Origin of the sequence: Arthrobacter sp. 1088 (genome assembly GCF_031455315.1) — a bacterium.
Classification (GTDB): Bacteria; Actinomycetota; Actinomycetes; order Actinomycetales; family Micrococcaceae; genus Arthrobacter.
In genome coordinates this window covers 1-55,380 of the sequence record NZ_JAVDSM010000018.1, presented here as the reverse complement: position 1 = coordinate 55,380, position 55,380 = coordinate 1, and the positions used below count along the sequence as shown (strand labels likewise).

Here is a 55,380-nt window from a genome sequence, read left to right as displayed (position 1 = left end):
GGGGCGTGTTTCGGAAATGCTAATTTCAAAGCCTCTTTGTGTTTAATATCGGAATCAAGATTTCACGATACGAAAATGCCTACTACAGTTGAAGGGGTTGGCAGCCTTCCGCGAGCACCTCCGGCGGCTTTGGAGCCGGCTTATGGAGCGCATCAAGAAACAACCTGTAGGAGACCACCTCCGCACTTGCGGACCCGCTGAAGCAGCAGCATCGGTAAACGTGCGTCATCCAAGGACCGGGCAGGAGGGCTCGAAGCCACGAGTCGCACTCGTTCAACGAGAGCGGGGCTTGGATTCCACTGTCCCTGCGATGAGCAGCAATGGATACAGTGACACATGTTCCTGCTGGCGCTGGGCCCGTAGCGAACCATCCCCATTCCACGGTTTCGACGACGATCGTCACATTGACGGTCTCGTCCTCAAATGATGGGGTGGGGCTCATTCGATAGTGGCGTCGGCCGCGGTGGCGTGAGCCGCGTTGCGAGGACCCACTTAGTGCCTCGCGAAGTTCGTTCAGTTCAGTGCCATGTTTGTGGCGGATCCTCGCGCTGAGGTCCGTGACCAGGTTTCCCTCTGCTGCGGCAGGCGCTGGGGCGCCGACGGCGGCGCGGGTGGGTGCCGTAACAGAAAACGTGTCACGGATGGGCTGCTCAGACCGGTGCACAACACCCCCCAGGACTTGACCATCAGGCAGGTGAGATGAGGATACCCGCCCAAAAATCAAATCGCTAGAGGAACCGTTCGATTATCCCGACCCTGATCTAAAAGCCGGAGAGAATGGTTACCGCGCCGGGCGTTCCCACTGGCTGTTGGACTGCATCCTGTTGGACTCCACCCTGTTGGACTCCACCCTGTTGGGTTGGGGCCGGATGGCCACTCGTGAGCTTGCGATACGGTCGGTGAGGGCAGCGGCCGAGTCCCTGACCACGCGTACCAGTTCGGATTCAGTGCCCAAATCGAAGCGGCTCTCGGGAATCGTGATGCCGACATCGCCGACGACGATGGTGCCCGAGAGCCCGAAGACCGGGGCGGCGATGGAGATCGCGCCCTCGATCCGCTCTCCGTGCGAGATGGCGTAGCCATCCCGGCGGATTTCGTCCAGTCGCGCGCTTAGCTTATCTGGGTCAACGCGGGTGCGGGTGGTCAGGGCGGGGAGCGGGCCGTGGACGATCTCCTGCCGCGCCTCATCCGGTAGGAAGGCGAGGATCGCGAGTCCGCTGGCACCTGCGTGCAGAGGCAGCCAGGTGTGCATCGGCAGCACATAGCGCAGGGGGTGCGGAGATTCGACTGTGTGGGTGAACATCATCTGCTGGCGCTGTTCGTTGTAGACGCCGAAGAACGAAGACTCGCCCGTGCGCTCGGTGAGTTGACCGAGGATGTCCGTGGCCGCCTCCTCGAGTGGGAGGCGGGCAGTCGTGGCCCAGGCAAGCCGCAGAAACTCGAGTCCGAGTCGATAGGCGCCGTCGCGTGTCCGCCCGACCATCCCGAGCTTCTCCAGGTCCCCGAGCAGCCTGTGGGCCGTACTCGCGCTGACACCCATAAGGGAGCCCAATTCGCGAACGCCGTAGGAGTCCTCCCCAGTGTCGACCATAAGGGTCAGCAGTTCGATCCCTCGCGCCAGCGGATGCCGCTGCCTGTCTGGCGACGGCTCTGAACCAGCAGCCGTTTCGTTTGTACTCATTGCCCCTCCGAGACTCTCCGACGACGCGTTGCGACCATTTCTTGAAATGGTCGCAACGCGAAGTGGTACTGGATGAGTCTATTCAACAGGACACGCCTTGGGATGAAGAATCGACGCGGTGGGCGCGGGTGCGTCAGCGATGGGCGGGTTCTTCCAGCTTTTGGGCTTCTTGTTCGCTCTGGACCGCCTCGATGATTGCCCCGCGCTGATTCATGGGTGTCGATTTCTTGATGGCCATGGTTGCAGCGAACGCGGCCGCGCCTGTGACGACGATGAAAATGATGCCGGCGTTCCATGAAGAAATGGTCGGTGCTGTGGTGCCGGGCACTGTAGCGGACGCCAGCACAACGCCGATGATGGCGGTGCCGATCGCGCTGAAGAGCGTGCGTCCTACAGTAAAGATCAGGCCGACGGCTTCACTTGTGTCGCGGGCGGAAACATTCTCCACGATGACAATCGGAATGCTGATGGTGAGGAGCACTGTTCCCACCGAGCCGATCACCACTGCGACGATCGAAAGCGGGAGGTTATGGGTCGAGAAGAAGAAGCCGGAGTATCCCAGTATTCCGAGTGCGGCGCCGCCGGCGACTATCACCTTCCCGCCGAATCTTCCGGCGATTCTCCCTGCCACCGGCGACAGGGCGAACGCGATCGCTCCCGAGATCAGCCCATACAGGCCGGCTTGGGTCGGAGTCAGGCCGAGTCCTACAGGCAAATTCGCTGGGCTTTGCTGAAGGATGGGCGTGAGCAGGCCGGGCGCCGCAAGGATGCCGAGCGAGACAAAAGCAGTGACGACGAGAGCAAGAACCAATGAACGCTCACGGAACAGTCGTAGGTTGAACATCGGCTTCTTTATCCGCAGTTCCCAGATGATCCAGAACGTGAAGAGCAGCACCCCGATAACAATGAGGACGACCACCAGCGGGCTGGCGCCCTGGGTGCGTGACGTCGTGAACCCGTAAAGAATGGCTGCAATTGCTGGCGCCATCAAAATGCCGCCCAGCACATCCAGCCGGCCGCGCTCAGTCACTGTGCCCACCGATTTGGGCAATGCGAGTGCGACCAGAATGGCCACGACCGCCAAGATGGCCGAGGCGATGAACAGGCTGCGCCAACCGCCCGCGGCGAGAAGGATGCCGGCGGCGACGCCTCCTATTGAGCCGCCGATCAGGCCTATACCCGATGTCAGGCTGATGAGCACCGAGACTCGGGAAGGCGGGGCAACCTCGCGGGCCACGCCGATGAGAAGCGGAAAGAGGCCCGCGCTGGTTCCCTGCAGTGCGCGTCCGATCAGCACGCCTTCAAGGTTGCCCATGAAGACGCTGATGATGGGACCAACAGCGGAGATCAGCATGAGAATGATGAGGATTTTCTTCCGGCCATAGATGTCACCGAGCCGCCCCGCTATAGCAGCCGTGCCCGCGCCAACGAGCAGGAAGATGGTAACTACCCAGGAGATCGCCGATGCATCGGCTTGGAAGGCAACCATGAGTGTGGGGATGGCCACATACATCATGGTCACTTCAAAGATTGGGGTGAGCTCGATGATCATGAAGACCGCAATGATCAAGGCAAAAGGCCTCACCGCGATTGACCGTGTGGGGTCGGTCGACGTCATTTCGTTCCTAACTCCGTTGTTAGAGAGAATGTGTTCGTTTTAGTGGAACAAGAGTTTCGTTGTGAGGATTCAATGGTTTCACCGTCAAAGTCCCCTGTCAAGAGCCCGCTTGCGTCAGGGGTGGTTAAGCGCGGTCGCGGGAAATATGGCCCCGATGGCCGCGAAGTCATGGTGATTCTCACGGCAGGACGGGCTTTCCTTCAGCGAGGAAGGGCACGAAGACCATGCTGCTGAGATCGAGGTCCGGGCTCATGCCGAGACCAGCCCCGAAAAGCAGGTCCCGGGCGGAGGAGGCAGACCCCTCTACTGCATAGATCGTCGCGTACCGATGCGAGACGGAAGCCGGCGCATCCGTGGAGGCGCGGTACCGCTGGGCGGCGACGAAGCCGGGAAGCCCGAGCACCTCAGGTATGTGTGTCTCCCAGTACCAGGGGCGGAACGCTTCGTCCCGCCCCTCTACGGGGTTGACGAGTGCAAGCAGCATCTCGCGTGGTGGCAGCAGTTCTTCGGTCAATTCATTCTCCATTTCGGACGGAACGGTGGTCATGACGCGCTGACGCTCTCGCGCACGGTCGACAGCGCACCGTTGTAGTCCCCGGTTGCGGTCATCTCGTCCAGGATCTCGTGCAGCTTGGCGCGTCCGCCCGGGTTGAGCAGGAATTTGCGAACTTTACCTTCGACGTTCGCGCCGTAATAGTGGCTGTGCTCTGCCGAGAAGATGGATTTGGGCGCCAGTGTCTCAATCATGGTCATCCACGATTCCTGCTGTTCGGCGGTCGGTTCGAAGCGTTCGTAGCCGTGCTCACGGGCATGAATCAGCGTTCCGGTGATCCAGTCGATCTGGTCCTGCGAGTAGCGCGGATAGTTGCCTCCGCCGGCGCCGTGAGGCCCGCCGGGGAAAAAGAAGTTCGGCAGCTGGTGCGCGCTGAACCCGCCGAAGTCAGTGGGGCCCTCTTCCCAGTCCGTGCTGAGGTCCAGGCCGTTAATACCCTTGATGCCCATGCGTGTGAGCGCGCCGGTGCCGAAGTCGAAGCCCGTGGCAAAAACGATGATGTCGTATTCGCGGTGCCCCCCGGTTGTTTCGATACCCGATTCATCAACCCGCACGATCGGAGTCTCGCTGAGCGCGATCAGCGAGGCCGCGGGATTGTTGAACGACTCGTAGTAGTTCGTGACGAATGGCGGGCGCTTCGCGCCGAACAGGTGGTCCTTCGGGATCAGCCTTTCGGCCGTGACCGGATCCTTGACGATGCTGCGGACCTTGTTCGCGAGGAACTCGCAGAATTCAAGGTTGACCTCGCGGTTGGTGGTCATGTCGTAGTAGTTGGAGGTGAGCTTGGCGAAGCCCGGACTGTTCCAGATCTTCTCGTAGAAGGCTTGCCGTTCTTCGAATGAGTCGGCGGTGGAGAACTTGCCGGCGGGCTCGTGCAGAAAGCCGGTCGGGTTGGCCGCCGAGCCGAGCTTCGCAGCAATCTCCTCGAAGTTGTCCCGGAGCCACGCGTTGCGCTCATCGGTGATGGCCCCGTTGTTCAGCGGGGTGGTCCAGGTGGGCGTGCGCTGGTAGAGGTCCACGGTCTCGACCAAGTCAACGATCGCGGGCAGGATCTGGGCTCCGCTCGGTCCGTTGCCGATGATGGCGACGCGCTTGCCTGTGAAATCGACCGGCGTGTGCGGCCAGGCGCCCGTGTGATACGCCTGGCCCTTGAAGTCCTCAAGGCCGTTCAGGTCAGGGTAGTTCGGCACAGAGAGGCCGCCAGTCGCTGAGATGACCCAGCGCGCCCGGATGGTTTCGCCCTTTTCCGTGGTCACCGTCCACGCGGTGTCTGCCTCGTTCCAGAGTGCCGATACGACCTTCTGGCCAGTGCGGATGTGCCCGCGGAGGTCGAAATGGTCCACCACGAAGTTGAGGTAGCGCTCGATTTCGGGCTGGGTGGCGAACTCTTCCTCCCAGCGCCACTTCTCGAAGAGCTCCTTGGAATGGATGTATCCGTACGTGTAGCTCTCGGAATCGAAGCGTGCGGACGGGTAGCGGTTCCAGAACCAGACGCCTCCGACGCCGTCTCCCGCTTCCAGCGTCCGGGCCGAGAACCCGGCCTCAAGCGCACGCTGCAGCGCGTAGATGCCCACGACGCCCGCGCCGATCACCAGTACTTCGACATCAATGTCGCTGCTGGTCTGTTCTGCCATTGACTTCACTCCTACTCGGTGGGCGCCACTGTGGCGACCGCAGGATCAATATTCAAGCACAAGTGCTCAATAAGGACAATAGATCGCCCATTATCCCCTATGATTTCGAGGATTTTTTTGATTGATATTTTTGAGCTGTTGTGATGAAATCTGATGACGGACACTTCAAAGGAGAACCATGAACGCCACCCCTGACCTCCGATTCGACGGACGTGTTGCCATAGTGACGGGAGCTGGCCGAGGCCTCGGCCGCGCACACGCCCTGCTGCTCGCCGAGCGCGGTGCCAAGGTAATCGTCAATGACCTCGGGGGCTCAAAGGAGGGCGAAGGCAACGACGCCGGGCCCGCCAATGAGACCGCCGCGGAAATCATCGCAGCGGGTGGCATTGCCGTCGCCGATACGAACAATGTGGGCAGCGAGGACGGCTGCCATGCCCTTGTAGAGACTGCGATCCGTGAGTTCGGTCGAATCGACGTCGTCGTGAACAACGCGGGCATCTCGCGCTGGGCGACCTTCCCCGAGGCTGATGCCGAGAACCTTGAGCTCACGCTCGACGTGCACCTGCGCGGCACCTGGCACACGACGCGCGCCGCCTGGCCCTACATGGAGCAGCAGGGGTATGGCCGCGTGATCACGACGACATCAACCGGCATGCTGGGTCTTCCGGACAACCTCGCCTACGCGACGGCCAAAGGAGCCCTCATTGGCTTCACCCGCAGCCTGGCTGTAGCCGCGGCGCCGAAGGGAATCCTGGTCAATTGCGTGGCGCCGAACTCCGTGACCAGGCCGAGCCTCTCGGCCGACAAACCGAACATTGTCTCAGCAAGCCAAATGGACGCGGCCCGCGTTCAGGCCATGCAGACTGATCTCGTCTCGCCGATGGTCGCCTACCTGGCGCACGAATCCTGCGAAGTGAATGGCGAGATCCTGGTTGCTGGCGCCAAGCGCTTCGCCCGCTGGTTCATGGGCTTTACTCCGGGCTGGCTCGACGGCGGTGACGGAGTCCCCACCATCGAAGACATCGTGGAACACTGGGATGAGATCAATGACCAGAGCGGCTACTACGTGCCTACGGGCACGTACGACTGGGGCGCAAGGTTCATGGCGCACCTTGCCTAAGCGATAATCCGGCACGGGATCTGCGTTCGCGCGGGTCCCGTGCTTATTTTCTGGGGTCGTCGTTGGCGGGCGTTGCAACAAGCCCCGCGCTGAGGAAGGTAATGAGGTCTGAGATGAGGGCCTCGATGGCTGCCGGGAGATGTTCACGTTTGCGCTGGGCTGTGTGGTAGCGGGCAAGCGCATGGACGGCGCTGGTTAGAGTAACCCACCAGCGTTCGTCGAGTACGGGCTCGGGTATTTCCGGTACCAGCTTGCCGAGCAGGGTGCGCAGCGTCACGACGGCGGCACCAACGCGCACTCCGACCAGCCCTTCATATCCGCCCTCTTCGGTGATGTAGAGGGAGAGGAAGGGGAGGTAGTGGTTGTCTGGCTGGAAGTGGATGGCGAGCGGACGCACGAATGCGCTGACGACGTCAGATACAGTGGGCGTCGTTTCGCTCAGCATGAGGCCGGTCACCATCTCGGTCCGGCTGATCTCACTCTCCGCGCCGCGGAATTCCATGATCGCCTTAACGATCTCTTCACGCTCGCCGAAATGGTACTGCACGGCCGCGTGGTTGCGTTGCCCCGCGGCCTTGCCGATGTCTCGCAGTGGCACTGCCGAGATTCCGTGCTGCGCGAAGAGCCGCTCTGCCTCCGTGAGGATGCGCTGGCGTGTTGCCTGGCCGCGCACGTTTTTCCGCTCACCAGACGACCTGGAGGCAACTGAAGTTTGGGACATGCCTATGAGTCTAGTGAGACGCGAACCTTGAGCGGAGCCAAGTCGGTGCCGGCAGGGTAAACGCCGCCGAACAGCTCCACGCCGCTTTCCAGGAGATGGACATCGTTCGCCGTCCAGGCCAGGTCCACGTCGCTGTGCTGGGGCACTTCCGCGTCTGTCGCGGCAATGAGGGTGGTGGTGCCGTCAACATTGGTGCGCGCGGACAACATTCCGCCCTCGTGCCCGGTGACGAGTTCAGGATCGGCGATAAGGACGTCGAGAAAACCGTGGTGCGCCGTAAGTCGCACAGACCCCGCGAAAGACAGGTGCCACTGTCCGTCAGTTTGCACGGCCCTGCGAAGGGGGAACGCGAACGCGCCGTCGGTGGTGATGGTGGCGCCACCCTCCACGGTGTACGAGCCGCGGGCAACAACAGTTACGTAGCGCAGCAATGAATCGCGGACCGCCCATGTGAGCGATCCGCGATTCACGGCGTCGTGCAATGACGTCACTTGGCCAGCTCGGGGGAGTGGCTCTCAGGGAAGCTCTCCATACCGGGCTCGAGTTCGAGGCCCATGGTTCGGAACACCATGCAGTGGAAGTCGTAGGTACCCACAGTGAAGAGCAGATCGATAAGCTGCTGGCGGTTGAACCGTGCTTCCAGCGCCTGCCAGGTCTCGTCACTCACGTTCTTGTCGCGGCACATCTCATCGATGGCGCGGACGAGCGCGGCATCATCCTCGGACCACAGGGCTGCATCAGGCCCCTCGGACAACGCGGCGATTTCATCGTCCGTGAGGCAACCAGCGGCCCTGCTCATGCGCACGTGCTGCGCCCACTCGTACTCGCCGTAGCCGAGCCAGGTAGTGCGGATGATGGCGATCTCGCGGATGCGGTCGCCAAGGCTCGAGTTGCGAAGATGGTTCGAGTACGGCATCCAGCCTCGCATCAGCTCTGGATGCCACGCGTAGATACCGAGGATGTTCGATTTCGGCCTGGTTTCGGGGGTGAGCTGCGGGGCGGCCTGGCCACCGGCGCCATGCGTGGCGAGCACGCTCAGCGCGTTATCGACCTCGGCATCCCAATCTTCAGTAGGGCGGGGGGTGATTCTGGGCTGGGTCAGCTGCGTCATCTTTAGTGCTCCTGTTCTCATGCGATGAAAGATCCGCCATTGACGCTGATGGTCTGGCCGGTAACGTACGAGGCGTCATCGGAGGCGAGGTAAGAGACTGCGGCAGCGATGTCGGCCCCGGTACCCATGCGGCCCACGGGGATGTACCTCGCCATGTCCGCTACTGATGGCATGTTGCCGGCTGCCCGCTTCTTCTCGACGCTTGGGGTGTCGATCGACGATGGAACCACCGTATTGACGGTCACCCCGGATTTGGCGAATTCCACGGCCAGCGCTTTGGTCAACGCCAGTTGACCGCCCTTGGATGCTGCGTAGTGCGCCATTCGCGGCGCACCGCGCTGGGCGCTGGAGGACGAGATCAGCACTACGCGGCCGTTGCCAGCCTCAAGCAAGTCCGGGAGGCCTGATTGCACCAGGTTGAAAGTACCGGTGAGGTTGATGGTCAGGATCTGGTTCCACTGCTCCAGTGTCATGTCAAGGAACGGCTGCTGCGGCGCGACGGCCGCGTTGGCCACGATCACCGACAGTGGACCAAGATCGGCCCGGATGGCTGCAAGTGCGGTATCCACCTGCTCGCGGTCACTCACATCGGCCTGGTATCCGCGGGCGACGCCGCCGGTCTCTTCAATTCCGGCGGCGGCCTTCTCAGCCGCCCCTTCGGTGCGCGTGAGGATGGCGACGGCGAACCCATCTTTCGCAAGCCGTTCCGCAATGGACAGGCCGATGCCTGCCGCGCCTCCTGAGACGACTGCTACGCGCCCTGCCCCGCTCATTGGATCTCCTGGCGGATGAGGCGAGTGGTTTCGTGTGTGGTCATGGTTGTCCCTATTCCTTGCCTAGCCGACTGCTGAGCCGAGGCGGGCGTGCCGCCACGCCTTTGTGTGGTGCTCCGCATGCGCTACTGTTTTCTACAACTGAACAGACGTTCCGTTCTCGGGAGATTTCAGAATTGCACGGCCCGAAGATGGATGTCAAGCCACTGGAAGTGGCCATGAAAAGGGATGGTGAGCGATGGGTAGTGCGGCAGGGAAGAGCGAACGAGAGGCCGACGACGGGCTGCGCCGCAGGCATCCTTTGGCCCGTGGCATTGAATTGCTCACGCTCATGACTGACAGCGACCAGGATGTTCATGGGGTGCGGGAATTGGCGGGGCGGCTTGAGGTAAGCCCAAGCACCGCGCACCGCCTCATTGCGGACCTTGAAAAGCTGGGGCTTGTCAGCCGCACTGCCAACGGCTCGTATCGGCTGGGCCTTGAATACCTGCGCCTTGCTTGGACGACGACGGAACGGTATCCGATCCAGGAAGTGTCGAGGGATACGCTGCAGGAGTTGACGGAGCAGAGTGGTGAGTCGTCATTCTTCGCCGTCTTCGGCGAGCAGCGGCTGAGGATGATGTTTGCGCTCGTCGTGGAGTCATCGCATCCACTGCGCTACACGCTTCCCTTGCGTCAGCAACTCCCGCTCCACGCCGGCGCCAGCGGTTTGGCGATCCTCGCGTTTCTGCCGGCGCAGATCCAGGCCGGCATTGCGCATGGCAGGCTGCACCCGGCCACCGATCGCACCTTGGTTCGGCCGGAGAGCCTGCTCGACAGGCTGGCCATTATCAGGAGCGACGGGTATGCGATTACGCACGGCGAGCGTATTGAAGGGGCGATCGCAATAGCCTCGCCGGTCTTCGCGCCCTCTGGCAACGTGGTCGGTTCGGCCGGCATCTCCCTGCCTGAAGCGCGCTTCAACGCCGCGCACACGTCCTCGCTCGCGGGCCTGGTCAAGCAGTCCGCGCGCCAGATCACCGACTATCTCACTGGCGCCAGGGACCCACGTACCGGCATCGCGCGGAAGTAGTCAAGGCGTCCTTGACATAGGTTCAGAGCTGAGCTCATACTAATCCTGTTGCGTTATAAGAACCATCTGTTCCGTTCAACGAATTTCAGTTTTACGAGAAGTACCGCGAAGGGCCAGCCAAAATCCTTCGCGATCCCTGACTACACCGAGGATCAACGATGACCCAAGCAAGCGCCGACCGCCACGTAGTCATTGTGGGTGCGTCGTTGGCCGGAACACGCGCGGCCGAGGGGCTGCGCCACCTTGGACACGCCGGCCGCATCACGCTCATCGGGGCCGAGCCGGAGTTGCCGTACGACCGACCGCCCCTGTCCAAAGAACTGCTCACGTCCGACTGGTCCGATGAGTCAGTCGAGTCGTTTCGCCTGGCCACCAAAACCGGCCTCGAAGGAGCCGGTATCGAGCTAAAGCTCGGCGTCGCCGCCACGGGACTGGACACCACCAATCGCCGCGTGATCCTCGCCGATGGCACTACCGTCGTCTACGACGTCGTGATCATCGCGACCGGGGCAGCCGCGCGGCCCTCACCTTGGCGTCCAGGGACCGGCGTTTACCAACTCAGAACGCTTGAAGACTCTCGCGCCATAGCCGCCCGCCTGAGGCTCGGCGAGCCCGTCGTCGTGGTTGGTGGCGGCTTCATCGGCACGGAGATCGCTGCGGCCGCCGTCGGCTATGGCTGCGATGTCACAGTGGTGGACCCCGTTTCCGAGCCAATGGCGCGAATCGTCGGCCCGGAGATCGCCCGCAGCCTCGTCGAACTGCATCACCGGCACGGGGCTCAAACCCGCTTCGGTGTCGGCGTCGCCGACATCCAGGGCCAGGACGGCCAACTAACAGTTATCCTCGACGACGGCACTCGCCTTGAGACCTCGACGGCGGTAGTCGGCATCGGCTCGATCGCATCGACCGAATGGCTCGCGGCTTCCGGTCTCACGCTCGATAACGGCGTAATGACCGACGGTTTCCTGCGCGCAACAGGAGCCGATGACGTCTACGCGATCGGCGACGTAGCACGCTGGCCCCACCCCGGCCGCGGCATGCAGGTTCGCGCCGAGCACTGGACCAATGCCAGCGACCAGGCGCGGTATGTTGCTGCCGCCATCACCCAGGGGGTCGAAGAGCCCTATGACTCCACCGATTACGTGTGGTCGCACCAGTACGACTGGAAGGTCCACACCATCGGCTGGCGCCACCCCGAAGGCAGTTCCACCATCGTCGGCGACCTGGCCGAGAGCGGGAAAACCGCGGTAATTCACAGCGACGCGAAGGGAGACGTGTGTGGTGCGGTCACCGTGAACTGGGTACGCGGACTCAACCTGGCCCGCAGGCTCTTCGCCACCGGGGAGTCCGCAGAGACAATCGTCGAAAAACTTGGGCAGCTGGCCTGACGGCCGCGCTGCCAGAGTGTAGAGAGGAAACGAACCATGGTCTATGTAATCGCTGACGCATGCGTCGACATTCAGGACAAGAGTTGCATGCAGGAGTGCCCTGCCGACTGCATCTTCGAGGGGGGACGGATGACCTACATCAACCCCGACCTCTGCATTGACTGTGGGGCCTGCATGACGGCCTGTCCAGTGGATGCTGTCTTCTACGACGCCGAACTTCCGGCCGACAAGGAGGAGTACGTCGGAATCAACGAGCGCTTCTTCGAAGAGGTAGAGACGCCGAAGAGCGGCCGGAAGGCCGGCAAGATCGACTACGACGTCGACGTTATTGCCGCTCTTCCACCGCGAACAGGAGCCTGAGCATGAATGCCTTGCGCGTCGCGGTGGTCGGTTCCGGTCCGTCGGGTGCCTATTGCGCCCAGCTTCTCACGGAGGAGTCCGGGTCACCGGTGGAGGTGGATGTCTTTGAGCGCCTGCCGGCACCGTTCGGCCTGGTTCGCTACGGCGTCGCGCCCGACCACCCCCGGGTAAAGTCGATAACTACCTCGTTTGCCGAAGTGTTCGATGAGACCCCGGGTGTGCGCTTCCTCGGCAACGTGCAGGTGGGAAGCGACATTACAATCGATGAGCTCCGCACGAATTACGATGCCGTGGTGTTCGCCAGTGGTGCACAGGTGGACCGGAATCTCGGCATCCAGGGCGAGGACCTGGCCGGTGTGCACGGGGTACGCGAATTCGTGTCCTGGTACCAGGGCCACCCTGACACCAAGACCGATGCCTTCGCCCTCAAGGGAAACCGCGCGGTCATCATCGGCGTCGGCAATGTGGCGCTCGACGCAGCACGCATGCTCGCCCACACCCCCGAGGCACTCCGCGCCACGGACGTGCCCGAGCACGTCGTTGACACCTTTGCGACGAGCACGTACCGCGAGGTTGTGGTGATCGGCCGCCGTGGCCCCGCATTCGCAAAGTTCACGAACAAGGAGTTCATCGAGCTGCTGGAAGTGGAGAGCTGCGACGTCATCATCGATCCCGCAGACTTGGAGCTCGACGCCCAGCAGCAGGAACACGCTGACGCCGACCCGGCAGCCAGGCGGTTGCTCGCCACCTTCGCGAAGGCCGCCGAGCGGGGCGTGCTGGGGCGCAACACGGCCATCCGTTTCCTGTTCGACCGCACGCCGATGGAATTGATGGGCGAGGAATCAGCTTCGGCCATTCGTCTGGCAAGGACAAGCGATCCCAACGTCACGGAAATCATGGAAACCGAGCTCGTACTCCGCTCGGTCGGTTACCGGGGCGCAGCCATCGATGGCCTGCCCTTTGACGAGAGGTCCGGCACCATCGCGCACCTCGATTCGCGCGTCGCCGACGACGGAAAAGTATTGCCCGGCGTGTATGTGGCCGGCTGGATCAAGCGCGGCCCCTCGGGTGTGGTTGGCACCAACCGCCGCTGCGCCTTGGAGACGGTGACTTCCATCCTCGCGGACGTCGCCGCGCCAGGCTGGACGTCGACGGCCACCCCTGCTGCCGCCGTCGATGAGCTATTGCGCTCCCGCGGCGTACGGGTGGTCGACTGGACCGGCTGGCAGTCTCTTGAGCAGGCTGAGTACGCGGCGGGTGAGGCGGTGGGTCGCGAACGCGTCAAGCTGCACGACCGTGCCGAGATGCTCCGCGCCGCAGGCGTCGTGGTCGGCTGAGGAGCAACGCCACCATGGATGGTTTCCCAGCGGGCATCGCAGCCGCGGTCCGCGAGGCAGTGGGGCGGGTGAGCGATCCCGAACTGCGGCGCCCCCTTGCTGAACTCGACATGATCAAGGGAGTCGAGGTCACGGGCGGTGTCGCCGTCGTCGGCATCACGCTGACCATCTCGACATGCCCCGCCGCCGCCCGCATTGAGCGGGACGTCCACGCGGCGGCAACCGCCGTCGACGGTGTTAAAGAGGTACGCATCGACGTCGGCGTCATGACCCCGGAGCAGCGCGCGGCACTCACCGCCAAGCTTCGCGAGGGACGCAGCCGGTCAAGCCTGCCGTTCACCAAAGAATCGCTCACCCGCGTTATCGCCGTCTCCAGCGGCAAGGGCGGCGTGGGCAAGTCAACCGTCACCACGAATCTGGCCGCCGCGATGGCTGCGCGCGGGTTGAGCGTCGGAATCATCGACGCCGATGTTTACGGGTTCTCGGTCCCCGGGCTCCTGGGACTTTTCGACAGTCAGGGCAAAGTCATCAGGCCCACCCGCATCGACCACCTTGTGCTTCCGCCCGTTGCGCACGGTATTAAGGCAGTGTCGATCGGCATGTTCCTGCCCGAGGGTGCCGAGGACACAGCTGTGTCATGGCGTGGTCCCATGCTGCACCGCACTATGGAGCAGTTCCTCAATGATGTCTACTTTGGGGACCTCGACGTGCTTCTCATCGACTTGCCGCCCGGAACCGGCGACATCGCAATCTCGGTGGGGCAGATCCTGCCACACGCGGAAGTGATCGTCGTAACGACGCCGCAGCCGGCCGCCTCTGAGGTTGCGGTCCGGAGCGGCATCCTGGCCCGCGAGTTCGACCAGCGGGTCATTGGGGTGGTCGAAACAATGTCTCCCATGCTGCTCGCCGACGGCAGCTCCTTCGAGCCGTTTGGAGCCGGCGGCGGGGCGGCGGCGGCGACGAAGCTCTCCGCCGTTGGCTCCAGCGTGCCTCTGCTCGCCTCGATCCCCTTCAGCACGGGCCTGCGCTCGGGCGGGGATACGGGAGTTCCAATAATCGCAGCCGCTCCCGAAGATCCCGCGGCACGTGCCTTCACCGAACTCGCCGAAAGGCTCGCCGTGCGTCCCCGCGGGCTGCCCGGACGCAGGCTGCCGGTCTCACCCGCGTCCACTCCCTGACATCGAGCGGATTTCGCTGCTTCCGCACAAGGCGGGGTCCTCCTGGCTGCAAGCGCGCTATGGCAGGTGGAGAGCAGCCGGCGTAGTGTCGGTTTCAACGACGAACCTTGGGGCTGGCACACGTATCCGGCAGCGGCTTGTCGGGTCAATTCGAGCAGGGGCCGGGATGGCTGGATGGAATGCTGACACTGCGGCCGGGCCGCTAGGGACCGGGACTATCACCTTGGTTGAGGGATCGTCCTTCTGCATCTCCCTGCCGAACGGAAACATCCATCCCGAACTGTCCCACGGTGTTTTCTTTCAGGACACCCGCATCCTGTCTGGCTGGAGCATCACCGTCAACGGCCAGCCTTTGGAGCCGTTGGCGGCAGAGACGAAGGAACCGTACCGGGCACAATTTGTGAGCCGCGTTCCCCGAACAGACGGGTATGCGGACAGCACGCTGATTGTGGAGCGCCTACGCGAAGTGGGTGCAGGGATCCAGGAACAGGTCACCATTCGAAACTACTCAGCGGAAGCTGCCGCATGTGTCATATCCGTGCGGATTGAAGCAGATTTCGCTGACCTCTTTGAGGTCAAGGAGGCGCGGATCCAGCGGCGGTGGGACCAAACACGTCAAGCTGACGGTGATTCGTTGACTATCCAGGCTGTTTGGCAAAACGTCCGGAAGGGCATTCTTGTTCAGGCTCCCGGGGCCGACTTATCGCCCGAGGCCTGTGAATACCGTATGTCCATCGCGCCACATGGTCACTGGAGCACGATCCTGACCGTAGTACCCGTCACCGAAGGGGCTGGCCCCGCGAGGCCGTTCGTCCATCGTGACGGAAACGGATTGTCCCTGCGGGACCGGCGCCACCAGGAGTGGGTGGCCAAGATCCCGGTAGTAGAGATGGGAAACCGATCCATCGAACGGACGTTGCGGCGAAGTTACGATGACTTGGGCGCCCTTCGCATCGAAGACCCCAACTATCCCGAGCGCGTCGTAGTCGCCGCGGGGGCTCCTTGGTTCATGACGCTGTTCGGTCGCGACTCGTTGTGGGCCTCGGAAATGTCCCTGCCGGTGGACCCGTCCTTGGCACTGGGCACCTTGCAGACACTGGCTGACCGCCAAGGCACTGAAGTGGATCCAATAAGTGAGGAGGAACCGGGCAAGATCCTGCACGAAGTCAGGCTCGATGTCTCCAGCGGGCTGTCTTTAGGAGGCAAATCCATCTACTACGGCAGTGTGGACGCGACTCCGCTGTTCGTGATTGTGCTTGCGTCTGTTAGCCGCTGGGGATTCGCAGCGGACGCCATTGCGGCCCTGCTGCCCCACGCCGACCGCGCGTTGGAGTGGATCCGGGATTATGGTGACAAGGACGGCGACGGATTCGTCGAGTATGAACGTCTCAACGATCACGGGCTGATCAACCAGGGCTGGAAGGACTCGTGGGACGGGATCAACTTCGCGGACGGCACGATGGCCGAGGGCCCCATCGCACTGTGCGAGGTCCAGGCTTACGTTTATGCCGCCTATATAGCGCGCGCATGGATGGCGAGTGAAGCAGGCGACGCGAACCTGGCGACCGAGTTCATTGATCGTGCCGCCCGATTGAAGAAACAGTTCAACGAGCAGTTCTGGATGCCTGAGCGCGGCTACTACGCCATCGCACTGGACGGTAAGAAGCGCCAAGTGGATGCCTGCGCGTCCAACATGGGCCAGTGCCTATGGCCCGGCATCGTCGATGACGACAAGGCGCCGCTCGTGGCTGAGCGCCTGATGTCCCCGGAAATGTTCAGCGGCTGGGGCGTGCGAACGCTGGCCAGCGACGTGGGCGCCTACAATCCCGCCAGTTACCACAACGGATCGGTCTGGCCGCACGATAATGCGATCATCGCCGCTGGCTTGGTGCGTTATGGCTTCGTCGTCGAGGCGCAGCGGATCGCCATGGCCCTGCTTGAGGCGGCCGGGTTTTCCGATGGCCGGCTCCCGGAGTTGTTCTGCGGCTTTACCAGGGACGAGGTGGTGGCCAAGCCGGTTCCGTACCCCACCGCCTGCTCACCGCAGGCCTGGGCGGCCACCACCCCAATCCGACTGGTAACGAGTCTGATGCGGTATGACGCCTATGTTTCCCGCGGAAGCTTGTGGATGGATCCTGAATTCCCGGAGTCCTTCGGCGACCTGCACATCACCAATGCCCCCTTGGCTGGTGGACGGATCACCATCGATGTTGCCGGTTCAAGCGCATCTGTCCGTGGCTTGCCCGAGGGGATGACGTTCCACCGAGGGCGCCGTCCGTGGCTGGCCGAACTCATGGAAGAACCCAAACCGCCCCTGGACAAGTAGTGCCGGGACCAACAGCTTCGGGGTGGCGAAGTCCTTCACAGCAGCGAGTTATTGCTCTTCGCCCGCAAGAACTACCCCGTCGGCCAGCAATTCAGCGACCTCTGCTCCGGACATCCCAAGCTCGCCTGTGAGGATGCCCAGCGTGTCTGCGCCGAGAGCCGGCGGGTAGGCCGGTTCGACGTCGACGGTGTCGACAAAGCGGATCGGTGTTGCCACATTCTCGAACGAGGTGGCGCCTTTCCTGAGGGTAAGCAGTGAACCATCCTGGGCTTCGCGTGCGTCCTCGAGGGCCTCGAGGACGTTCTTCACCGGCGCGACGGGAACCGACGCGTCTGCCAGGAGCTTCACCCATTCCCCGGCGGGCCTCTCGGTGAAACGCTTTTCGAGGATCTCCCATAGTTCCTCTTTGTTCAGCAGCCGACTGGCGGCATCAATGAAGCGGTGGTCGCTGACCAGTTCGTTGGCCCCGAGTACTTGGCACAGGCCCTCCCACATTCGGGGGGTATTGGCGGTGACCACGAATTCCCGGCCGTCGCCTCCCCGGAAGGAACGATAGGTGGCGATGGAGTCGTGGCCCGCTCCTTGCGGCTGCGGTGCGGTGTTATTAACGGAGGTGTACAGGGCTTGGTAGGACAGCATTGCCAGCTGGCCCCGCAGCATCGAGACATCGACGATGCGACCCCGACCCGTCTCACGCTGTGCTCGAAGGGCAGCCAGGATCCCGATCACGGCGTACAGTCCAGCTACGACGTCACCGGCAGGGATACCCAACCGGGCAGCCGGGGCGTTTGGGTGGCCGGTAAGGCTCATCACCCCGCTGAGCGCCTGTACCACCATGTCGTAGGCCGGGCGGTCGCGGAGCGGGCCCTCCTGGCCGAAGCCGCTGATGGACGCCCAGATGAGCGAGGGCTGGGCCTCGAGAATTGTCTCTGGTGAGAGTCCCAGCCGGGCAGTCACTCCGGGCCGGAAGTTCTCGATGACCACGTCGGCGCCCGCGATCAGGCGCTTCATGACCTCGATACCGCGCGGAGCCTTCAGATCGATCGCGATGCTGCGCTTGTTGCGGTTGTTCGCCAGGTAGTACGCGCTGACGTCGTCGATCTCGGGGCCAGCGATGGCGCGGCTTGAGTCGCCACTCAGCGATTCAACCTTGATGACGTCTGCGCCGAGGTCGCCGAGCAACTGCGTTGCCGAAGGGCCTGAGAGGAAGGTGGTGAGATCGATGACGCGGATACCCTCCAGTGGTGGGCGCTGGATCCCGGTCATGCCGCCTCGAAGATGTGGATGGTGCAGGCACCGTGGTCGAGTCCGGCGGTGCCGCCGCCGGTGACGTGCGTCATCGCCCAGCGAGCGTCATCGATCTGCCGTGCCCCGGCCTGATCGGTGAGCTGCCAGAATGCCTCGGCGATCTGCGCTACACCGCTGGCGCCGACCGGGTGGCCCTTTGCGAGCAGGCCTCCGCTGGGATTCACTACGACGTCGCCACCAAAGGTGGTCTTGCCGTCGCGAAGAAGATCGACTGCGTGCCCAGGCTCGGCGAGGCCGAAGGCCTCGTAGTAGATGAGTTCGGCGATCGAGAATGCGTCGTGCAGTTCGATCATGTCCAGGTCCTTGGGACCGATGCCGGCCAAGGCATAGGCGTCACGGGCCGAGTCGTAGGTAATGTCGGGCTTGGTCATGTCGCGGAAGCCCTCGGCAACGTGGCCGGAGTGCAGCACTGAGGCGGCCACGCGGATGGCCGGCTTGGATTCGAGCCGCTTGCGTGCGCGCTCGGAGGCAAGAACGACGACGGCGGCACCGTCACCTGTGGGACAGCACATGGGCAGGGTCAGCGGGTCCGCAATGGGGCGGGCGTTGAGAACCTCTTCGACGGTGATTTCCTTGCGGAACTGTGCGAAGGGGTTCAGTGCGCCGTGTTTGCGGGCCTTGACGCTGACCAGCGCGAGGTCCTCCGGCGTCGCCTCGGTGTCGTGCAGGTAGCGGGTGGCGCGCATGGCGTAGACGGCAGGCATGATGATGCCCTGTTTGACTTCGCGATCCTCTGGAGAAAGCGGCAGCGTGCCGCCGCCGAACTGCGTCAGTTTCTCGACGCCGATGACTACTGCGACATCGATGAGGCCCTGCGAGATGGCCTGCCACGCTTCGTGTACGGCGGTGGCGCCGCTTGAGCAGGCGTTGTCGACGTTGACTGTGGGAACAGTGCCGAGCCCGATCTCTTTGCAGATGCGCTGCCCGGTCATCATGCCACCGTAGGAGTGGCCGACATAAACGGCGTCGACGTCCGACTTTTCAATTCCAGCGTCGCGGATCGCATCGATGAGCGGAGAGACAGCGAGGCCGACGTACGACGACGTGCGGTACTTCCCGAACGGGATCATCGCCGCCGAAATCACAAAGACGTTCTCACTCATGTTAAACCTTTCGTTTTTCGCCGGTCGCCGGCACGAAGAACCAGTCGTCATCGACACCAAGCTCCACCCGCATGTCGGGGCGAAGCGGAATGTCGCCCTCGTGGATGTCGGCCAGGGTGCGTACGCCGTTGTCCAGGTCGACGTAGCCAAGGGGGCGGATGCCTTCGTTGCCGACATGAATGCGGGTGAAGGAGTAGAGCACACCGGTAGTTGGCAGGGCCACACGGCTTACATCGCGGCTGATGCAGGAACTGCAGACTACCCGGCTGCCGATCATCGTGCAGCCACATGCGTTGCACTGGCTGCCGACGAGGCGCTGCCCTTCGGGAAAGCTACCGAGGAGGCTGTCTGCCTCCATGTCTGCAATGGGCAGGGAGGCTGGCGCCTCGGTAGTCGCAGTCATTGCGTGCCTTCCTTGTTGGCTGCGGCCGCCAAGGCGATGGCCCGCGTGGGGCAGACATTGATGGCCATCTGGATTTTGTCTTCGGGGTCACCGAGTTCGTCGGTGACGATTGCGATGCTTAGATCGTCGAGATCAAAGGTGTTCGGGGCGTAGAACGTACACTGCCCGGATCCCATGCAGCGGTCGCGGTCGACGGTGAGGTTTTCAGACATCATGCCCCCTTCGGCGTGTACTCAAGGTAGAGCTGGTTGTGGCCACGGAACTTGTAGCTGCGGATCAGATCCCACTCGCGGGCGCCTTTTGAACCGTGGTGCTCCTCGCTGATCCACATGCGCTCGGTGCGTTCGAGGAAGCGCTGGATCGAGAAGACCGCTTCGGCGCGTGCCAGCGGGGCGCCAGGGCATGTGTGGATGCCACGGCCGAAGGCGAGGTGCTGCCTGGCGTTCGCACGTTGGATGTCGAACTCGGCCGGATTATCGAAGAGGCGGGGATCGCGGCCCGAAGCGCCGTGCAGCAACATGACGACGGTGCCGGGGGCGAGGTCGAGGCCGCCGATGCTGGTGGCGACTTTGGTGAGCCGGAAAGAGCCCTTGATGGGCGCTTCGATACGGAGTGTTTCCTCGATGAACTTGGGAATCAGCGAGGGCTCACGGCGCAGCAGGTCCTGCAGGTCCTGGTCTTCGGCGATTCGCTGCAGGGCGATGCCCATCAGCTGCACGGTGGTCTCCTGGCCGGCAGCAAACATATTGGAAGCGATCCGGGCGACCTCAAGTGGCTCGGGCAGGGAGCCGTCGGGGAAGGTGGCCAGTGCCATGCCGGTGATCACGTCGTCCTTCGGATCATTGCGGCGCTCCTCGATCTTCGCGACGAAGTAGTCGTAGAGCCGCTCAATGCTGCTGTGATGGTTGGCCTGGAGCTCAAGGTTGCCAAGCACGGGACCTGGAGCCGAGGCGAGCAGCTCAAGGAGCATCGGGTGGTCCTCCTCGGGCACGCCGAGCAAGTCCGCGACGGCCAGGATGGTGTAGCCCTTGGCGTAGTCCCAGATGAAGTCGCAGTGGCCTCGCTGGATGATCCGGTCCAGGAAGTGGTCTGCCGTGCGCTTGAGGAAGTCCTCGTTCTCCTTGAGTCGCTTCGGCGTTATGAGGCCCATCAGGAGCGTGCGATGGTCTGTGTGAACCGGTGGATCGAAGGTGACGATCTGGTCATTGTTCGGGAAGTACTCCCGGTGCTTCTCGAGAAGATCACTCAGGTCATCTCCAACGAGTTCGACGGGGATGTCGAGAACAGGCCCGCCCGTGCGGTTGATCGAAGAATAGACCTCAGGCTGGTGGTACACCTGCAGTGCTTCTTCATATCCCGTGACGATCACTACGCCGTACTTTGGCTCCCGCCACACCGGATGGTTGGCAAGCATGTGGTCGAAGTACGGCTCTGCCGTCTTCGCTGTTTCCGGATCGGTGAAGAAGTCAATCCTGGTGGGATCGATATCGACGGTGGTCATCTGAGTCCCTTTCCCTTCGGCTCATGCGTTTGTTTTATTCAACAGAACAGATGTCCTGTTAGGCGCTTTTCAAAGCATGGATCTCGTATGGGGCAATGTCAAGCCCGCTTATCGCGGAAGCTTCAAAACCAAAGAATGCGCCGTCCTTGACACCGAATGGTGAGTCATGCCACATTTAGTCGAGATTCGTTGAAAGGTTCAGCTGTTCCGTTGAAGGAACACGGCGTCAGGCCAGTCTCTTACGAATAAACCCACGACGAAGGAGTCGGCGAGTGCAGCCAGGTCCCTTGATGCATCATCAATCCCCTAATTTGAGGCGGGAGCGGGCGTCATGCCGTTAAACATCTTGCAGCGTGTGGGATACGCCCTCCTTGTGATCGTCCTGGTCACAGTGGGCACCACTCTGCTCCTCAGCTTTGCTCCAGGCTCCGTTGCCGAGGTCATTCTTGGCGAAGGCGCCACTCCGGAGAACATCGCCACGCTCAAGGCGCAGCTTGGGCTTGACCTGCCGATGTGGCAGCAGTATCTCAACTGGTTGGGTCATGCTCTCCAAGGTGACCTGGGCGCATCCCCCATCACCCACGTCCCGGTGATGACGGCAATCATGCAAAGGCTGCCGGTCACCCTGGAAATCGCATTTCTGGGTTTGGCAATCGCGCTCGCCATCGCCGTCATTCTCGGCGTTATCTCGGCGGCCATGCCCGGCAGCGCTGTGGACCGGGGCATCAACGTCCTCACGTCGGTGTTTATCTCCGTTCCGCCGTTCGTCTCAGGACCACTGCTCATCTTCATTTTCGCGGTGGGTATGCATGCCTTCCCATCGGTGGGCTGGTCACCCTTGGAAGCAGGGCTCGGCCCGAACCTGAGAAACGCGTTCCTTCCCGCGCTCTCGGTGGCTTTCATGGAGATTGCCTCGTTCCAGCGGGTGCTGCGCACTGACCTCGTCAGCACCCTGCGGGAGGACTACGTGGCTGCAGCGCGTGCAAAGGGCATGGGCAAGGCATATGTGATGTTCCGTCACGCATTTCGCCCGTCCTCGTTCTCGCTGCTGACCGTTGCCGGCATCAATCTCGCCCGGCTGATCGGAGGAACGATCGTGGTGGAGACGCTTTTCGGCCTCCCGGGGCTTGGGCAGCTTGTCTCCAACGCGATCATGCAGCGCGATGTGATCACAGTTCAGGGCGTGGTGACGTTCATCGCGGTCGTGTTCGTGATCGTGAACATGCTCGTTGACATCAGCTACGGCTTGATCGACCCGCGGGTCCGGAAGGCTGAGCGGGCGGCGAAGAAGAAGACCACGGCCGCATCGAGGATCCCAAGGAAGGCCGTTCAGGCATGAGTATTACGACGACGACCAAGTCCACGGTGAAGACACCAAACACCACCCGCCCGGGCTCTGGCGGCCCGGGAATCCCCTATGTCCCACCAGTAAAGAAGCAGAGGTCAGTTACCGTCTGGTTCGCTTACTTCTGGCTGGCAATCATCATCCTGTTGGCAACTTTCGCTTGGGTTCTCCCTCTCGCGCCCTACGACGCCCCCGTTGGCAGCCCGCGGACGCCGCCGAAGCCAGGAGATCTCGATCTTCTCCTCGGCACGGACAAGGCGGGCCGTTCGATCCTTGCGCGAACCATCTGGGGCGCCCAGATCTCGCTTGTGGTGGGCACAGTGGCAGGTCTCTCGGGAGCATTCCTTGGCACAGTCCTGGGCTTGATTGCCGGGTATTACCGCAAGAAAGTGGACTGGGTCATCACGTTGGTCGCAGATGTTCTGCTTGCGTTCCCGGTGCTGATCCTGCTCCTCGCCATCACTGCGATCTTCTCCCCGAGCATCCCGACCCTTGTCATCGGGCTGACCGTGGCAAGCATTCCAACCTTCATGCGCCTGGCCAGGGCAAGCACGATGTCCTGGGCGAGCCGGGAGTTCGTACGGGCCGCCAAAAACATGGGGGCGGGAGACTTTCGCATCCTCACGCGGGAAATCCTTCCAAACCTTTTGCCGACGCTTTCCTCGTTCCTCCCCATCGTCGTTGCCGGACTCATCGTGGCGGAGGGGTCACTCAGTTTCCTTGGCCTCGGCGTGCCACCACCCACTCCCAGCTGGGGAGGAATGATCAACGGCGCAAGCGAAGTGCTGCAACGAGCCCCCCACATCGTGTTCGTCCCCGCGATCGCGCTTTTCCTGACGGTGTTCTCACTGAACCAAGTGGGGGACCACCTGCGCGGCAAGTTCGATCGCAGCATGCAGGGCTAAGGCACCCACCAGAAGATCCAACCCACACGAATTTCCAATCTCCGGAAAAATCAGAAAGGCCATCGTGATTTCAATGAAGAAGTCCACAACGGCAGCCGCCCTCGTGGTGGCCGCCGCACTTGCCCTCAGCGGCTGCGCAGGCGGAGGGACATCGTCAGACTCAGCGCCCGCCGCAGACCCGGTTTCAGGGGGCATCGCCAGAGTCGTCGAGGCAGGTACGCCCACCAGCCTGGACCCGGCGCTGCTGCAGAACACCGGCCCACGCATGCCTGTCACGGGCAATTCGCTCTACGGCCAGCTCGTCACGGACGATCCTGTAACAGGCGAGATCAAGATGGGGCTCCTTGAGGAGTTCGCCACCAGCGACGGCGGAAAGACGTTCGCCGTTCGTGTTCGGGAAGGAGTCAAGTTCTCCGACGGGACACCCTTCACCGCGGATGCCGTCAAGTTCGGCTGGGACCGCATCAAGCTTCCCGCGACGGCCTCCTCGGTGATCGGTACGGCCGCGTTGATCGACAACATCAAGGTAGTGGACGAACTGACGGCAACGGTCACCATGACGAAGCCGACACCCCACTTTCCCAGCGCGGTGCTCTTCACCCAGATGAACTGGATCGGCTCACCAGCTGCGCTTCAGGCCGGAGCCGCGGCGTTCAATGCCAACCCGATTGGGGCCGGCCCGTTTGTGCTAGAGAAGTGGACGCAGGGAGACGTGCTGAAACTCAAAAAGAACCAAAACTACTACGTTCCCGAGCTGCCGTATCTGGACGGTGTTGAGGTTCGCGGCATCGCCGATCCGTCCCTTGCCTACAACGCACTTGTGAGCGGCCAAGCCGACGTTATTGCGACTTCCACCCAGGAGAATGCGGCCAACGCCCAGGACTCCGGACAGGCCGCTACGCCCTACATCCTTGGCGGCGGCAACGGCCTGATCATGAACACGTCCAAGGCGCCGTTCGATGACGTGCGCGCCCGCCAAGCAGTGTCATATGCGCTGGACATGGAGAAGCTCAACGAATCGGTCTATGGCGGATTTGGTGAACTCCCCAAGACACTGTTCAAGTCCGACTCGCCGCTCTTCGCCGACGTGCCCGTTCACACCTTTGATAAGGACAAGGCTCAGAAACTGTTCAATGAGCTCGCTGCCGAGGGCAAGCCCTTGAACTTCACCATGGCCGTCTTCCCTGGTTCAACCGCCATGTTTGAGGCCGTGCAGGCCCAGTTGAGCCAGTACGACAACGTCACGATCACGGCCAACCAGCGCGACCAGTCCGAACAGGGCTCGCTTCCTGCCAAGGGTGATTTCCAGCTTCTCAACTCGGCGATCGTCTTCAATGATCCCGATCCACGCATCTGGCTCGCCCTCAACGGGGAGGCCGGAAGCTCGAACTACAGCCGGCTCAATGACGCCGGGATGAACGCAGCACTCAACGCTGGGCGGGACGGAAAGACTGTCGAAGAGCGCGCGGCCGCCTACAAGAAGGTCGCGGAGAGGTTCCAAGAGCTCGTTCCAATGATCCTTACGAATGTTGCGTACTTCGGCACCGTAGAGAGCAGCAAAGTCCACGGAATCCACTTGTACGGGATGGGCTCGCTCGCCCCGGACACTCTCTGGCTTCAGCCCTGAGAAAGGTGGTGCTGCAGGCCGACACCGTGCAGCACCACACAACCCCGTTTCAAAGCAACGAAGGAAGGCGAAACACATGAGCGGCGAAGAAATGCTGCTGGAGATCCGGGATCTTCACGCATACATCGGCTCTCCCCGGGGCATTGTCAAAGCTGTTGATGGTGTCAGCTTCAACCTGCGCCGCGGCGAGGCCCTCGGCATCGTGGGCGAGTCAGGCTCCGGCAAGTCCATTACTGCCCGCGCGGTAATGGGCCTGATGCCCCCAAGATCTGCCCGTACCGGAGAGGTATGGTTCGAAGGGCGGGACCTGCTTTCACTGGGTCGCAAGGACCTGCAGGAGATTTGGGGCAACAAGATCGCCATGGTTTTCCAGGATCCCGGGCGCTCGCTGAACCCGGTGGTGCGCATTGAGCGGCAGCTCACCGAGGGCATGAGGAAACACTTGGGAGTCTCGAAGTCAGAGGCACACAGCCGCGCGCTCGGGCTTCTCAAGGAAGTCGGCGTGCCCGACCCCGAACGCCGTCTGAGGGCCTACCCCCACGAGCTGTCCGGCGGCATGCGCCAACGGGTGATGCTCGCCGTCGCTCTTGCCTGTGAACCAGACCTGCTCATCGCAGACGAGCCCACCACCGCGCTCGACGTGACGATCCAGCGTCAAGTGCTGGATCTGCTTCGCCGTATCCAGATTGAGCGCCGGATGTCGCTGATGCTGATCTCGCATGACCTGCACGTCGTAGCGGGTAATACCGACCGGGTGGCCGTAATGTACGCCGGACGCCTCGCCGAGGTCGGAGCGAGCCGCGAAGTGTTTGACGATCCCCAGCACCAGTACACCAACGCCCTGCTCGCCGCGACACCCACTATTGAGCACGAGCGGCATGCTCCGCTCAATGTCATTCCCGGTTCGCTTCCGTCCCCGACGGACCCGCCCAGTGGCTGCCGGTTCGCGCCACGTTGCTCCGCGGCGACGGCTGCGTGCGGCGAGGCGCAGCCGCCAATTACGAATATCGGGCGGGATCATGCAGTCGCGTGCTTCCACCCAGTTACCACGAATGTAAAGGAAGGTGAGCTCGTTGGCCGGTAGTGGAAGCGCGCATCTACGCGGAGACGAGGCGGTCCTCTCCGTCCAGGATCTCGAGGTCGAATACCACACGTCGCGGGGAAGCTTCAAAGCGGTGGCAGGAGTGAGCTTCGACTTGCTGAAGGGTGAGTCCCTCGGCATCGTCGGAGAGTCCGGGTGCGGCAAGTCCACCACTGGGCGCGCCGTGCTGCGGCTGGACCCTATCGCGGGCGGAAACATCCGTTACAGGGAGGAACCGATCGAGTCGGCTTCGCCGCAACGGCTGCGCGAGCTTCGGCGGGACATGCAGATGATCTTCCAGGATCCGATCAGTTCCCTGAACCCGAGGCGCCAGGTCAAGGACCTGGTGATGGAGGGGCTTGCGATTCAGGGCGTTTCCCAGAAGGAACGCGACGACCAAGCCCCCGAAATGCTGACGCAAGTGGGGCTTCCGAGCGAGCGCTTCGCCGAAATGATGCCACGGCAGCTCTCGGGTGGCCAGGCCCAGAGGGTGGCGATCGGCCGCGCCCTGGCCGTCCGCCCTGGGCTGCTCATCTGCGACGAACCGGTCTCCGCCCTCGACGTATCGGTTCAAGCCCAGATCCTCAACCTGCTCGAAGACCTGAAGACGAAATACGATCTCACCATCGTGTTCATAGCCCACGACCTCGGCGTCGTACGGAGCTTCAGCGACAAAGTCCTGGTGATGTACCTCGGCAAGACCTGTGAATTCGGCGACTCTGTGGAGGTGTACGACAGGCCGGCGCACCCCTACACCCGCGCGCTTCTGGACTCGGTTCCCTCGCCGGATTCAGAGGGCGGCTTCGCCGGTCCCTCGCTGAAGGGCGACATCCCGTCCCCGCTCAACCCTCCGTCGGGTTGTCGCTTCCGTGCCCGTTGCCCGGCTGCCCAGGCACGCTGCGCAGTAGAAGAACCGGAGATGCGGGAGGTGCGGCCGGGCCAATACGCCGCCTGCCACTTCCCGCTCGATTAGCAGGCTGTGCAAACGCGCGAGCCAAATCTTATCTAGGAAACCCGGGCACGTCCCGGGGAGAAATGGAGTCTCAGATGTCAGAAGAACCCGGACCCGACCCTCTCGCACCTTGGGTGCGGGAAATTGCGGCCAAGCACGACGCGGCCCGCCACATGGAAGGCGTGCAATGCCGCGGCTCAGTTGCACTCATTGACCAGGCGGCCCGGTTGCGCGGCGCCGGAGAAGTGATGTTGGGCAAAGCGATCTCACTCGAAAAGGAGATCGAGACCCGGCCCGAGCGTCTCATGGCCAGCCAGGAAGCTGCCGAGAGTGAGAAAGAGCAATGGCAGAAACTGGGTTTGTCCGAAATGCCCCACGGCCATGGCGGCGTCGAACTTGAGGTGCAGGTCGGCATTCACGGCCGTTCCGCCCACGGAGGCGACGTCATCAAATATGACGCGCACGGTGTCCACAACACCCACCTCGACGGGCTTGCCCACATCGGCGCGGATGGCACGTGGCACGGCCCGATCCCCGCGCGGTCCTCTGAAACCGATGAAGACACGATGGTCAACTGGGCACAGCACGGCATCGCGACGCGTGGCGTGTTGCTCGACATCCCCGCCGTACGCGGTACTGAGTGGGTCACGGCCGAGGAGCCCGTCACCGCAGCTGAGCTTGACGCGGCCCTTGAGGCAACCGGCGTCGACCTTGAACCCGGTGACGCGCTCATCATCTACCAAGGCCGCGACAGGTACGAGGCCGCCGGGCACATCTACCCCAGCGGGGCCGCTGCGGTAAAACGGCCCGGGATTGGTGAGGACGGCGCGAAGTGGATCGCCGGGAAGGACCCTGGACTCGTCTTGTGGGACTTCCACGACGCCCGGAACACCCCGACCGGATCGCTGGAAGTACACAGCCTCATCTGGGCGATCGGGCTCTGTCTGGTTGACAACTGCCTGCTCGGCCCTGCAGCAGCAGCGCTCAAGCAAGCAGGCACATCCACGGGCCTGCTCGTCGCCGCACCCCCTGCCATCCACCGGTCGACTGGTGTTCTGATCAACCCGCTTCTCTTGTACTAGCTCGCGACCGCCAGCTTCACTCTTGCCGAAGCCCGTCGGCGTCCAACACCAGATTGGCGGTGATGAACCTACCGCACTGCTCGCCAAACGGGTAGTCGGCCTTGGGCGTGAACGTCAGCGTCCGAACAGGCAATGCGGTCCCGGATGGGGACGTGCCGGACACGGTTGCCCCGATGGGGGATTCCGTCAGGTTTGGAAGGAAAAGGTTGCCGTGCAGGGTGCCGTCCGGGGAGGACGTTGCCGAGCATACGCCCTCGGGTGCGCAGCCCTGATCTACGGAAATGCTTCCGGGAAACAGCTCCAGGTCCGCTTCTGTGCAGGCGCCGTCTTGGCACGCCTTCATGCGAATGGACTTAACCTCGTGCACGTAGCTGGCCTGAATGGTCAGGGACACCACCGGCGCCATCGCGATGGCTGGGCACGGGGGTGGCGATTCCGGATAGCAACCCGGAATCAGCGAGGTCATCGCCGCGAGGGTCCAAGCCAATCCGATCTTGCCCATGATTCAGCGTAAGCCGGGCCCGGGTTCCTGCACCCGGATCCCAGGCAAAAGGCACCCGCATCGTTACGGCTCACACTGGCCCGTTGCCGAACCGACACCGCGCGTGATTGCCGCTTACGCTGGGAGCCGCAATCCGCCGTCGTGCATTTCCGCCAGGCCGTCGAGCAGCAGCCCGTCGAGTGCCCGTTCCAGCTGCTCGGGGGCTGAGTTGAGCCGGTGCAGTGCTGCCAGCGGAATCCCGACGCCGGAGGGCACGAACCCGAGGTCGGCGGGAGCCTGTTCAAACATTTCGCGCGGAACCGGGGCAGCAGCTTCGCGGAGGACGGCCATCACGGCGCCGCGGACTTGCCGGTCCGTGCCGTGCCAGGACTGGCCCTTGGGCGTGTACGACGGCGGTGGCTCACCTGCCGCGAGCCAGGCGCAGCTTGAGCGCACAGGACACTCGACGCACTTGGGGGTGCGCGCCGTGCACACCATCGCACCCAGTTCCATGACGGAGGCGTTCCACCGCACGGACAGGTGCCGGTCTTCGGGCAGCAAGGCGTCGGCAAGGCGCATCTCGGCTGCGGTGAGCGTCGGAGCGGGCAGGGCGAGACCGGAGATGAGGCGCGCATGGACGCGGCGGATGTTGGTGTCCACCACTGTTTCGCGGCGCCCGAAAGCAAAGGCGGCGACGGCGGCAGCTGTGTAACTGCCGACGCCCGGCAGGCTCAAGAGCTCGGGATAGGTGTCCGGGACGTCGCCTCCGTGCTCGTCCCGGATTGCGACGGCGGCCGCGTGCAGTCGCAGCGCCCGGCGCGGATAGCCCAGACGCCCCCAATGGCGCACGGCTTCCCCTGAAGGCTCGTCGGCAAGGTGGGCGGGAGTGGGCCAGCGTTCCATCCATTCCCGCCAGACCGGCAGCACGCGCACCACCGGCGTCTGCTGGAGCATGACTTCGCTGACCAGGATCCCCCAGGCGCTGCAGTCGGGCTCGCGCCACGGAAGGTCCCTTGCCGTCTCGCCGAACCACTGGTCCAGGGCGTGATGGAGGCCATCGAGGTGGTGGGCACCGGGGTCCGTACTGTGGTCCGTACCGGGAAGTGCCATGCGTCGTATCTCCCGGACTGTTGAAGTTTAGGCTGGCGCCGAAGCGCTGGAATTCTGCCCCTACTGTAGTGGAAACCGGAACGGCAATGCTGTGCGGTGCACGTCACACAGGGCGGGTTTGGCGTCCGGCGGCGTGGTGGTGGCGTGCTGCGGAGTGGGCCCGCCTAGCCTAGAAACATGGCCAACCAGGGTAAGAACCAGTCGTCCGCGCGCACATCAGCGCCGGCGAAGGGTGCTGCCCGCAGTTCAGGTGGAACGGGCCGCCCTGGCACCCCGACGCCCAGGCGACGTCCAAGCCCGGCCGTCTACCGCCGTCGTCGGCAGTTTGTTTTCGGTGCTTTGCTGCTGGTGATCGCCCTCGTAGTGGCTGGCGTCGTGGCAATCACCGGCGCGCTCGCAAGTAAGTCCGAGCCGCAAGCTGTCAGCACACCGGAAGCGTCCCAGGTTCCCACTCAAGGGAATGCGCCCACAGCGGGCACTGCTTCCCCGTCCGCAAAGCCAACGCCTGTGTGCGACCTGAACCTGGTGACCGTCGCTGCGGTTACTGACAAGCCGGCCTACTCGGCTGAGGAGAAGCCGCTGCTCACCATGACCATCACCAATGGCGGGACGGCGCCTTGCGAGGTCAACGTTGGCACGTCGCAGATGGAGTACGTGGTGATGAGTGGCTCGGACAGGATCTTTTCCTCCAAGGATTGCCAGGCCGGAAGTGAAGACCTGGTCAAGACCATCCAGCCAGGCAAGAGCGAGACCGCCAATTTCCCCTGGCAACGCAACCGGACGCTGGAGGGCTGCGCTGCGATCGACGCCAAGCCCGGCGCGGGCGGCGCCTACTACACGTTCGAGGCCCGGCTGGGGAACAAGTCCAGCACCAAGGCAGTGTTTCAGCTGAACTAGCGGCCGGAAAGCGTCCGACGGCGGCAATCGGCTTCTAGAGGAAACGGTCCAGCAAGCTTGCTTCGGCCATGCGGCTCAAACCCTCGCGGACCGTGCGTGCGCGTTGGTCGCCGATGCCGTCAACAGTCATGAGGTCATCGATGGTGGCTGCCATGAGGTTCTGCAAGCCGCCGAAGTAGTCCACCAGGCGATCGGCGACGGCCTTCGGCACGGACTTAAGGCCGGACAGGAGCCGGTAGCCGCGGGGCTGGACCACAGCGTCCAGCTGCTCAACGCCACCCGCGAAGCCGATGATTCCGGCAATCCTGCTCAAGTCAATCAGTTCAGTGGGGCCGAGGTTGAGGAGCGCCTGGACGGCTTCTTCAATATCCTCGGGAGTGGCGTCGGGGTCTGCGTAGTCGCGGATGATGACATCGCTGCCCGGGCCGCGGCCCATGGTGAGCTCCTCCACCTGGAGGGACAGCAGGCGGCCGTCTTCGCCAAGTTCCAGAACGTACTGAGCGATTTCCTCGGAGATACGCCGAACCATTTCCTGGCGTTGCAGGGTGACGGCCACATCCCTGACCGTGACCAGTGCTTCAATCTCCAGTGCTGAAAGGGAACTGGTGACTTGGTCCAGTCTCGCGCTGTAACGCTCCAACGTTGCCAGGGCCTGGTTGGCCCGCGCGAGGACCTTCTCCGAGCCCTCCAGGACGTGCCGCAGGCCGTTCACGTACAGCGCGATGATCTGCATCGACTGGCTGACGGAAATAACGGGAACGCCAGTCTGGATGGCGACGCGCTCGGCTGTGCGGTGCCGGGTCCCGGATTCCTGGGTCTCGATGCTTGAGTCCGGAACGAGCTGCACAGCGGCACGGACGATGTTGCTGGCGTCCTTGTCGCAGATGATGGCGCCGTCCATCTTGGCGAGCTCACGCAGGCGCGTGGGCGAGAACTCGATGCCGATATCGAATCCGCCGGAACAGATGGAGTCGATGGTGCGGTCCGAGCCCAACACGATCAAGGCGCCGGTGCGTCCGCGAAGGATGCGCTCCAAGCCGTCCCGTAAAGGAGTTCCGGGTGCGACTCTGGCCAGAGTCGCCTTGAGCGACTCTTCCGGGCTCCGGGCCATAGGGTTTCCCTTCGAAGGTGCAAGCCATGGCTCACAGACAAGCTGAATCCGGCATCTGCGGGCGGTTCGAAAAATGCCCTGATGACGACTAGCACCATGATATGGCTTCCGGGCACCGTTAACCGCACCAGCAAGCCCCAAAGTGGGTCATTTCGTTATGTGCGGGGATGGCTGGAAGGTGCGTTTTCTTGCCTCACCGGCAAGGGTTGTTTGGGCCTATTGGGCGGTTGACGTGCTTCGATATAACAAATTGGTGTAGATATTCTAGTAATCCACCTGCCGCTTCAGCTTGTTCCCGAGCCACAGCATCGCCAGGCTCACCAGGAGGAAGCCGACGGAAATCGCTGCGGCAAAAACCACCACACCGCCCCAGCCACCTGCCCGGGCGGGGTCGATGAACCAGTACGGGTACCAGTTGACGAACGCTCCACGGATGAGGCTATAGACCAGGTAGCCCACCGGGTAGAGCAGCCAGTACCAGATATGGCGGGTAGTCAAGGTTGCCCGCGGTGGTTGGAACAGCCAGTCCACCACCATCACCACAGGGATCAGGTAGTGGACCACAAAGTTGACCCACGGAAGAAGGGAGCCAAGGTCCTCGCCGGCAAGCAAAGCGCCGAATACCAGTCCAACTACGGCCATGGCGATGGTCGCCGTGCCGCGGGTGGCGTCATCGATCTCACTGGGTCGTTTCCGGACCAGAACCCTGTATCCGCTGATGAGCAGCACCACGGCCGCGAAGATATTCGATAAGTTGGTGAAGTAGCTGAAGAAGTTCCAGACGTCGTACCCCATGCCTAAATGAACCGTCAGCTGCGTTCCCACTGCCACCAGGGTCAAAAGGCCAAAGAAAAAGCGTCCCCCAATAAGCACAGTTCTTTTGGTCATGGCCCAATCCTTGCCGAAACCGCAGCTCAGCGGGCTCCCGACACCCCGGCGGAATTACGTGATCAGCAGTTCCAGCGCTTCGGCCAGGTGGCCAACTTCCCGCACCGAGAAGCCGTCCGGGATGACACCGGCGCCCGCCGGGCTGGCAGGCACGATCGCATGCGTGAACCCTAGCCGGTGGGCTTCCTGGATGCGCTGGTTAATCCCGGGAACGGGACGTACTTCGCCAGCCAGGCCCACTTCGCCGAACGCAATGAGCCGTTGGGGTAGTGCCTTGCGGGACTTGGCCGATGCGACGGCCAACGCAACAGCCAAGTCGGTGGCCGGCTCCGTGAGTTTCACCCCGCCCACGGTTGCCACATACGAATCGTCCTTATGGAGCATGCAGCCGGCACGCTGCTGAAGCACTGCGAGCAACATGGCAACCCTGGAACTTTCCAACCCGCTGGTGGCACGCCGGGGCTGGGAATTGGCGCTCTCGGCGAGGAGCGACTGGACCTCAGCGAGCAAGGGCCTGCGACCCTCCATGGTCACTGTGATGCAGGTTCCGGAGACGGGCTCCCGGGTCCGCGAAACGAACAACCCGCTGGGATCGGCCAACCCCTCGATGCCGGCCTCGTTAAGATCAAAGCAACCGACGTCGTCCGTGGCGCCATAGCGGTTCTTTACGGCCCGCAGCAGCCGCAGGCGGGAGTGGCGCTCGCCTTCGAACTGGCATACGACATCCACAAGGTGTTCCAGCAAACGCGGCCCTGCGATGGTGCCTTCCTTGGTCACATGGCCAACCAGCAGCGTTGTCATGTTGCGTCGCTTGGCCGCAGAGATGATGGACGCCGCAACCTCGCGTACCTGCGAGACACCACCGGCGCTTCCTTCGACGTCGGCGCTGCTGAGCGTCTGCACTGAGTCCACGATCAGCAGCTTGGGCTCGAGCTTCTCTACTTGGCCCAATGCCTGCCCAAGGTCGGTCTCGGCGGACAGATACAAAGTGTGCGCGACGGCGTCGATCCGCTCCGCCCGGAGTTTCACCTGTGCTGCGGATTCCTCGCCGGTAATGTACAGGACATCCTGCCCTGTGCGGGCGAATTTCGCGGCGACGTCCAGCAGCAGGGTGGACTTCCCGACGCCGGGTTCCCCAGCCAGCAGGATGACGGCACCGGGAACGAGCCCTCCTCCAAGGACGCGGTCCAACTCGTCCACACCCGTGGGCAGGAATGCCGCCGTTGTCCCATCCACCTCAGCGATCCGGCGGGCCGGCTCCAAAACTGTTGCGGCCGCCGTCGTACGCGCAACAGTGGCGCCGTACTCTTCAACCGTTCCCCACGCCTGGCACTCACCGCACCTGCCCACCCACTTGATGGCCGTCCAGCCGCATTCGGCGCATTTGTAGGCGGGTGTCTTGGATGCGCGGGAGGTCTTGGAAGCCATGGGTCCAAGGTTAGTCGTGGGGGCTGACAGTATTAGCCGCGAGATGGCATTTGACGCCAATGTTCGGCCGGCGGATTGTCATTAAATGCCATCTCGGCGGGGAGCGGCCTACAGAGCCGGCAGTACGTCCCGGGCCTCGTCGGGTTCCAAACCGCTCGCTTCCAGCAAATCCACCATGAGGGGGCGGAACAACATCACCACGGTTTCGCCCTCAAGCTTCTGAACGTCCAGCATTTTGGGGTGCAGGCGCGAGGCGATGTCGGTCAGCTCGTTGCGTGCGTGACGCAGATGAACGCGGCGGGTTCCTTCGCTCTGCTCCGCCAGGCCGATGGTCAGTTCATCGATTGCGGCGGCAGTTTCCTGCAGCACCTCGGAAATGCTTTCAATTGCTTCGTCGGACAGCGCAGCATGGTTGATTGCGCTGGTGAGCCTGCGGGCAAAAACGCGGCTGTTACGGAGCGCGAGGTCGATGTATTCCAGCGAGTGCTCCAGGCTGGCTAGCTCGTCGCGGTGCCTCCGGTGCGCCGGGGCGAGCGTTGCAACTTCGCCGGACGCCCGCAGGGTCTGCCGCATCCGGTCCACCAGTGGCTGGCAGTTACGGCCGCGAATCAGCGCGTGCCAGGCGATGGTGGAGTCACTTTCGACCATGGCCTTGGCGCACTCGCGCAGCACTTCGGCGAGTTCGTGCAGGATTTTTTGGACATCCTTTCGCGGCTCCCGGCGCGGGTCCTTCGGCACCAAAATGGTCACCAGCAGAGCGAACACCCCACCCACCACCGCATCCAGGCTTCGCGTGAACGGCCCGCCGGCCGGCGCAGGCAGCAGCACCACCAGCAGCGACTGGAGCCCCAGCTGGGTGGTGAAAATAGTCCCGCTGTCCAGGAACCTGGCCAGCAGGATAGAGAAAAGAAGCACGACGGCGGCCTGCAGGATCCCAGCGCCCAGCCAGTGGAGCAGCAGGTCACCCACCACGATGCCGAGCGTGCAGCCCAGACCGACCTCAATAACACGGCGCAAGCGCGGATCACGGGAGAAGCCGAGCGCAATCAGCGAAGACGTGGCCGCGAACAAGGGCCCCTGATGACCCAGTACGTATTCCGCGAAAGCATAGGCCCCCACGGCGCACACCGTCATTTGAATAGCGGGCGTCAGCGAGTTCCGGCTACGGACCAATCCCGTCCGGACTCTGGCACGCAGGAACCTCTTGCTTGCAGAAAATCCCTTCGCGGCAGCCATGTCCTCCAGTCTATTTGCCGAACGGCCGCCAAAGACGGCAACCCAGCTCACACTCAAGGTGGCACGCGCCACATAACCCAATGGTCCGCCGTCGTTCACTTTGCGTTCACCTTCCACGTCAGATCCCGTTACCTGCGCTGCTTACCTTCAGTAAAGGCACAAAAGGTCCATAGCTCACGCACGCCGAAATCTCCGTTCGGCCCGCATCAGAGAATCCCTGGAAGGGGTACATCCAAGTGAAGGCAACTCGCTTCGGCCGCAACGCGGCAATCGCGGTCATCGCAGCTGGCGCTCTCGCGCTCACCGCTTGCGGTTCAGACAACGCAACGGGCACCGCCGCTGGCACGCCGTCAGCAGCATCGGGCACCAAGGTCACCGGCACCCTCACCGGCATCGGCGCATCCTCCACCGGCGCAGCCATGGACGCCTGGAAGGCCGGCTTCGCCAGTGCAAACCAGGGCGCAACCGTGCAGTACTCCCCGGACGGTTCCGGCGCAGGCCGCAAGGCCATCATCGACGGCTCGGCACAGTTCGCCGGCTCGGACGCTTACCTGAAGGACGAAGAGCTCGAGAGCTCCAAGGCCAAGTGCGGCCCTGAAGGCGCCATCAACATCCCGGTGTACATCTCCCCGATCGCCGTCGCTTTCAACGTTCCGGGCGTCACGGACCTGAAGCTCGACGCCGCGACGGTCGCCAAGATTTTCCGCGGCGAAATCGCCAACTGGAATGACCCCGCAATCGCGGCCCTGAACGCCGGCGTTACCCTGCCGGACCTCAAGGTCACCCCGGTGAACCGCTCTGACGATTCCGGAACCACCACCAACTTCACCGACTACCTCGCAGCTGCTGCTCCCGAGGTCTGGACGGACAAGGCCGCAGGCATCTGGCCGGCAAGCCTGAAGGGCGAGAACGCCAAGGGTACCTCCGGCGTCGTCAAGACCGTCACCGACACCCCGGGCGCCGTGACCTACGCCGATGACTCCGCTGTCTCCGGCAAGCTGGGCACCGCATCCATCAAGGTCGGCGAGGAATTCGTCAAGATCTCCGCTGACGCTGCTTCCAAGGCTGTCGAGGCCGGCAAGCCTGTTGACGGCCGCGCCGCCAACGACGTTGCCATCAAGCTGGACCGCAAGACCACTGTCTCCGGCGCCTACCCGGTAGTGCTCGTTTCCTACCACGTCGTATGCACCACGTACGAGACCAAGGCAGTCGCTGACCTGGTCAAGGCCTTCGAAAGCTACGTAGTTTCAGACGAAGGACAGAAGACCGCCGCTGACGCTGCCAAGTCCGCACCGCTCTCCAAGACGCTGCAGGACAAGGCCAAGGCCGCCATCGAAACCATCAAGGCCAAGGCCTAGGATTTCCGGCGGGTTTGCCTGAACCCGGCTAAACACTGAAGTTCCCTGTCCTGCGCGGAGTGGCTGAAAGGCCGTTCGCGCGGGATAGGGAACTTAGCCATGTAAGACCAGTTCACTGAGACTGAAGGATCGTGAAGTGACCACCAACTCCCTGACAACCTCCCAAGGCGCAGGACGCGCCGGGGACAAGGTTTTCTCCGGGGCCGCCATGGCCGCAGGGTGCCTGATTCTCGCGGTTCTCTTCGGAGTCGCCCTGTTCCTCGTGGTGCAGGCAATCCCTGCGCTCGTCGCACCGCCTGCGGACATCCAGGGCGGCCACGGCTTCTTCGCCTACATCGCCCCGATCGTCGTGGGCACGCTCATCGCCGCCGTGATCGCGCTTGTCATCGCAACCCCCGTGGCAATCGGGGTGGCCCTGTTCATCTCGCACTACGCCCCGCGCCGGCTGGCTTCGGGGCTCGGCTACGTTGTTGACCTGCTGGCCGCCATCCCCTCCGTCGTCTACGGTGCGTGGGGCGCGGCTTTCCTGGCCAAGGAAATCTCCCCGGCCTACGACTGGCTCGCCAACAACCTCGGCTGGATCCCGATCTTCCAGGGACCGGCATCCGCCACCGGCAAGACCATCCTCACCGCCGGCATCGTCCTGTCCGTCATGGTCCTTCCCATTATCACCTCCCTGTCCCGCGAAATCTTCCTGCAGACCCCCAAGCTGCACGAAGAAGCTGCGCTCGCATTGGGAGCCACCCGCTGGGAAATGATCCGCATGGCGGTACTCCCGTTTGGTCGTCCGGGAATCGTGAGCGCCATCATGCTGGGCCTGGGCCGTGCCCTTGGCGAGACAATGGCGGTTGCACTGGTGCTGTCCTCGGGAGTCTTGACTGCAAGCCTCATCCAGTCCGGCAACCAGACCATCGCCGCCGAAATTGCGCTGAACTTCCCGGAAGCCAGCGGGCTCAAGGTCAATACGTTGATCGCCGCAGGCCTGGTGCTGTTCGTCATCACCCTTGGCGTGAACATGATTGCCCGCTGGATCATCACCAAGCACAAAGAATTCTCGGGAGCCAACTAAATGACCGCCACCGTAGTCCGCAAGCGCTCGGCGCTCACCAAGGGCCAACTGCCCAAGTTCGCTCCTTACATTGTCCTGGCCGTCGCCCTGATCGTGGGCGCAGCCATTCTGGCCCTTATCGGGTTCAACGCCTTTGGCTGGGGCCTTGTCTCCGCGGTCCTGTTCACCCTCGGCCTGGTGGCGTGGAGCGGCGCCGTCGAAGGCGCCCGCAAGGCCAAGGACAAGCTGGCCACGTGCTTGATTGTCGGGGCCTTCCTGATTGCGCTCCTGCCGTTGATCTCCGTCATCTGGACCGTGCTGGTGAACGGCATTCCCGGCCTGGTAACGCCCGGATTCCTTGGTACGTCCATGAACGGCGTCACCGGTGCCTTCGATAACAAGGCAGCCGAGGAAGGCGGCAAGGTCCTCGGCGGCATCTATCACGCGCTGCTGGGCACCCTCCAGATCACGCTCCTGGCCACCGTCATCTCCGTGCCGGTCGGCCTGCTCACTGCCATCTACCTGGTGGAATACGGCAACGACCGTCCCCTGGCCCGAGCCATTACGTTCTTCGTGGATGTCATGACCGGCATTCCCTCCATCGTTGCCGGCCTCTTCGCGGCAGCATTTTTCTTCGCGGTTGTCGGCCCCGGCACCAAGACCGGTGCGGTAGCCGCCGTCGCGCTTTCCGTCCTGATGATCCCGGTAGTGGTCCGCTCCAGCGAGGAAATGCTCAAGATCGTCCCGAACGAGCTCCGCGAGGCGTCGTACGCGCTCGGCGTGCGTAAATGGCGCACCATCACCAAGGTGGTTATTCCGACGGCGATCTCCGGCATTGCGTCCGGCGTTACCTTGGCGATCGCCCGGGTTATCGGCGAGACCGCTCCCATCCTGGTCACTGCAGGCTTCGCGACCACTATCAACAACAACGTCTTTGGCGGTTGGATGGCCTCGCTGCCCACGTTCATCTACACCCAGATCCTGAACCCGACGTCGCCGTCCAACCCTGGCCCCTCGGACCAGCGGGCATGGGGCGCCGCTTTGGTGCTGATCATCCTGGTGATGCTCCTGAACCTCGGAGCCCGCCTCATCGCCCGCCTGTTCGCTCCCAAAACGGGACGCTAGGCCGCGACGGTTTTTCGGCCCCAACCAACAACTTCCATAAACCCCCAAGGAATAAGGAACACCATGTCCAAGCGCATCGACGTCAAAGACTTGAACGTCTACTACGGCAGCTTCCTGGCTGTCGAGGACGTCAACATCAACATTGAAGCCAAGTCCGTCACGGCCTTCATTGGCCCGTCCGGTTGTGGCAAGTCCACCTTCCTCCGAACGCTGAACCGCATGCACGAGGTCCTTCCCGGTGCCCGCGTCGAGGGTGAGGTCCTGCTCGACGGCGACAACCTCTACGACCCCGGCGTTGACCCGGTGACCGTGCGCACGCAGGTCGGCATGGTTTTCCAGCGCCCCAACCCGTTCCCCACGATGTCGATTCGGGACAATGTCCTGGCCGGCGTGAAGCTGAACAACAAGAAGATCTCCAAGGGCGAAGCAGATGCCCTGCTGGAGAAGTCCTTGATCGGAGCCAACCTGTGGAATGAGGTCAAGGACCGCTTGGACAAGCCAGGTTCCGGCCTTTCGGGCGGCCAGCAGCAGCGCCTCTGCATCGCCCGCGCAATTGCTGTTGAGCCCCAGGTGATCCTCATGGACGAGCCTTGCTCGGCTCTGGACCCCATCTCCACGCTGGCGGTCGAGGACCTCATCAATGAGCTCAAGGACCAGTACACCGTGGTGATCGTTACCCACAACATGCAGCAGGCTGCCCGTGTGTCCGACAAGACTGCGTTCTTCAACATCGCCGGCACCGGCAAGCCCGGCAAGCTCATCGAGTTCGCTGACACCACCAGCATCTTCAACAACCCTTCCCAGAAGGCCACGGAAGACTACGTCTCCGGCCGCTTCGGATAAGGGTCTGCAGGTTCCGGCTTTCTTGGGAGCCGGCAATGAACGACGGCGGCCGTCGCCTTGGGGGTACGGCCGCCGTCACTTTTTTGTACCCAAGTAAGTCGCAATTGTGCGCGTTTTGACCCCTCATAACGCGCTTAAGTGCGACTCAGACGGGTCAGAGGTCCGCCAGGGGTGAGAACGCCAGCTCAAGGACGAAGGCCATTGCGGCCGTGACGAGCGGCGTGGCAACCCAAAACAGTAGAATCCTGCGAACAAGACGCCTGTTGGTGATGGCGAAGCGCTGGTTGGTGCCTGCTCCCAGTACGGATGCGGTCAGCGTATGGGTTGTGGACAGTGGTAGCTGCAGGCCGATGGCGCCAATGAAGAGCATCATGGAAGTCAGGGTTTGGGCCACAAACCCTCGCAGAGGGTCAACGCGGATCAACTTGTGACCCAGCGTGTGCGAGATCCTCCAGCCACCAAACATGGTGCCCGCTGTGAGCATGATCGCGGTCAGAACGAGGATCCACAGGGGCAATTCGCCCCCACTGGACAATCCCGCCGCCACCAGTGCCAACAGGAGAACGGCCGCAGTGCGTTGGCCATCCTGGAGCCCATGGCCGAAAGCCACGGCCGCAGCAGAGACAGCTTGCGCCCGGCGGAAACGCCTGTTGATGACATTCGGCTGCGTATAGCGCGCAGCCCAGGTCACCGGCCAGACGAGCAAATAGGCAGCCACGAAAGCGATCACAGGTGACAGGACCAAGGGCAAAGCGACCTGGGTCAGGAGGACGTTGTCCACTCCGTTGATCGAGTGCCCGCCCACCAGCACGCTCGCAGCGCCCGCGCCGATCAATCCGCCCACGAGTGAGTTGGTGGAAGACAACGGGATGCCGCGCCACCACGCGTATACGCCCCAGATGATGGATGCGGCGAGGGCAGACGTCAGCATTGTTAGCCCGCCAATGCCGTTGGGCAGGATGATCCAGGACTGCGTAAACGCGAGGACGAAGCTGCCGCTGAGCATGGCGCCGATGAAGTTGAAAACAGCTGCCAGGAGGACCGCCACGGATGGCGTGAGGGCTCGTGTCCTCGTGGAAAGTGCTACGGCATTGGAGACATCACGGAAGCCGTTAAGGAAAGCGAATCCTGAAGCCAAACCCACCACGAGGACCATGAATGCAACGATCACGTCATGATTCCTTGACGATGATGCTGCCTACCTGCGTGGCGATCTTACGCATGTCCTTGGTGACTTCCACCAACTGGTTGGCGATGTCCCTGTGCCGGGCGTACTGCGTCGATTTCATATCCTTCAGCATCTCGGCCACCCATGTGCGGTGGGTTCGCTCTGCACGTTTCGCCAGCCTGAGGATCTCAATCCAGTAGTCTTCGAGTTCGTCGAGGTCCTCAAGCTTTCGCATGGCGTCCACCGTCAGCTCGGCTTGGCGGCTGATGATCTCCAGTTGGTCGGCCGCGCGCTTGGGCAGGCGTTCCAGCTTGTAGAGCGCAACCAACTCGCCCGCGGCGTCGAGCTTCTCCATGGCCTCGTTGAGGTGCCGGGACAGCGTGTACATGTCCTCGCGGGGGAGCGGGTTCACGAAGCTGGTGCGCATGTGCGTCAGGAGCGCAAAGTGCAGGTCCAGGGATTTCGACTCGTGCTCGTGGAGTTCCTCGGTCAGGCGTGCGTGCTCACTGGCCTGGGCGCCGAGGATCTCTGAGAGCGTTCCGGTGGCGGCCACAATGACGCCTGCCATCTGCGCGAGCAGTACGAGCCCGGCAGGTTCCTGGGGGAAAAGGCGCAGCTTCATTTCGCTTCCGGGCCGGGGACGGATGGGCTGCGGGCCGCTTGACTTGACGCTTCCCGCTTCGGCCCCAACTTTACCTGTACGACGACGGCCACCGCTAAGTCTGCGGGTGTGGCAGCGGCTCACATTCAGGGGTGGCTAGCCCTGATCCGGGCCTGGGCATAAAAATGGTGCCGAACCGGATACGCCTCTCGGCGGTAGGCCGCTCGGAGCGGCTATAAGTTGAAGCCCGGGGGTTTCGCGGTTCGGCACCAGTTTCAGTGTTCTACGTCGGTGCGGCTAAGTCAACATTGACAGGCAAGGCCCGACGTGGGTAAATTCAGGGGTTTTTGGGCCCTAATCCAGCTCCCCCAAGCGCCATGCATTGGCTGCGTGCTCGAGGTCCTCGGCGGTCTTTACCAGCTGGTGCGAGTTGCGTGTGAGCTTGCTTGCATGGCTTTCATTGCTGTGCTCCGCCCCGTCCGCCAGGGTTGCCTGGCCGAGCGCCACAACCCGGCAGAACGCAGCGGAACGTTCCAGCGCGACGTCGAAATCGCCGTCGAACGCTCCGGACAAAATGGCATCTGCCATGGTCTTCATTTCGTCGGCTCCGGGTGGCTCCGCTGCCCCTGCAACCACGTTGGATACCTGGGCGGTGTCGCGGCCTGCCCTGAAGTAAACAGAAATGCGCTCGGGGTTCTGGATGGTGGCGGCGCGGAGGGCGTAGAGCCTCCACAAAGCACCGGGCAGGGAACGGGCGGGGCTTTCGGCCCACATCTCGGCGATGGCTTCGAGGCCCTGCTCGTCGGCCAGCTTCACCAGGCGACGGGTGACTTTGGGGTCGTCGCTGTCACGGCCACGTTTTACGAGCGCCTGGGCGGCCAGGTGGGCAGCCTCGGAGACGCGGGCGGGATCTGCCCCACCGGCGAACGGTTCGAAGTCGATGGGCGCGAAGGGCTTGGGCTTGTGGTGCCTGTTCGCTCCGCCGTACGCACGTGATCCTGGCTGTTCGCTCATGAGTTCACCGTACTCCTGTGCCCTGATGGGGTCGAGTAACGGTTTCTTTGGCTGCTTTCTTGCTGCCTGTGCGCCTTCCCGACCTACTTTGCCGCTGGAGGTGGGCCGACGCGCCGCTGCCGCCGCGCGCCGTCGTCGGCTCTTCGCTCAAAAGAGGTCACGACGCCGCGTTGCAGGCCCCGTTCCTCGACTGGCTTGACGTTGAGGTACAGTATTCATGGCTGTTTCAACAGCTGGAGGGGCCTTTAGCTCAGTTGGTAGAGCATCGGACTTTTAATCCGTGGGTCGTGGGTTCGATCCCCACAGGGCCCACCCTTTCTGCAGGCCGGAGACGTTGAGTCTCCGGCCTGTTTTTGTTCCCGGCGTGGGGTTCCGTGTTGAGCCCACGATGCCGGGCTTCCTAGGCGATTGCCTGTGATCCGTCCTGGAAGATCGGATACAGCGAAATAGGTGTGACCGTCTCCTCTGACGGAGCGTCGTGGAAAGGCTCTGGCGCCTTTGTTGCTGGCGTAGGAGCCGGTTGCCCGGCGGCGACGATTTCCAGTGATTCCATATCCAGCAGTCGTCGGCTCCCGGTTTCTGCATCCTGGAGCCAGAACAGATCGGTACCCGCGATTGTCTTGAGCACCGTGCCCCGGTGGTAAAGGCGGCCGTTGTGCCACGCCTCTATGTATTCGCCTGGGCTGAGAGCGTGTGGCTCCTCCTTGCTGCCCGGCAAGGTGCCAAAGGCCTGCGCCAGGCTGGCCTGCGTTTTCAGCGCCTGGAATAGATCCCTGTTTGCAGTGCTCATGTTTGCTCCCCTCAGCCGGCTGTTGCCATCTTTGGCCGGTTGGCCTTGTGGCTCCAGCCTTTCGCATTCATGTTGCAGGGGCGTTGCAGGCGGATGAGCGCTGTGTGACAGCTAGTGGGGATCGGCTTCGTCGCCTGGAGCGTCCATGCCGGAACCCGTCCCTGGAGCCGGGTCGGAGCCAGGCTCGGAACCGTTCGAATCCGAGTTGGGAAGCTCGTCAGCGTACGGTGCGTGGGGACCGGGTTGGTTATTCAGGAGCTCGTTCGCCGCCATTGCCAGGAGGTCCCTTTCCAGTTCCGGAACGGACAGCATTCCCTGCAGGTACGCCTCCACTTCGTACTCACCCACGGACCCGCCGATGCTGAAGTACTGCAGCCACAGGGTGCCCGTGCTGATCCGCGCAGCGGAGAGGGCTTCCAGGAGCCTTCGGCGTTGCTCGGGTTCTTTACGTTCGAAGCCCATATCCGGCGGCCTTAGTTGTGGTCTGCCGGAATCCCGGCTACAAGCTCGGCGCTGACTTCCTGCAGGGTTCTGCTTTGGTCGCGGGCGTTCCCTATCAGTTGCTGCAGTGCCCGTTCGTGAGTGATCTTGTGGCGTTCCATCAATATCCCGCAGGCCCGGTTGACCAAATCGCGGCTGTGCAGGGCGGCCTGCAGTCCCTCACTGATGCGCTTGGGTGTCTCAGTGCTTTGAATGTGGGAAAGAAGGGTGGCAGCAGGGGAAGCGAAGAGCTCCATCAGCGTGACTGTGCCTGCATCAAAGACGGCAGGTTCCGGCGCGTAGATCTTAATAGCGCCAATGCTGCGTCCGTTTGCTATCAGGGGTGCGCTGACCACTGACCTGATGGGAAGGGAGCTGACGGCAGTACGCCATTCCGGCCAGCGCGTGTCCGTGCCTAGGTCTTCGATCAGCACGCTTTCTTCCGAGGCCCACGCTGTCAGGCAGGGACCCTGGCCCAGATCATATTGTAGGAAGTCCGCCTGCTCCACGATGTTGTCGGTGAATCCAGTGCTGGTCCTCCGTGCCTGCGAATCCAGGATGGAGACGCCTGCGCCAAGTGTGCCGGGTACGGACTCCTTGATGGCCAGCGACAGGCTTTGAACGGCTTGGTCAACCTTTTCCTCGGTCAACAGGAGGCCAAGAATCCGGCCGATGGCGCCCGAGAGTTCGTCCAGAGGAAGGTGCTTCTTGGTCATGATCTTCTTCCCGGCCGTTCAGGTCGGCTGGCCGACTGAAACAATCTTTGAATCGCTGGACTCCCGTGTTCCAAATCCAGCCTAATGGGTTTTGGACCAGAAAAACCGCATGTAGTCAGGCTGCTTCCTATTCCTCAAAAGGTGCTGAGATCCTCCGATCCCCGGCAATGTGGGCGATGATCCCCTGGGCCACTGCCCGGAGTTTGATGTTGCGGTGGCTGGACGCGCTGACGAGGATTTGGAAGGCCGCGTCCCGGCTGCAGCGGTTCTGCGCCATGATGATTCCGACGGCGGTGTCTATGGTCGTGCGGGATTCGAGAGCGGCGGTGAGGTTCTCGCGCGCGTCCCGCAACTGGGCGATCTTCAAGGCCAGATGGAGGGCTTTGGCCGCAGTTGCAGTAACGCGCTCTGCCGACAATAAGTCCTCGTGGGAGAAGCCATGGGGGCGCTCGGAGTAGAGATTCACCACGGCCTCCGCCGTGCTGTTCAATTCCATGGGAAAGGCCAGGATGGAGCCCACGTTGGAAGCCGCTGCGGCCCGCATGTACTCAGGCCAGCGATCTTCCTCATAAACGTTCGGGACGTGGCTGATCGTTCGTGTGCGAAGGGCCGATAGGCAAGGGCCATCGCCGAAACTGTTCTGGATCTCGTCCAGTTTGCGTGCCAGGGGATCGCTATCAGCCACGGCCACGGGTTTCTTCTGCCGAATGACGGTGACTCCGCAGGCAATCGTGTTTCCGTTCCTTGTGAGCTTCTGCGCGATCAACTCAGCGAGGTCCTGGAGGAATTCACGGATATCGGCATTTTCCACCAAGAGATCCTGCAGATGTTCAACGAAGTCCGTCAGATCCAGCCTGTCCTCATAATGACCAAGATAACTGGGAGGACTTGCGATGTGGCGCGATGGCTGGGTTTCAGTCATTACCGTTCCTTTGATATTCATCGGCACTATTGCCCGCCGGTTCTATCCGGCCGTCTGATGTGAGCTCCCTGAAAGCAGTATCTACGAGTTCCATCTGGCCTGGGGCAAGAACCAGAAGTCCGTTGAGGTAAGCGTCCAGCGCCAGCTCATCGGCATCCCCGCCAATCCCGAAATAGTAGATCCACAGACTGTTGAGGCTTACTGTTCCGTTTCGGAATCTATCGGCGGCGTGCATGCGCTGGTCATATTCATTGTCGTTTTCCGGTGCCCCCCAGGGTTCGGAGTTCATAGAGCCTACCTACCCTCCTTATCCTCGTGACCGGCCCGTTTCAGGATGTCTTCGGCAATTTCGTGCAGCCGCTTATCGCTGTTGCGCGACGCCAACTGTATGAGCCTGACGGCAGCGTCCCGGCTGCAACGGTTCTGCATCATGATGAGGGAAATAGCCGCATCCACTATCGCCCGCGATTCCAACGCGGAACGCAGGTGCACAGGATATGGATCCGGTGTGTGCAGGCGCAGGGCGAGCCGGAGAATCCTGGACAAGGATTCTGCGTGCTTCACAATGGATGCCACGGTCTCTGGATCGAACGTTCCTGCTTCGGTGGAGTAGCAGTTCAGCGCGGCCCTTGAGTCGTCGTCGGTAGGGATCGGTACCGCCAACATGGTCGTGATAGCTTCCTGCGAAACAGCGTCGGCGTAGTTCTGCCAGCGGACGTTGGCCTGAAGGTCCTCAACCAAGACGGTCTGCCGTTGCCGGAGCGCGGTAAGGCATGGGCCGTCGTCGAACTCGTACTGTTTCTCGTCCAGGCGCTGAGCCGCCTCTGTGCTGCTCGCCACCGTGGACGGGCCCGCGTCCCGTTCTACGGTAATGGCACACAGCATGGGGACATCCCCGCCCAACAAGGAAGCCGAAATAGTGGTCAAACCAAGGAGGAATTCCGTGAATCCGGGGCTCTCCAACAGCAGGTCCTGCAACTGTTCCGCTGTGGGTACTGCATCGTTCTGGGCCATTCGGCCTCATTCCAGGCAATGCCAGAGCGATTGACTCCGGCTGGCGGCAGTGCGCTCGAGTTCGCGCACAACCCGGATAGTTAACTCCGGACCATTTGCCACACCCGAAATCTCCTACTACCGACACTACGCCTGGGCCATCCGGCGCAACAGTGCCGCCTGTCTGCAACGATGTATTCCAGCCACCCGGCGAGCGGATCCGGGCCGTAGGACGTTACTGTTCTAAGAATGAATTACGGAGTCCCGGACGGAATCGTCACACCAGCCATCATGATCGACGTCGATATCCTCGACCGGAATATTCAACGCATGGCATCGAGCATGCTGAGCAGGGGACTGAGGCTCCGCCCGCATGTGAAGACACACAAGACCTTGGAGATCGCAGCCAAGCAGCTCGCGGCTGGAGCAGTTGGGCTGACGGTTGCGACGATCGGGGAAGCCGAAGTCTTCGCAGCCGGCGGCGCCACGGATATCTTCATCGCCTACCCGCTGTGGGTTGAGGCGCACCACGCTGAGCGGCTGCGGAAGCTTGCCAGGACGTGCAGCATCGCGGTGGGCACCGATTCAGCGGAAAGCGCGACGGCGATGGGACGCCAGTTGGGCGCCGACGCCAGAAGCATCGATGTTCTGATCGAAGTGGACAGCGGGCATCACCGCAGCGGGGTCCTGCCCGGAGAAGTGGTGGAGGTTGCGCGGGCGGCTTCGGCAAACGGCTTGAACATTGCGGGCGTCTTCACATTCCCCGGACACAGTTACAAACCGGGAATGCCAAGGGATGCAGCGAGTAACGAGAATGAGGCCCTTGGCCGTGCTTCTGCCGCATTGGAGCACGCCGGTTTTGAGGTCCGCACCGTCAGCGGCGGCTCTACCCCGACCGCATTGCTCGACGCCGAAACCCTGGCCACTGAGCTCCGCCCGGGCGTCTATGTTTTCGGAGACGCCCAACAGCTTGAACTCGAACGGTGCACGTGGGATGACATCGCGCTGACTGTCGCTGCGACTGTGGTCAGCCGCCACGAGTCCGACGGCGGGAATGTCCGGCGGGTGGTGGTGGACGCAGGCAGCAAGATCCTGGGCAGCGACCGCCCCGACTGGGCCACCGGATACGGGCGTCTGCCGGAATACCGGGAGGCCAGGATTACGGCGCTCTCCGAACACCACGCCACAGTTGTTTGGCCGGACTCTGAGGAGCTTCCTGTCCTGGGCACGCGGCTCAGGCTGATCCCCAACCACGTTTGCCTGGCCATGAACCGCGTGGACGAGGTCACTGTGGTTCGTGAGGGGGCAGTGGTGGACACATGGAAGGTCGCAGCGCGCGGCAAGAATAACTAGTTGGGGTATGGGGCTGTGACGGCGGGGAAATTTACCCGCCGTCACAGCAACTGTCGTGTCCCTTAGCCGATGGGAGTCGGCGGTTGTTTCCCTCCGAGCACGGCGAGCGTGTTATCCGCCGCGAGTACTGCCATGGCAGTGCGCGTTTCGACGGTGGCGGAGCCGAGGTGCGGCACCAGCGTCACGTTTTCCAGCTCCAGCAACCACGGATGCACCTTGGGTTCTTGTTCAAACACATCAAGGCCTGCGCCTGCGATCTGTCCTTCGCGGAGGGCCAGGGCGAGTGCGGATTCGTCGATGATGGGTCCGCGGGCCGTGTTGACGAGGTAGGCGGAGTCCTTCATTGTGCTGAGTTGCTCGGCGCCGATCAGGTGGTGCGTGCCCGGCCCGTACGGGCAGTGCAGTGAGACGACGTCGGAGATGGCAAGCAGTTCGTCGAGCTCCACCCGCCGTGCGCCGAGTTCTGCGGCGACGGCGGGGTCGATTTCGCTGCGGGACTGGTACACGATCTCCATGCCGAAGGCCTTGGCCCGGCGGGCTGTGGCTTGTCCGATGCCTCCCATTCCGACGATGCCCAGGGTCTTGCCCTGCAGGCTGGAGCCGAGCAGGAAGAACATGCCCCATTTCCATGGCTGACCGGCCCGGATGAGCCGTTCGCCCTCGCCGAGCCGACGGGTGGCCATGAGGATGAGTCCGAACGCGATGTCGGCTGTGGCTTCGGTAAGCACGCCCGGGGTGTTGGTGGCGGTGATGCCGCGTTCCGTGCAGGCAGGGACGTCGATATTGTCGTAACCCACGGCGACGTTGGAGACGACCTTCAGCTGCGGTCCGGCGGCGTCGAGCAGTTCAGCGTCGATGCGTTCGGTGAGCAGGCTGACGATCGCGTCGGCTCCGGCAACGCGGCGGAGGAGTTCCTCGCGGCTGATTGATTCGGAGCCTTCCCACGCGTCAACGTCGTGGGAAGCGCGGAGCTTTTCGAGTGCCGGCTGGGGCACGCGTCCTGTGACGACTACGCGGCTCATGCTGCCTCGATCCATTCGCGCAGGCGGCCCAGGCCCTCACGGATGGCGTCCGCTTCGATGCCGGAGTAGGCCAGGCGGATGTACTGCCGTTCCTCGCCTGGCAGTCGCCGGCCGAAGTGTTCACGGGTGCAGAAGGAAACGCCCGTCTTGTATAGGGCGTCGGAAGCGAAGTCGCCGACGGCGGTGTAGCCCAGCCGCTGCATGGCTTCGGTGACGTCGGGGAACAGGTAGAACGTGGACTGGGGCACGGCCACGCTCATGCCGGGGATGGCGTTGACAATGTCGCACGCGGCGTCCCGGCGTTCCTTCAGGATGTCCAGCATCTGCTGCACCGGTTCCTGGGGGCCGCGGAGTGCTTCGATGCCGGCCCACTGCACGTAGTGCGTGGTGCACGATTCATCGTTGGTGTTCAGGGTGCTGAGCACCTGCGCGATCTCGCGCGGGGCCACAGCACAGCCAAGGCGTGAGCCGGTCATGGCGAACTTCTTGCTGAACGTGTACAGGATCACGGTGCGTTCGGCCATGCCCGGAAGGGAAGCAATCGAGCTGGAGACACCTTCGTAGCGGGTTTCGAAATACGCTTCGTCGGATAGGACCCAGAGGTCGTGCTCGATCGCGATTTGGGCGATGGCTTCACGTTCGGCCGCCGTGGACTCGGCAGAGATGGGGTTCTGCAGGTCGTTGTAGATGATCGCGGCCGTGTTCGGAGTGATGGACGCACGGACCTGGTCAAGGTCGATCGCGAAGCCCTTGCTCGTGGGCACGTAACGGTACGGGACGGCCGTCCCGCCGAGGTATTCGATCTGCGACTCGTAGATCGGGAAGCCGGGATTGGGGTAGAGCACTTCCTGGCCGGGGTTCATGACCGCCTGCAGGAACTTGGTGATCACTGGCTTGCCGCCGGTCATCACCACAACGTTCTCCGGAGAGAACTCCATGCCACGCCGTGACCCTAGGTCCTCGGCCAGGGCTTCCCGGAGCTGGGGGATGCCAGGACCCGGGCAGTAGCCCGTGTACCCGTCGGCAATGGCCTTGTTCATGGCCTCAACGATGTGCGGGGCCGTCGGGATATTGATATCGCCGAGGTGGAAGGGATACACCAGGTTTCCCTTCGACTTCCAAGCGGCAGCGGCCTGCGCGACGCTGAAAGCAGTTTCGGTGCCCAGACGTTCGAGCCGGTGTGCGAGTTTCTGCATCTGCTGTTTAACTCCTCATCGAGCTGATTACGGTCTCACGTGAAGTACTCAACTAGTATATTAGTGATGTATTAGACTGTCTATGGATAAGCCGTCACTAAAAACAGAGCGCGAAAACGACTCCCGCCGGACCCGCTGACCTGACACACTCAAGCCCATGCAGTCGTTGTTCGACGGACTCCTTCACGCCAGCCCGCTGGTAGTGATGTGCATCGTGTTCGCACTGGTCTTTGCCGAGGACGCGTTGTTTATCGGCTTCGTGATCCCAGGCGAAACGGCGGCCGTGGTGGGGGGAGTCTTTGCCAGCCGTGGTGACCTTCCGCTGTGGAGCATGATCATGATCGTCATCTCGGCAGCCATCCTGGGTGACACTGTGGGCTACGAGATCGGCAAACACCTGGGTCCACGGATTATGGCCCTGAAACTCCTGGATAAGAGACGGGCCCAGCTGCAGAAAGCCGAGGATTTCCTCGCCCGCCGTGGCGGCCTCGCCGTATTCCTCGGCCGCTTCACCGCCTTTTTCCGCGCCGTCATGCCGGCGCTCGCCGGGCTCAGCCGGATGCCCTACCGCCGCTTCGCCATCTGGAACTTCACAGGTGGCATCATCTGGGGTGCACTGTTCGTGACCCTGGGATTCATCGCCGGGAACTCCTACGAAGAACTAGCCCATGCAGTGGGGCGCGGTGCCGCAGTGGTGGTGGGCGTCGTCGTGGTTGTCATGCTCGGCGTGTGGCAGGTCCGAAAGCATCGAACGGCGGCAAAACCCACAGCTGACTGAGACCCTCTGGAAACGTGGCGGAAACGTCCAGTCCTTACGCTGATCACAAACTGTCCCTTAGTGTGCACCCAGGTAGCGGCTTTTGAGGAGAATTGATGCATCTTTTGCCCCGTGAGCAGGAAAAACTCATGATCGTGGTGGCTGCCGATCTGGCCAGGCGAAGGCAGGCGCGCGGATTGAAGCTGAACTACCCGGAAGCCATAGCGATCATCAGCTACGAGCTCATCGAGGGCGCGCGGGACGGCAAATCCGTCGCGGAGCTCATGAGTTACGGAACCACGTTGCTGAGCCGCGAGGACGTGATGGAAGGCGTGCCGGAGATGATCCACGACGTCCAAATCGAAGCCACCTTCACCGATGGCACAAAGCTCGTCACAGTCCACAACCCCATCCGATAGGAGCCACCCATGATCCCCGGTGAATACAGGCTGCGCCCCGAGCCAATCGCGTGCAACAACGGCCGTGAGGCGATCGCCGTCGAGGTTGTCAATCGAGGCGACCGTCCAGTCCAGATCGGTTCGCACTACCACTTCGCGGAGGCCAACCGCGCCCTGGAGTTCGACCGTGAAGCCGCGTACGGCCGCCGCTTGGACATCCCGGCCGGCACAGCAGCCCGCTTTGAACCGGGCGACAAGAAGACCGTGCACCTGGTGGAGCTGGCAGGTTCCCGCGAAGTTTTCGGCCTGAGTAACGCCGTCAATGGAATGCTCGACGGCGGCACCCGCCCCGGCGGGACCGCTCGCCCGGGTGTTGCTATGGAAGGAGATGCGAAGTGAGCTTCGAGCTTCCCCGCCGGCAATACGCCGAGCTGTACGGCCCAACGACAGGTGACGCCATCCGCCTGGCGGACACGGAACTGTTCCTCGAAATTGAGAACGACTACACCGTCTACGGCGAAGAAGTGGTCTTCGGGGGCGGCAAAGTAATCCGCGACGGCATGGGCCAAAACGGCCAGGCGACCCGCTCCGAGGACATCCCCGACACTGTCATCACCAACGTCATCGTCCTGGACTACTCAGGGATCTACAAGGCTGACGTCGCCCTGAAGGACGGGCACATTTTCAAGATCGGCAAAGCCGGCAACCCGCAGATCATGGACGGCGTGGACATCGTGATCGGCGCCAGCACCGAGATCATCGCCGGGGAACGCAAAATCCTCACAGCCGGCGGCATCGACACACACATCCATTTCATTTCCCCCGAACAGGTTCCCACTGCACTCTGCAGCGGCGTGACCACGATGGTGGGCGGGGGCACGGGACCTGCGGAAGGAACCAAAGCCACCACCATCACGCCCGGATCCTGGCACATCTCGCGCATGCTCCAGGCTGCCGAAGGGCTCCCCATCAATATCGGCCTGCTGGGCAAAGGCCACGCGTCCGCCGTCGAGCCCCTCGCGGAGCAGATCCGCGCCGGTGCCGTAGGCCTGAAAGTCCATGAGGACTGGGGCTCCACCACGTCCTCCATAGACATGTCACTGCGGGTGGCCGACGAATACGACATCCAAGTGGCTATCCACACAGACACCCTCAACGAATGCGGCTTCGTGGAAGACACCATCAACGCAATCGACGGCCGGGTCATCCACACCTTCCACACAGAGGGCGCCGGCGGCGGCCACGCCCCGGACATCATCAAGATCGCCGGGCTGCCCAACGTGCTCCCAGCGTCCACCAACCCCACGCTGCCGTACACCAAAAACACCATAGAAGAGCACCTGGACATGCTCATGGTCTGCCACCACCTCAACCCGGACATCCCGGAAGACGTGGCCTTCGCCGACTCCCGCATCCGTGCCGAAACCATCGCAGCCGAGGACGTCCTGCACGATCTCGGCATCTTCGCCATCACGTCCTCGGACTCCCAGGCAATGGGCCGCGTAGGCGAGGTGATCACCCGGACCTGGCAAGTGGCCGATGCCATGAAACGGCAGCGCGGCATACTGAAGGACCCAACCGGCGCGCCGCACGGCTCAGCGGAAAGCGACAACTTCCGGCTCAAACGCTACATAGCCAAATACACCATCAACCCCGCCATCGCACAGGGCATGGCAGACGTCATTGGCTCCGTTGAAGAAGGAAAATTCGCGGACCTCGTGTTGTGGGACCCCGCCTTCTTCGGAGTGAAACCCGAGCTCGTCATCAAAGGCGGACAGATCGCCTACGCACTCATGGGCGACTCCAACGCCTCCATTCCCACGCCGCAGCCCCGCACCATGCGGCCCATGTTCGCCACCTACGGAAGAGCGCTCCAACACACGTCCATCACGTTCCTCTCCAAAGCCGCGATCGACGCCGGAGTGCCGGCCGAGCTTGGCCTCGAACGCCTCATCCGGCCCGTCACCGGCATCAGGAACCTGCGCAAAGCCGACCTCAAGTTGAACGGCGAAACCCCCGACATCGTCGTCGACCCCGAAACCTACAAGGTGACAGTGGACGGCGTCGAAGCCACCTGCGAACCCTCCGACGTGCTGCCCATGGCGCAGCGCTACCACCTCTTCTAGGACCCTCATGATCATCGAAAAAATCCTGGGCAACCTCCACGAACAGCCCGACGCCTACGCCGGCCGCCACAAAGAAAAAGTGATCCTGCCCAGCGCCCTGCTCGTCAAACGCATCCAACGCGTCACCACCGACCACGGCAAAGAACTCGGCATCCGGCTCCCCGCCGGATCCGGCGACCTGCGCGACGGCGACATCCTCGCCGCCGACGACACCAACCTCATCTTCATCTCCGTGCTGCCAACAGACGTCCTCGTCATAGCTCCGCGCAGCATCCACGAAATGGGGGTCGTCGCACACTCCCTCGGCAACCGGCATCTGCAGGCGCAATTCTTCGACACCTCATCCGAATACGGGGCCGACGTCATGGTCTGCCAGTATGACCACACGGTCGAGGACTACCTGAAGAGCGTCGGCGTCCCCTACGACAGGCAAGAGCGGGTCATGCCGGTGCCCTTCCGCCATGCTGAGCATTCGCACTAAAGCCCTGCGCTGCGTCAGGTTGGGTGCGCGCGCTTGCGCTCCACTGGGAAGGGGGCCGTGCCCGCTCCGCGATGCCCGCCACGCCGCGGCCCCCTTCCCAGCTCCGCTCCAGCGCGCAGTCCGCACCTCGGGCGGTGCGCTTTGAGTGCGACATATCAGCTGGCTCTTCAGCAGTTGGTCGACTCTGCGTTGCCTACGGGGGCGTTTGCTCATTCTTTGGGGTTTGAGAGCTACATCCACCGCGGGCTTGTTGGTGATGAGGGGTCGTTCCGGGTTTGGCTTTCTGCTTTTGTTGGGCAGCAGTTGACCTATTCGGATGGGTTGGCCGTGCGGTTCTTGTATGAGGGGGTGGATGTTGGCTTGTTGGATTCTGTTCTTTCTTCGCAGCTGTTGGCTCGGGAGGTTCGGGAGGCTTCTTTGAAGATGGGTGGGCGGTTGCTCGAGATTGGCGGGGAGGTATTTCCGTCGGCTGAGTTGGATCGCTATCGGGATCTGGTTCGTGAGGGGAGCGCTGGGGGGCATCAACCGTTGGCTTTTGGGGTGGTTGCTCGGTCACTGCAGGTTCCATACGAAGAGGCTGTTTCTGCTTATTTGTTTGCCACCGTCACTTCCCTGACCCAGAACGCCGTGCGCGCCATACCGCTTGGGCAGAACGCAGGGCAGCGGGTACTTCGGCACGCGCACGACGCCGTCGCTGCCGCCGTCCGGGATATAGCACAACTGTGCTGGGACGACTTTGGGGCCGTCAGCCCCGGACTTGAAATTTCACAAATGCGGCACGAGCGCCAACGCGCCCGCATGTTCATGAGCTAACCCAGGAGGACACACATGTCTGAACCCATCAAAATCGGCGTCGGCGGACCCGTCGGTGCCGGCAAGACCCAACTCGTCGAACGCATCACGCGCCACATGAGCCGCGACATTTCCATGGCCGCCATCACCAACGACATCTACACCATCGAAGACGCCAAAATCCTCGCAGCCAACGGCATCCTGCCCGAAGACCGCATCATCGGCGTCGAAACCGGCGGCTGCCCCCATACCGCCATCCGTGAAGACACCTCCATGAACACAGCAGCCATCGAAGAACTCAAAACCCGGCACCCCGACCTTCAAGTCATCTTCGTCGAATCCGGCGGCGACAACCTCTCAGCCACATTCAGCCCCGAACTCGTCGACTTCTCGATCTACATCATCGACGTAGCCCAAGGCGAAAAGATCCCCCGCAAAGCCGGCCAAGGCATGATCAAATCCGACCTCTTCATCATCAACAAAACGGACCTCGCGCCGTTTGTGGGGGCGGACCTCGCGGTAATGGAGCGGGACTCCAAGGAATTCCGCGGCAACAAACCCTTCTGCTTCACCAACCTGAAGACCGACGAAGGGTTGGACGCCGTCTTGGAGTGGATCCGCCGAGACGTCCTGATGCTCGACTTGGCCGTATGACCCCGCCCAAGTCCACTCTCATCTCACCAGGGGCGGCGCCCGGCTCAGCCGCCTCAGCGTTTAGGACGCCGAGGGGCGAACTCCAATTGCGCGTCGCCGAGCGTGCTGGCCGATCCGTGGGACTGTCTGAATAACGGTGGATCCGTGGTTGGCCTGACACGCCGGGCTTTGCCTGGCGGGAAGGACTGATCATGAGCGACACCATGGATCCCA

Annotated in this window: 56 protein-coding genes and 1 tRNA gene; 27 read left to right on the top strand and 30 right to left on the bottom strand. The window is 62.6% G+C overall.

The annotated features are described in order from the left end of the window. Positions 1-781: 781 nt before the first annotated feature. From J2Y41_RS21465 to J2Y41_RS21450, 4 genes are all read right to left on the bottom strand, one after another. Positions 782-1,681 carry an IclR family transcriptional regulator gene (locus J2Y41_RS21465; RefSeq protein ID WP_309931578.1) on the bottom strand — a complete coding sequence of 300 codons (900 nt, stop codon included), beginning with the start codon at positions 1,679-1,681 and terminating at the stop codon, positions 782-784. Between the two features lie 133 nt (positions 1,682-1,814). Beyond that, the gene (locus tag J2Y41_RS21460) at positions 1,815-3,299 is read right to left on the bottom strand and encodes an MFS transporter (RefSeq protein ID WP_309931576.1); all 1,485 of its coding nucleotides are present in this window, start codon (positions 3,297-3,299) and stop codon (positions 1,815-1,817) included. A 178-nt stretch (positions 3,300-3,477) separates the two neighbouring features. After that, positions 3,478-3,846 carry a DUF4286 family protein gene (locus tag J2Y41_RS21455; protein WP_309931574.1) on the bottom strand — a complete coding sequence of 123 codons (369 nt, stop codon included), beginning with the start codon at positions 3,844-3,846 and terminating at the stop codon, positions 3,478-3,480. Continuing rightward, positions 3,843-5,486 carry an NAD(P)/FAD-dependent oxidoreductase gene (locus tag J2Y41_RS21450; protein ID WP_309931572.1) on the bottom strand — a complete coding sequence of 548 codons (1,644 nt, stop codon included), beginning with the start codon at positions 5,484-5,486 and terminating at the stop codon, positions 3,843-3,845. Before J2Y41_RS21450 ends, J2Y41_RS21455 begins: the two co-directional genes overlap by 4 nt. A 178-nt stretch (positions 5,487-5,664) precedes the next feature. Between J2Y41_RS21450 and J2Y41_RS21445 the strand changes: the two genes are divergently transcribed. Next, complete coding sequence (locus J2Y41_RS21445) at positions 5,665-6,606, top strand: SDR family NAD(P)-dependent oxidoreductase (RefSeq protein WP_309931570.1); 942 nt, start codon at positions 5,665-5,667, stop codon at positions 6,604-6,606. A 43-nt stretch (positions 6,607-6,649) separates the two neighbouring features. Here J2Y41_RS21445 and J2Y41_RS21440 read toward each other — a convergent pair whose 3' ends face one another. The 4 genes from J2Y41_RS21440 to J2Y41_RS21425 are packed head-to-tail and all read right to left on the bottom strand — an operon-like array spanning position 6,650 to position 9,211. Further along, a complete protein-coding gene (locus J2Y41_RS21440) occupies positions 6,650-7,327 on the bottom strand; it encodes a TetR family transcriptional regulator (RefSeq protein ID WP_309931568.1) in 678 nt (225 codons plus the stop codon). Positions 7,328-7,329: 2 nt separating this feature from the next. Next, positions 7,330-7,818, bottom strand: coding sequence for an HtaA domain-containing protein (locus tag J2Y41_RS21435; RefSeq protein ID WP_309931566.1), 489 nt, complete (start codon positions 7,816-7,818; stop codon positions 7,330-7,332). Further along, on the bottom strand, positions 7,815-8,438 hold the full coding sequence (locus J2Y41_RS21430) for a carboxymuconolactone decarboxylase family protein (RefSeq protein ID WP_309931565.1): 624 nt from the start codon (positions 8,436-8,438) through the stop codon (positions 7,815-7,817). The genes J2Y41_RS21435 and J2Y41_RS21430 overlap by 4 nt, the downstream gene beginning before the upstream one ends. A gap of 17 nt (positions 8,439-8,455) precedes the next feature. Then, positions 8,456-9,211 carry an SDR family NAD(P)-dependent oxidoreductase gene (locus J2Y41_RS21425; protein WP_309931564.1) on the bottom strand — a complete coding sequence of 252 codons (756 nt, stop codon included), beginning with the start codon at positions 9,209-9,211 and terminating at the stop codon, positions 8,456-8,458. A 238-nt stretch (positions 9,212-9,449) separates the two neighbouring features. On the opposite strand from J2Y41_RS21425, the gene J2Y41_RS21420 reads away from it, so the two are divergent. The 6 genes from J2Y41_RS21420 to J2Y41_RS21395 all read left to right on the top strand — a co-directional run bounded on the left by J2Y41_RS21420 (position 9,450) and on the right by J2Y41_RS21395 (position 16,872). Next, complete coding sequence (locus J2Y41_RS21420; protein ID WP_309931563.1) at positions 9,450-10,283, top strand: IclR family transcriptional regulator; 834 nt, start codon at positions 9,450-9,452, stop codon at positions 10,281-10,283. 158 nt (positions 10,284-10,441) lie between these two features. Then, entirely contained in the window at positions 10,442-11,671 is a 1,230-nt protein-coding gene (locus J2Y41_RS21415; RefSeq protein ID WP_309931561.1) for an FAD-dependent oxidoreductase, read from the top strand. Between the two features lie 36 nt (positions 11,672-11,707). Continuing rightward, the gene (gene fdxA, locus J2Y41_RS21410; RefSeq protein WP_309931559.1) at positions 11,708-12,031 is read left to right on the top strand and encodes a ferredoxin; all 324 of its coding nucleotides are present in this window, start codon (positions 11,708-11,710) and stop codon (positions 12,029-12,031) included. A gap of 2 nt (positions 12,032-12,033) precedes the next feature. After that, positions 12,034-13,368 (top strand): FAD-dependent oxidoreductase, encoded by a 1,335-nt coding sequence (locus tag J2Y41_RS21405; protein WP_309931556.1) that lies wholly within the window; start codon positions 12,034-12,036, stop codon positions 13,366-13,368. Positions 13,369-13,382: 14 nt separating this feature from the next. After that, on the top strand, positions 13,383-14,546 hold the full coding sequence (locus J2Y41_RS21400) for an Mrp/NBP35 family ATP-binding protein (RefSeq protein ID WP_309931554.1): 1,164 nt from the start codon (positions 13,383-13,385) through the stop codon (positions 14,544-14,546). A 166-nt stretch (positions 14,547-14,712) separates the two neighbouring features. After that, positions 14,713-16,872: a glycogen debranching N-terminal domain-containing protein gene (locus J2Y41_RS21395; RefSeq protein ID WP_309931552.1), complete on the top strand. Its 2,160-nt coding sequence runs from the start codon at positions 14,713-14,715 to the stop codon at positions 16,870-16,872. 48 nt (positions 16,873-16,920) lie between these two features. Here J2Y41_RS21395 and J2Y41_RS21390 read toward each other — a convergent pair whose 3' ends face one another. The 5 genes from J2Y41_RS21390 to J2Y41_RS21370 are packed head-to-tail and all read right to left on the bottom strand — an operon-like array spanning position 16,921 to position 21,187. Continuing rightward, entirely contained in the window at positions 16,921-18,138 is a 1,218-nt protein-coding gene (locus J2Y41_RS21390; protein WP_309931550.1) for a CoA transferase, read from the bottom strand. Further along, positions 18,135-19,283 carry a thiolase family protein gene (locus tag J2Y41_RS21385; protein WP_309931548.1) on the bottom strand — a complete coding sequence of 383 codons (1,149 nt, stop codon included), beginning with the start codon at positions 19,281-19,283 and terminating at the stop codon, positions 18,135-18,137. The genes J2Y41_RS21390 and J2Y41_RS21385 overlap by 4 nt, the downstream gene beginning before the upstream one ends. Position 19,284: 1 nt before the next feature. Further along, positions 19,285-19,686 carry an OB-fold domain-containing protein gene (locus J2Y41_RS21380; RefSeq protein ID WP_309931546.1) on the bottom strand — a complete coding sequence of 134 codons (402 nt, stop codon included), beginning with the start codon at positions 19,684-19,686 and terminating at the stop codon, positions 19,285-19,287. After that, the gene (locus J2Y41_RS21375; protein ID WP_309931545.1) at positions 19,683-19,898 is read right to left on the bottom strand and encodes a ferredoxin; all 216 of its coding nucleotides are present in this window, start codon (positions 19,896-19,898) and stop codon (positions 19,683-19,685) included. Before J2Y41_RS21375 ends, J2Y41_RS21380 begins: the two co-directional genes overlap by 4 nt. Continuing rightward, positions 19,898-21,187, bottom strand: coding sequence for a cytochrome P450 (locus J2Y41_RS21370; RefSeq protein ID WP_309931543.1), 1,290 nt, complete (start codon positions 21,185-21,187; stop codon positions 19,898-19,900). The genes J2Y41_RS21375 and J2Y41_RS21370 overlap by 1 nt, the downstream gene beginning before the upstream one ends. Before the next feature lie 331 nt (positions 21,188-21,518). Between J2Y41_RS21370 and J2Y41_RS21365 the strand changes: the two genes are divergently transcribed. The 6 genes from J2Y41_RS21365 (at position 21,519) to J2Y41_RS21340 (ending at position 28,179) form a co-directional block, all read left to right on the top strand. Next, a complete protein-coding gene (locus J2Y41_RS21365; protein WP_309931541.1) occupies positions 21,519-22,526 on the top strand; it encodes an ABC transporter permease in 1,008 nt (335 codons plus the stop codon). After that, on the top strand, positions 22,523-23,437 hold the full coding sequence (locus J2Y41_RS21360) for an ABC transporter permease (RefSeq protein ID WP_309931538.1): 915 nt from the start codon (positions 22,523-22,525) through the stop codon (positions 23,435-23,437). The genes J2Y41_RS21365 and J2Y41_RS21360 overlap by 4 nt, the downstream gene beginning before the upstream one ends. Positions 23,438-23,510: 73 nt before the next feature. Beyond that, positions 23,511-25,064 carry an ABC transporter substrate-binding protein gene (locus tag J2Y41_RS21355; RefSeq protein WP_309931536.1) on the top strand — a complete coding sequence of 518 codons (1,554 nt, stop codon included), beginning with the start codon at positions 23,511-23,513 and terminating at the stop codon, positions 25,062-25,064. A 76-nt stretch (positions 25,065-25,140) separates the two neighbouring features. Further along, on the top strand, positions 25,141-26,148 hold the full coding sequence (locus tag J2Y41_RS21350; protein WP_309931535.1) for an ABC transporter ATP-binding protein: 1,008 nt from the start codon (positions 25,141-25,143) through the stop codon (positions 26,146-26,148). Continuing rightward, positions 26,129-27,118, top strand: coding sequence for an ABC transporter ATP-binding protein (locus tag J2Y41_RS21345; protein WP_309931533.1), 990 nt, complete (start codon positions 26,129-26,131; stop codon positions 27,116-27,118). The genes J2Y41_RS21350 and J2Y41_RS21345 overlap by 20 nt, the downstream gene beginning before the upstream one ends. Positions 27,119-27,192: 74 nt before the next feature. Continuing rightward, the gene (locus tag J2Y41_RS21340; RefSeq protein ID WP_309931531.1) at positions 27,193-28,179 is read left to right on the top strand and encodes a cyclase family protein; all 987 of its coding nucleotides are present in this window, start codon (positions 27,193-27,195) and stop codon (positions 28,177-28,179) included. A gap of 16 nt (positions 28,180-28,195) precedes the next feature. On the opposite strand, the gene J2Y41_RS21335 is transcribed toward J2Y41_RS21340, so the two are convergent. Together J2Y41_RS21335 and J2Y41_RS21330 are read right to left on the bottom strand one after the other, a co-directional pair. Further along, positions 28,196-28,681, bottom strand: a complete 486-nt coding sequence (locus J2Y41_RS21335; protein WP_309931529.1) for a hypothetical protein — start codon at positions 28,679-28,681, stop codon at positions 28,196-28,198. Between the two features lie 114 nt (positions 28,682-28,795). Continuing rightward, positions 28,796-29,770 (bottom strand): A/G-specific adenine glycosylase, encoded by a 975-nt coding sequence (locus tag J2Y41_RS21330; RefSeq protein ID WP_309931527.1) that lies wholly within the window; start codon positions 29,768-29,770, stop codon positions 28,796-28,798. Between the two features lie 177 nt (positions 29,771-29,947). On the opposite strand from J2Y41_RS21330, the gene J2Y41_RS21325 reads away from it, so the two are divergent. After that, the gene (locus tag J2Y41_RS21325; protein WP_309931524.1) at positions 29,948-30,667 is read left to right on the top strand and encodes a hypothetical protein; all 720 of its coding nucleotides are present in this window, start codon (positions 29,948-29,950) and stop codon (positions 30,665-30,667) included. 34 nt (positions 30,668-30,701) lie between these two features. Here the strand turns inward: J2Y41_RS21325 and disA are convergent, their stop codons facing one another. From disA to J2Y41_RS21305, 4 genes are all read right to left on the bottom strand, one after another. Beyond that, the gene (gene disA / locus J2Y41_RS21320; protein WP_216922711.1) at positions 30,702-31,778 is read right to left on the bottom strand and encodes a DNA integrity scanning diadenylate cyclase DisA; all 1,077 of its coding nucleotides are present in this window, start codon (positions 31,776-31,778) and stop codon (positions 30,702-30,704) included. 264 nt (positions 31,779-32,042) lie between these two features. Beyond that, on the bottom strand, positions 32,043-32,666 hold the full coding sequence (locus J2Y41_RS21315) for a Pr6Pr family membrane protein (protein ID WP_309931521.1): 624 nt from the start codon (positions 32,664-32,666) through the stop codon (positions 32,043-32,045). 54 nt (positions 32,667-32,720) lie between these two features. After that, positions 32,721-34,094: a DNA repair protein RadA gene (gene radA / locus J2Y41_RS21310; protein ID WP_017197019.1), complete on the bottom strand. Its 1,374-nt coding sequence runs from the start codon at positions 34,092-34,094 to the stop codon at positions 32,721-32,723. Between the two features lie 108 nt (positions 34,095-34,202). Beyond that, a complete protein-coding gene (locus J2Y41_RS21305) occupies positions 34,203-35,330 on the bottom strand; it encodes an aromatic acid exporter family protein (protein ID WP_224167431.1) in 1,128 nt (375 codons plus the stop codon). Positions 35,331-35,566: 236 nt separating this feature from the next. Between J2Y41_RS21305 and pstS the strand changes: the two genes are divergently transcribed. From pstS to pstB, 4 genes are all read left to right on the top strand, one after another. Next, complete coding sequence (gene pstS, locus J2Y41_RS21300; RefSeq protein WP_224094649.1) at positions 35,567-36,688, top strand: phosphate ABC transporter substrate-binding protein PstS; 1,122 nt, start codon at positions 35,567-35,569, stop codon at positions 36,686-36,688. Between the two features lie 136 nt (positions 36,689-36,824). Continuing rightward, a complete protein-coding gene (gene pstC / locus J2Y41_RS21295) occupies positions 36,825-37,757 on the top strand; it encodes a phosphate ABC transporter permease subunit PstC (protein ID WP_224166024.1) in 933 nt (310 codons plus the stop codon). Then, complete coding sequence (gene pstA, locus J2Y41_RS21290) at positions 37,758-38,861, top strand: phosphate ABC transporter permease PstA (RefSeq protein WP_224094653.1); 1,104 nt, start codon at positions 37,758-37,760, stop codon at positions 38,859-38,861. It abuts the gene before it with no gap. Between the two features lie 63 nt (positions 38,862-38,924). Continuing rightward, the gene (pstB, locus tag J2Y41_RS21285; protein ID WP_309931517.1) at positions 38,925-39,704 is read left to right on the top strand and encodes a phosphate ABC transporter ATP-binding protein PstB; all 780 of its coding nucleotides are present in this window, start codon (positions 38,925-38,927) and stop codon (positions 39,702-39,704) included. 154 nt (positions 39,705-39,858) lie between these two features. On the opposite strand, the gene J2Y41_RS21280 is transcribed toward pstB, so the two are convergent. The 3 genes from J2Y41_RS21280 to J2Y41_RS21270 all read right to left on the bottom strand — a co-directional run bounded on the left by J2Y41_RS21280 (position 39,859) and on the right by J2Y41_RS21270 (position 42,487). After that, complete coding sequence (locus J2Y41_RS21280) at positions 39,859-40,875, bottom strand: anion permease (RefSeq protein WP_309931515.1); 1,017 nt, start codon at positions 40,873-40,875, stop codon at positions 39,859-39,861. Between the two features lies 1 nt (position 40,876). Continuing rightward, positions 40,877-41,494, bottom strand: coding sequence for a DUF47 domain-containing protein (locus J2Y41_RS21275; protein ID WP_224166027.1), 618 nt, complete (start codon positions 41,492-41,494; stop codon positions 40,877-40,879). Between the two features lie 333 nt (positions 41,495-41,827). Next, positions 41,828-42,487 carry a hypothetical protein gene (locus J2Y41_RS21270; protein ID WP_216922681.1) on the bottom strand — a complete coding sequence of 220 codons (660 nt, stop codon included), beginning with the start codon at positions 42,485-42,487 and terminating at the stop codon, positions 41,828-41,830. Between the two features lie 239 nt (positions 42,488-42,726). Here J2Y41_RS21270 and J2Y41_RS21265 point away from each other — a divergent pair. Beyond that, positions 42,727-42,799, top strand: a tRNA-Lys gene (locus J2Y41_RS21265). A gap of 88 nt (positions 42,800-42,887) precedes the next feature. Here J2Y41_RS21265 and J2Y41_RS21260 read toward each other — a convergent pair. The 6 genes from J2Y41_RS21260 to J2Y41_RS21235 form a co-directional block, all read right to left on the bottom strand. After that, positions 42,888-43,277 (bottom strand): hypothetical protein, encoded by a 390-nt coding sequence (locus tag J2Y41_RS21260; RefSeq protein ID WP_224166028.1) that lies wholly within the window; start codon positions 43,275-43,277, stop codon positions 42,888-42,890. A gap of 111 nt (positions 43,278-43,388) precedes the next feature. Continuing rightward, positions 43,389-43,739 carry a hypothetical protein gene (locus tag J2Y41_RS21255; protein ID WP_224094661.1) on the bottom strand — a complete coding sequence of 117 codons (351 nt, stop codon included), beginning with the start codon at positions 43,737-43,739 and terminating at the stop codon, positions 43,389-43,391. Between the two features lie 11 nt (positions 43,740-43,750). Further along, the gene (locus tag J2Y41_RS21250) at positions 43,751-44,473 is read right to left on the bottom strand and encodes a GAF and ANTAR domain-containing protein (RefSeq protein WP_224166030.1); all 723 of its coding nucleotides are present in this window, start codon (positions 44,471-44,473) and stop codon (positions 43,751-43,753) included. Between the two features lie 127 nt (positions 44,474-44,600). Next, complete coding sequence (locus tag J2Y41_RS21245; protein WP_309931511.1) at positions 44,601-45,395, bottom strand: GAF and ANTAR domain-containing protein; 795 nt, start codon at positions 45,393-45,395, stop codon at positions 44,601-44,603. Beyond that, complete coding sequence (locus J2Y41_RS21240; RefSeq protein WP_224166032.1) at positions 45,388-45,684, bottom strand: hypothetical protein; 297 nt, start codon at positions 45,682-45,684, stop codon at positions 45,388-45,390. Before J2Y41_RS21240 ends, J2Y41_RS21245 begins: the two co-directional genes overlap by 8 nt. A 5-nt stretch (positions 45,685-45,689) precedes the next feature. Next, positions 45,690-46,409 carry a GAF and ANTAR domain-containing protein gene (locus J2Y41_RS21235; RefSeq protein WP_309931508.1) on the bottom strand — a complete coding sequence of 240 codons (720 nt, stop codon included), beginning with the start codon at positions 46,407-46,409 and terminating at the stop codon, positions 45,690-45,692. Between the two features lie 228 nt (positions 46,410-46,637). On the opposite strand from J2Y41_RS21235, the gene J2Y41_RS21230 reads away from it, so the two are divergent. Beyond that, complete coding sequence (locus tag J2Y41_RS21230) at positions 46,638-47,741, top strand: D-TA family PLP-dependent enzyme (protein WP_309931506.1); 1,104 nt, start codon at positions 46,638-46,640, stop codon at positions 47,739-47,741. A 62-nt stretch (positions 47,742-47,803) separates the two neighbouring features. On the opposite strand, the gene J2Y41_RS21225 is transcribed toward J2Y41_RS21230, so the two are convergent. Continuing rightward, on the bottom strand, positions 47,804-48,763 hold the full coding sequence (locus J2Y41_RS21225) for a D-glycerate dehydrogenase (protein ID WP_309931503.1): 960 nt from the start codon (positions 48,761-48,763) through the stop codon (positions 47,804-47,806). Next, positions 48,760-49,959 carry a pyridoxal phosphate-dependent aminotransferase gene (locus J2Y41_RS21220; RefSeq protein WP_224094666.1) on the bottom strand — a complete coding sequence of 400 codons (1,200 nt, stop codon included), beginning with the start codon at positions 49,957-49,959 and terminating at the stop codon, positions 48,760-48,762. Before J2Y41_RS21220 ends, J2Y41_RS21225 begins: the two co-directional genes overlap by 4 nt. A gap of 157 nt (positions 49,960-50,116) precedes the next feature. Here J2Y41_RS21220 and J2Y41_RS21215 point away from each other — a divergent pair, with 157 nt between their 5' ends. From J2Y41_RS21215 to ureG, 7 genes are all read left to right on the top strand, one after another. Continuing rightward, positions 50,117-50,737, top strand: coding sequence for a DedA family protein (locus tag J2Y41_RS21215; protein ID WP_224094667.1), 621 nt, complete (start codon positions 50,117-50,119; stop codon positions 50,735-50,737). A gap of 95 nt (positions 50,738-50,832) precedes the next feature. Then, entirely contained in the window at positions 50,833-51,135 is a 303-nt protein-coding gene (locus J2Y41_RS21210; protein ID WP_224094669.1) for an urease subunit gamma, read from the top strand. A gap of 9 nt (positions 51,136-51,144) precedes the next feature. Continuing rightward, positions 51,145-51,513 carry an urease subunit beta gene (locus tag J2Y41_RS21205; RefSeq protein ID WP_224094672.1) on the top strand — a complete coding sequence of 123 codons (369 nt, stop codon included), beginning with the start codon at positions 51,145-51,147 and terminating at the stop codon, positions 51,511-51,513. Continuing rightward, positions 51,510-53,240: an urease subunit alpha gene (gene ureC, locus J2Y41_RS21200; RefSeq protein WP_309931498.1), complete on the top strand. Its 1,731-nt coding sequence runs from the start codon at positions 51,510-51,512 to the stop codon at positions 53,238-53,240. Before J2Y41_RS21205 ends, ureC begins: the two co-directional genes overlap by 4 nt. A 7-nt stretch (positions 53,241-53,247) precedes the next feature. Continuing rightward, positions 53,248-53,721, top strand: coding sequence for an urease accessory protein UreE (gene ureE, locus J2Y41_RS21195; protein WP_309931496.1), 474 nt, complete (start codon positions 53,248-53,250; stop codon positions 53,719-53,721). A 141-nt stretch (positions 53,722-53,862) separates the two neighbouring features. Next, complete coding sequence (locus tag J2Y41_RS21190; RefSeq protein WP_309931494.1) at positions 53,863-54,534, top strand: urease accessory protein UreF; 672 nt, start codon at positions 53,863-53,865, stop codon at positions 54,532-54,534. A 15-nt stretch (positions 54,535-54,549) separates the two neighbouring features. Further along, positions 54,550-55,167 carry an urease accessory protein UreG gene (ureG, locus tag J2Y41_RS21185; RefSeq protein ID WP_309931492.1) on the top strand — a complete coding sequence of 206 codons (618 nt, stop codon included), beginning with the start codon at positions 54,550-54,552 and terminating at the stop codon, positions 55,165-55,167. The last annotated feature ends 213 nt before the right edge of the window (positions 55,168-55,380 follow it).

Coding starts and splice junctions, on each gene's coding strand:
- J2Y41_RS21465 (WP_309931578.1), bottom strand. CDS start 1,681: ATGAGTACAAACGAAACGGCTGCTGGTTCAGAGCCGTCGCCAGACAGG.
- J2Y41_RS21460 (WP_309931576.1), bottom strand. CDS start 3,299: ATGACGTCGACCGACCCCACACGGTCAATCGCGGTGAGGCCTTTTGCC.
- J2Y41_RS21455 (WP_309931574.1), bottom strand. CDS start 3,846: ATGACCACCGTTCCGTCCGAAATGGAGAATGAATTGACCGAAGAACTG.
- J2Y41_RS21450 (WP_309931572.1), bottom strand. CDS start 5,486: ATGGCAGAACAGACCAGCAGCGACATTGATGTCGAAGTACTGGTGATC.
- J2Y41_RS21445 (WP_309931570.1), top strand. CDS start 5,665: ATGAACGCCACCCCTGACCTCCGATTCGACGGACGTGTTGCCATAGTG.
- J2Y41_RS21440 (WP_309931568.1), bottom strand. CDS start 7,327: ATGTCCCAAACTTCAGTTGCCTCCAGGTCGTCTGGTGAGCGGAAAAAC.
- J2Y41_RS21430 (WP_309931565.1), bottom strand. CDS start 8,438: ATGACGCAGCTGACCCAGCCCAGAATCACCCCCCGCCCTACTGAAGAT.
- J2Y41_RS21425 (WP_309931564.1), bottom strand. CDS start 9,211: ATGAGCGGGGCAGGGCGCGTAGCAGTCGTCTCAGGAGGCGCGGCAGGC.
- J2Y41_RS21420 (WP_309931563.1), top strand. CDS start 9,450: ATGGGTAGTGCGGCAGGGAAGAGCGAACGAGAGGCCGACGACGGGCTG.
- J2Y41_RS21415 (WP_309931561.1), top strand. CDS start 10,442: ATGACCCAAGCAAGCGCCGACCGCCACGTAGTCATTGTGGGTGCGTCG.
- fdxA (WP_309931559.1), top strand. CDS start 11,708: ATGGTCTATGTAATCGCTGACGCATGCGTCGACATTCAGGACAAGAGT.
- J2Y41_RS21405 (WP_309931556.1), top strand. CDS start 12,034: ATGAATGCCTTGCGCGTCGCGGTGGTCGGTTCCGGTCCGTCGGGTGCC.
- J2Y41_RS21400 (WP_309931554.1), top strand. CDS start 13,383: ATGGATGGTTTCCCAGCGGGCATCGCAGCCGCGGTCCGCGAGGCAGTG.
- J2Y41_RS21395 (WP_309931552.1), top strand. CDS start 14,713: ATGGCTGGATGGAATGCTGACACTGCGGCCGGGCCGCTAGGGACCGGG.
- J2Y41_RS21390 (WP_309931550.1), bottom strand. CDS start 18,138: ATGACCGGGATCCAGCGCCCACCACTGGAGGGTATCCGCGTCATCGAT.
- J2Y41_RS21385 (WP_309931548.1), bottom strand. CDS start 19,283: ATGAGTGAGAACGTCTTTGTGATTTCGGCGGCGATGATCCCGTTCGGG.
- J2Y41_RS21380 (WP_309931546.1), bottom strand. CDS start 19,686: ATGACTGCGACTACCGAGGCGCCAGCCTCCCTGCCCATTGCAGACATG.
- J2Y41_RS21375 (WP_309931545.1), bottom strand. CDS start 19,898: ATGTCTGAAAACCTCACCGTCGACCGCGACCGCTGCATGGGATCCGGG.
- J2Y41_RS21370 (WP_309931543.1), bottom strand. CDS start 21,187: ATGACCACCGTCGATATCGATCCCACCAGGATTGACTTCTTCACCGAT.
- J2Y41_RS21365 (WP_309931541.1), top strand. CDS start 21,519: ATGCCGTTAAACATCTTGCAGCGTGTGGGATACGCCCTCCTTGTGATC.
- J2Y41_RS21360 (WP_309931538.1), top strand. CDS start 22,523: ATGAGTATTACGACGACGACCAAGTCCACGGTGAAGACACCAAACACC.
- J2Y41_RS21355 (WP_309931536.1), top strand. CDS start 23,511: ATGAAGAAGTCCACAACGGCAGCCGCCCTCGTGGTGGCCGCCGCACTT.
- J2Y41_RS21350 (WP_309931535.1), top strand. CDS start 25,141: ATGAGCGGCGAAGAAATGCTGCTGGAGATCCGGGATCTTCACGCATAC.
- J2Y41_RS21340 (WP_309931531.1), top strand. CDS start 27,193: ATGTCAGAAGAACCCGGACCCGACCCTCTCGCACCTTGGGTGCGGGAA.
- J2Y41_RS21335 (WP_309931529.1), bottom strand. CDS start 28,681: ATGGGCAAGATCGGATTGGCTTGGACCCTCGCGGCGATGACCTCGCTG.
- J2Y41_RS21330 (WP_309931527.1), bottom strand. CDS start 29,770: ATGGCACTTCCCGGTACGGACCACAGTACGGACCCCGGTGCCCACCAC.
- J2Y41_RS21325 (WP_309931524.1), top strand. CDS start 29,948: ATGGCCAACCAGGGTAAGAACCAGTCGTCCGCGCGCACATCAGCGCCG.
- disA (WP_216922711.1), bottom strand. CDS start 31,778: ATGGCCCGGAGCCCGGAAGAGTCGCTCAAGGCGACTCTGGCCAGAGTC.
- J2Y41_RS21315 (WP_309931521.1), bottom strand. CDS start 32,666: ATGACCAAAAGAACTGTGCTTATTGGGGGACGCTTTTTCTTTGGCCTT.
- radA (WP_017197019.1), bottom strand. CDS start 34,094: ATGGCTTCCAAGACCTCCCGCGCATCCAAGACACCCGCCTACAAATGC.
- J2Y41_RS21305 (WP_224167431.1), bottom strand. CDS start 35,330: ATGGCTGCCGCGAAGGGATTTTCTGCAAGCAAGAGGTTCCTGCGTGCC.
- pstA (WP_224094653.1), top strand. CDS start 37,758: ATGACCGCCACCGTAGTCCGCAAGCGCTCGGCGCTCACCAAGGGCCAA.
- pstB (WP_309931517.1), top strand. CDS start 38,925: ATGTCCAAGCGCATCGACGTCAAAGACTTGAACGTCTACTACGGCAGC.
- J2Y41_RS21275 (WP_224166027.1), bottom strand. CDS start 41,494: ATGAAGCTGCGCCTTTTCCCCCAGGAACCTGCCGGGCTCGTACTGCTC.
- J2Y41_RS21270 (WP_216922681.1), bottom strand. CDS start 42,487: ATGAGCGAACAGCCAGGATCACGTGCGTACGGCGGAGCGAACAGGCAC.
- J2Y41_RS21260 (WP_224166028.1), bottom strand. CDS start 43,277: ATGAGCACTGCAAACAGGGATCTATTCCAGGCGCTGAAAACGCAGGCC.
- J2Y41_RS21255 (WP_224094661.1), bottom strand. CDS start 43,739: ATGGGCTTCGAACGTAAAGAACCCGAGCAACGCCGAAGGCTCCTGGAA.
- J2Y41_RS21250 (WP_224166030.1), bottom strand. CDS start 44,473: ATGACCAAGAAGCACCTTCCTCTGGACGAACTCTCGGGCGCCATCGGC.
- J2Y41_RS21245 (WP_309931511.1), bottom strand. CDS start 45,395: ATGACTGAAACCCAGCCATCGCGCCACATCGCAAGTCCTCCCAGTTAT.
- J2Y41_RS21240 (WP_224166032.1), bottom strand. CDS start 45,684: ATGAACTCCGAACCCTGGGGGGCACCGGAAAACGACAATGAATATGAC.
- J2Y41_RS21235 (WP_309931508.1), bottom strand. CDS start 46,409: ATGGCCCAGAACGATGCAGTACCCACAGCGGAACAGTTGCAGGACCTG.
- J2Y41_RS21230 (WP_309931506.1), top strand. CDS start 46,638: ATGAATTACGGAGTCCCGGACGGAATCGTCACACCAGCCATCATGATC.
- J2Y41_RS21225 (WP_309931503.1), bottom strand. CDS start 48,763: ATGAGCCGCGTAGTCGTCACAGGACGCGTGCCCCAGCCGGCACTCGAA.
- J2Y41_RS21220 (WP_224094666.1), bottom strand. CDS start 49,959: ATGCAGAAACTCGCACACCGGCTCGAACGTCTGGGCACCGAAACTGCT.
- J2Y41_RS21215 (WP_224094667.1), top strand. CDS start 50,117: ATGCAGTCGTTGTTCGACGGACTCCTTCACGCCAGCCCGCTGGTAGTG.
- J2Y41_RS21210 (WP_224094669.1), top strand. CDS start 50,833: ATGCATCTTTTGCCCCGTGAGCAGGAAAAACTCATGATCGTGGTGGCT.
- J2Y41_RS21205 (WP_224094672.1), top strand. CDS start 51,145: ATGATCCCCGGTGAATACAGGCTGCGCCCCGAGCCAATCGCGTGCAAC.
- ureE (WP_309931496.1), top strand. CDS start 53,248: ATGATCATCGAAAAAATCCTGGGCAACCTCCACGAACAGCCCGACGCC.
- ureG (WP_309931492.1), top strand. CDS start 54,550: ATGTCTGAACCCATCAAAATCGGCGTCGGCGGACCCGTCGGTGCCGGC.